This window comes from Clostridium sp. BL-8, assembly GCF_002006495.1.
Taxonomy (GTDB): Bacteria; Bacillota; Clostridia; order Clostridiales; family Clostridiaceae; genus Clostridium.
The window spans coordinates 1-57,671 of sequence record NZ_LZZL01000008.1 but is presented as its reverse complement, the minus strand read 5'-3'; the positions used below and the strand labels follow the sequence as shown (position 1 = coordinate 57,671).

The following is a 57,671-nucleotide window of genomic DNA, read 5'->3' as shown; positions in this document are numbered from 1 at the left end:
TCAGTTTGAGCTGAAGGCTCTTCCTCTCCATAAGGGCTCTTTTCGTTTGCTTTATTTTTTACTTCTTTAGCATAATTACGTGACGAAGGATCAGACTGTGTTTTACTTTTCCAAGAAGAATTTTCATTACTCATGTTAATGCCTCCTAATATTACAATAATTAAATTACCGTATTAGTTTACCCATTATAACTAGAAATATTATTATCTTAAAATCAAGATTCTATTTTGATTAATTTGTTTTATATAAATTTTATTATCATATTGCTAATTTAAATCATAAATCTTTATCTATCCATATTAAATGTAATAGCAATTTATCATTGAAATTTATATAAAACAAGTGTCTAATAATAAAAGGAATTGATGTAGAATTAGTACTTCACTGGTAACAAACGGTATTATTATTGAATATGTTAATAAACTATGTAATAATATCAATGTAATTAAATAATTATATCGTTTAATAAAACGGTTAAATATAAATTATAATGCATTGAGAGGAGGTAAATTAAATTTGAAGAGAATTAACATTTTAAATGAGGATACAGCAAACAAGATTGCAGCTGGAGAAGTTGTTGAAAGACCATCTTCGGTGGTTAAAGAATTGGTTGAAAACTCCATTGATGCAAATTCTAAAAATATAACAATTGAAATAGAAGAAGGTGGAATCTCTTTAATTCGAATTATAGATGACGGAGAAGGAATCTATAAAGATGATATAGCCAAAGCCTTTCTTCCTCATGCTACAAGTAAAATTAAAGGATCTGAAGACATATATAATATACATACCTTGGGCTTTAGAGGAGAAGCTCTTCCTTCAATAGCTTCGGTAGCCAAAGTTAATTTAAAATCCAAGCAGGAAAATGAAGAATTTGGTTATGAGATATTTATTGAAGGCGGAAAGGCTTCTGAAGTAATGGAATGTGGTGTTAACAAAGGTACTCTTCTTGAGGTTCGTGATCTATTTTATAATGTACCTGCTAGAAAGAAATTTTTAAAGTCTGTCTCTAAAGAAGGTTCATTAATAAGCGATATAATAACCAGGCTTGCCCTAGCTAATCCTAAGATCAGTTTTAAATTATACAACAATCAAAAAAAGATTCTACATACTTTTGGAAACGGAGAACTTAAGGATGTTATACGGACTATATATGGAAAGTCTATAACTGATAATATACTTTATTTTAATGATGCTTCTGATTTAATTACGGTTTATGGGTATGTAGGAACTGAAGAAATTGCCAGAGGATCTAGAAATAATCAAAGTGTGTTTGTGAATAAGCGATACATAAAGAATAGAGCATTAGCCATAGCAGTTGAACAAGCGTTTAAGTCTTTTTCTACAGTTAACAAGTTCCCATTTTTTATATTATTCATAGAAGTATATCCTGAATATGTAGATGTTAATATTCATCCTACTAAGGCAGAGGTTAAGTTCAATGATGAAAGAATGATATTTCAAAAAATCTTTGGAGCTGTTCATACTGCTTTAAAAAGCGAAGTGTTTGACACATTTGCTATTAAGGAAGAAGAACCTAAAAATTCTCCAATACCAACTTTTGAAGAAATAACTTTTAAAATAAAAGAAGAGGAAGAAAAAGTTAAAGTTGCAAATTCAGCAGTCAAAACATTAATGGAACAAGGAAAAGATCTTAAAGTCAATAACTATTCTAATAATGAAGATAGAACAATGGATGCTTATAATGTAAATTCAACTTATGATAGAAATATATCAATTGAAAACAAAGACTTTAATGAAGAAGGAAAAAATAGAGTAGAGATACCTGTAGATTTAAAATCTAATAAGAATATTGAAGAAAAATTTTCTGAGGATAATAATGATGAAGAGGAAGACTATAATACTAGTGTTATGTCAAACTCAAAGGAATATAGTAAAATTGATGAAGAAAAAACTATTGCTAAATTTCCGCCTATATCAATAATTGGCCAATATAATAAAACTTACATATTAGGTGAATATGACGGGACATTATATATGATTGACCAGCATGCAGCTCATGAAAAAATATTATTTGAGAAATATCTAAAAGAAATTGAAAATGGAACTATTATTATCCAACCTCTTATGGTTCCAAGCATAATAGATTTAAGTATGGATGATTATTCTTATTTTGAAGAGAATAAAGAGATCTTTAAACAGGCAGGCTTTTTATTAGAGGAATTTGGTGGTACTTCTTTATCTTTAAAAGAGGTTCCTTACTTTTTAGGAAAACTTAATCCTAAGAGCTTATTTTTAGATATTCTAGATAATTTGAAGAATTTAGGAAATGGAAAAACGAGTGAGGTAAAGCATAATGCAATTGCAACCAAAGCTTGCAAAGCTGCCATAAAAGGGAATGATAAATTAGAAATAAATGAAATGATAAAGTTAATTGAAGATTTAAGATTTATAGATGATCCTTTTCATTGTCCTCATGGAAGACCTGTAATAATAAAGTTTACAAATACAGATATTGAGAAAAAATTTAGGAGAATAATATAAACGATTTTTATAATTTAATTAATACTCTAATCATTATAATGAAGGGATGAGATAATGAAGCAGAAATTATTAATAATTGGCGGGCCAACAGCGGTGGGGAAGACTGACCTTTCAATTAAGCTTGCAAAGAAGCTTAATGGCGAAATTTTATCCGCTGATTCTATGCAGATATATAAGCACATGGATATTGGGTCTGCTAAGGTAACAAAAGAAGAAATGGATGGGATTAAACATTATTTAATAGATATCATAGAACCAGATACTGAGTTTTCTGTTGCAGATTTTAAGGAATATGGAGAAAAAGCCTTAAAAAGTATCATAGAAAAAGGAAAATTTCCAATAATATCTGGAGGCACTGGACTATATATTAATTCATTAACTTGTAATATGAATTTTACTGAATCAGAAAAAGATGAAGATTATAGAATGTATTTAGAAGAGTTAGCCACTGAGAAGGGAAATGAATATATACACAATATGTTAAAAGATATCGATCCAATAAGCCATGCTGAAATACATCCTAATAATAGAAAAAGGGTAATTAGGGCATTAGAGGTGTTTAAACTTACTAATAAACCCTTTAGTTCTTATAATGCTGGTGAAGATTTCTACAATAGCAATTATGATATTTTTTATTATGTATTAACGATGGATAGAGAAAAACTATACGAAAGAATCAATAAAAGAGTAGATATCATGATGGAAAAGGGACTATTAGATGAGTGCATAAGATTAAAAGAAATGGGTTATACTTCAAATGTTCAATCTATGCAGGGAATTGGTTATAAAGAAATTCTTTATTATTTAGAGGGTAAAATTTCATTAGATGAAGCAATAGATATGATAAAACAAGGTTCTAGAAATTATGCTAAAAGGCAGCTAACATGGTTTAGACGAGATAAGAGATGTATTTTTTTAGATAAAGACATCATGAGCGATGATGAAATTTTAGAAAAAGTTATTAATGACATAGGAAAAAACTAGCTGTATAATAATAATAAAGTTATGTATATGGAGGTGTTATATTTTGGTCAATAAAGCACAAAATAATTTACAAGATATTTTTTTAAATAATGCGAGAAGAAATAAGATACAGTTGACTATACATTTGTTGAATGGATTTCAATTAAAGGGTACTGTAAAAGGCTTTGACAATTTCACTGTTATTTTAGATTCTGATAACAAGCAAATGCTTATTTATAAGCATTCGATATCAACTATAACGCCAGCTAAGCCAATTTTATTTGCAGAAAATGAATATGAAAGTTAGTAAATAGGCATTTAATTTGCCTATTTATTTTTGGGTTATATAATTTTCTTATTGTTAATTAAGGCATATGAAAGAAAATAACAAGTCTAAATAATGCCGGGGTATTTTTCATCAGACAAAGAAGTAGCTTGTTCTCATAACAATGGTGGAAAATAGCCAGGTGGATTGATTTTTTATTTTTTTAAACAATGCTTAAACTATATGAAATAAGTACTTTGGAGGATGAGACTTAGATATGTTAAAACAAACAGAAGAATTTTTAATTAAAAATTATAATATAGGAGAGAAGACGTTTGAGATTTATAGACAGGCTTTAACTGACACTGAAGCTCAATTTAAAGAATATGATGAAATTAGAGAATTTAATCAACTCAAAGTTTTAAGAGCTTTTCAAACTGAAAAAATTAGCGATTCACATTTTACGAATACCACTGGATATGGTCTTGATGATTTAGGTCGTGATGCCTTAGATAATGTATACGCAAGTATTTTTAATACTGAAGCTGGTCTTGTGCGTCCGCATTTTGTTAGTGGAACTCATGCTATAGGGTGTGCTATAGCTGGTAATGTACGACCTGGGGATAAAATACTTTGCGTTTCAGGTCTTCCGTATGATACCTTATTAGGTGTACTTGGCTTATCAGAAAAAAAGAATCCTGGCTCTTTAGATGAATATGGAATAAAAACAGAAATAGTTGATTTAGATAAAGAAGGAAAATTCCAATTTGATAAAATTAAAGAGGCTTTAAAGCGTGATTCGAGTATAAAACTTATACATATTCAAAGAAGTACTGGTTATGCTTCTAGAAAATCATTTTTAGTTTCCCAAATAGCAGAAGTTATTAAATGTATCAAAGAAATTCGTGAAGATGTTATAATCTTCGTTGATAATTGTTATGGTGAATTTATAGAAACTGTTGAGCCTACTGAATTTGGTGCTGACATAATGGCAGGATCGCTTATGAAGAATATAGGAGGTGGGATTGCACCAGGAGGTGGATACATAGTTGGAAAGAAAGAATATGTAGATGCTGCTGCAAATAGAATGACTGTACCAGGAGTGGGCGGCGAATATGGCGCTACATATGGTCTTATGAGGAGTTTTTATCAAGGGTTATTTTCTGCACCTCATGTAGCTATAGAGGCTGTAAAAACAGCAATTTTTTGTGCGCGTGTAATGGAAATAGCAGGTTTTAAAGTATTCCCAGCATCAAGTGATAAAAGAACAGATATTATACAAGCAATAGAATTTGGAGATCCTAAAAAATTAGTTAATTTCTGTAGTGGTATACAGGCAGGTTCGCCAATAGATGCATTTGCAGTGTGTGAACCTTGGGCGATGCCTGGTTATGATAGTGAAATTGTTATGGCTGCAGGAGCATTTATTTCAGGTTCAACTATTGAATTATCTGCAGACGGGCCAGTTAGAGAACCGTATATTGCTTATATACAAGGCGGGCTAAATTTTGATCATGGTAAAATTGGAGTACTTATTGGATTAAGCAGAGTATTGAACGTTTTATAGAATATATTACTTTTAAAATAAATAAATTATAATAAAAATAAACTATCTGAGTTATCAAATCTATAAATTTAATAGAACTTTGATAATTAGATAGTTTATTAATTTATTTTATAAAGATATTTATATAAAGGATCTGAATATACCAACAAGCTTACCTAAAACTTTACAATCATCTACTATGATTGGATCCATTGCATCATTTTCTGGTTGAAGTCTAATATGATCTTTTTCCTTGTAGAATCTCTTTATAGTAGCGCTATCGTCAATTAATGCAACTACTATATCTCCGTTTTTAGCATTTTGCGCACTTTCTATAATAGCTAAATCATTATCGTTAATGCCTGCATTAATCATGCTCTTTCCAGATACACGCAACATAAAAAGCTCATTATCATGTTTTATATAATCTAATGGTAAGGTAAAAGTATCCTCTATATTTTCAGTTGCAAGTATTGGAAGACCAGCTGTAATCTTACCCAAGATAGGAATATTTATCATTTCCCTTTTAGGTACTGAAAGTTCAGCTATTTCCAAAGCTCTTGGCTTGGATGGATCTCTTTTAATCATACCTTTTCTCTCTAATCTTTTTAAATGTCCATGAACGGTTGAAGTCGATCTTAATGATACAGCTTCACAAATTTCTCTAACCGAAGGTGGGTAACCTTTACTTTCTGTATATGTTTTTAAAAATTCATATATCTCTGATTGCTTATCTTTTTCGTCTGACATTACAAACACCTCTCTATTCTTCTAATTATTATAGCATATAATAATTTCTATAGCAAACCTATGTTCTGAGCATTGCATCATCACAGATTTTGGATAAGTAACCATCGTAATATTATTATTCCCATTTGGAGAAAAAAATAGTATTATATTTAATGATGATATAAAGATTAAAATAATTTAAAAGGTGATGTGATAAAAAATGTTTGATATAAAAGTTTTTGAAGATATGAGCACTGAAAGTAAATTAGATAATATGCTGATCATGCTCGAAGGGTTAGTTAGTGATGAAGATTTACCAATAACTAAACTATGTAATGCCTCTGCCTTAATAAATGCATTAATAGGAAGAATAAATTGGTGCGGATTTTATTTAGTTAATAATAATGCTCTTAAATTAGGTCCATTTCAAGGCATGCCTGCTTGCACAAAAATCGAAATAGGGAAGGGGGTCTGTGGTTTAGCGGCATTAAAAAGAGAAACTTTGTTAGTTAATGATGTACATAATTTTGAGGGACATATAGCCTGTGATGCGGCTTCAAACTCAGAAATAGTTATCCCTATAGTAAGAGATGATAAGCTTATAGGTGTTCTTGATTTGGATAGCGCTGAATTTGGCAGGTTTACAGAACTAGAAAGAAAATATTTAGAAAAAGCAATTTCAATATTGAATAAATATATTGAATGGAATGCTATAATTTAGTTAATACTATTAAAAGTTTTTATAAATAACAAATCATAAATTATTATTTGATTTGATTGATTGTTTTTGGTATAATAAAAATTCAAATATAGATAACGAGGTGTTATAAATGACATATAAATATACCGATGACGACTACTGTGATATTTACGAAAATAAAATTTGTGATAATTGTGGTAAGTGTTTAGAAATAGATGGAATAGATACAAAAGCAATTAAAATAGAAGATATCGCTAAAAGCCAGGAGCAAAACGAGCTATTAGAAGAAGAATTTTTAAATGATTTAAAATCCTCTTTAGATAAGGATGAACTAAGCGAAATTGATGAAGAAAGTCTTGATTTAAAAGATATATATGCTAAGTACGGAAAATCTTCAGATAAAATTATTGATGATGAAGATGACTATGTTGATGCTTTTGAACATATAGAATACTTAGATGGAATGGATATAGATATAGATGAAGCGACCGAAGAACTATATCCTGGAGTTAGAAGACTCAGAAATAAAATTCAAGAATAATCCTATGAATAGATTTTCGTTTTTTTCACATAATAATTACGTAATAACTTCGATAGAAAGGGTGATTTATTATGAGACGAAAATCTATTTTAGCATTTATGCTATTTTCAATTCTTTTATTCTCAATATCATTATTTGGATGTGGTGATATCAGGGATCATCTAAGAAATAGAACTAATTTTACAAGATTAGACACTACAGATGGTGCTAATAATAATAATATAAATACGCCTCGGGGTGGCAATGGTAATAATTCTGCAAATTTACAAGACGGCACTAATGGAAGCAGAACAAATACCGGGGGAAGTTCAACTGGTTCCAATGGAACAGGAACAAATAACACAGGTACTACAGATGGAACTAATAATATGCAATTCGCCACTGATACTATGAAATACGGACCCGAGAATTTTAAAAATGATATTTCAAATGCTGGTTATAAAGTTATAGAACTTCCTAATTCTAAAGTTGATTATTTTAAAGGTAACGAAACAGATTATAAATTAGGAGGAGATACAGTAAGACTCTATGAATATAATACAGTTGGAGATTTAGATGCAGATATTAACAGAATTTCATCTGATGGAATGACTATTAGTGGAACTAAAGCGAATTATACCGCAACTAATAAACCTCATTATTATAGAAAAGGAAACACCCTTATAGTTTATGAAGGAAATGAGCCTGCATATATTGATGAATTTGGAAGATTGTATGGAAATACATTAAGACCATGATAATATTCAAATAAAAAATTAAAAAGATTACTATTTTACAAATAGTAATCTTTTTAATTATAAAATTTTTGCAAAAAATAAATAGGAGAGAGTAGATAGGAGAGTTATCCTAAATTCTCGGTCGTTATAACATTGCTCAACTATATGATTTTTTATAATTTTGAAAGCGGATTTGATTTTACAGCATCTCTTAATGAATCATCATCAACATGAGTATAAATTTGTGTAGTTGAGATATTAGTATGTCCTAGAATGCTCTGCAAACTTCTTATATCTACATTTCCGTACTTATACATTAAAGTAGCAGCTGTATGACGTAATTTATGAGGGGTGTATTTATCATCAGTTAATCCGGCATTAGTTATATGTTTTTTTATCATAATTTCAACAGTTCGTTTATTTATTGGAACATTTCTAGAAGATAAGAAAAGAAATTTTTTATTATCCGAAGATGCCTTTGAATCATTTCTAACCTTTAGATAATTTGCTAAGGCCTTTAGACACGCATCATTTAAATAAACAGTTCTTTCTTTATTACCTTTACCTATAATAGTAAGTGTATCATCTCTGATTTTATCAAGTTGAATGCTGCAGAGTTCCGAAAGTCTCATTCCGCAATTTAGGAAGAAAGTTAGTATGCAATAATCTCTGTGATAATTCTTATCTTCCTTATTCAAAGATTCTAAAAGATGAATGCTTTGATTTAAGGTAAGATATACTGGATGACGTTTATTTATTTTAGGAGATTCTAATTCTAAAGCTGGATTTTCAGTAATTATTTTTGCTTTTCCGAAAAGAAATTTAAAAAAAGACTTTAAAGTTGCAACCTTTCTAGCTCTAGCATAGGAGCTGTTATCTCTATATTTTTCTGTGAAGGAGAGAAAAGCATATAAATCCCTAAGCTTTATGGCTTTTAAAAACTCTGAATCTATAACGCTTATATCTATGTCCTCAAATTCTATAGATTCAGAGTTCACCTTGCCTTTATAGATCATCATAAATCTAAAGAATACAGTTAAATCAATTCTGTAACCATCTATGGTATTTATTGATGTGCTTCTGATCGTTTCTAAGTAATTTAAAAAATCAACTAAACTTTCTGGTAAATTATTATTTTGAAGAACTTGAATATCATATTTCATATTTTCACCTGTGTTTTTATAAATTAAAAAGCAACAAACGTTTGCTATAAAACAAATAAGTAGCTTTATAGCTGGAACTTTGTACTAATTTAAAAATATTATATCAAATTTCATAAATTAATGCAATTATTTCGCTAAATGTATATTTAGCGAAATAATATTTGAGATTTTTTCTTTATTTTTTATACTTTTAATTTATTAATGTATAATTTTTAAGCTGTAAATTTTTAAATATTATTTGCCAAGCTTATTTTAAATAAAAAATATCAATTATTTTATATCAAACAATCATTCAGATCATATGTTATAACAAACTTATTTACCTCGATTCATACGCCTTTGATTTTAATATGGATTCTGACAAAATTTAAAATTTGAAAATCACTTTGTGTTAAGAAACTTACTTTTAATTTACTTTAAAATTTTATGTTTGTTATTTGACTGTTAATTAATATCTATGAAAAATACATATATTATTTACTTTTAGTATATCTTTATTAGAATACTATATTTAATTAGAATACTATATTTATCATGAAAGATTCTATTAATACACAGAAATTACTATAGCATTATGTGATATAATATACTAAGTAATATTTTAACATTCAAGGAGGACTTTTATACATATGGCTAAAGAATCTAAAACTAATGCGATGAGACTTTTGGATAGCAATCAAATAACATATTCAACTCATAGCTATGAAAATAAAGATGGTAAAATAGATGGAGTTGCAGTTGCGCATAAAATAGATAAAGATGTTAATCAGGTGTTTAAAACTTTAGTAACGCAAGGTCATTCTAAAGAATTCTATGTTTTTGTTATCCCAGTGAGTGAAGAATTAGATATGAAGAAAGCCGGAAAGGCAGCTGGTGAAAAAAGTATCGAAATGATTCACGTTAAAGATATAAATAAAATTACAGGTTACATTAGAGGTGGATGTTCCCCACTTGGAATGAAAAAAGTTTTTAAGACTTTTATACATGAAGACGCACTTTTGTTTGATACAATTGTATTTAGCGGTGGTAAAATAGGAGCTCAAATTGAAATGAATCCAAACGAACTTACTAAAGTGATCTCTTGCTCATTTGTAGATATAATTAAATAAAAATAATTTGCACAACAAATAAGATTATATATGTTGTTAGAAGGAGATTTTTTCGTGTTATCTTCAAAGACTCAATATATTAGATTAATAAAGAAAAAGTGAATTTTTTAAGCAATCCACTACTCTCCTATTATTATGACTTACCCCGATTCAATAATATAATAATATATGAAATAAATGCTACCCATATTGCTTAAAAAAACAATAAATCGTCTGAGTAAGTTTATATTTTACTTAAAAACTTACTCAGACGATTTTAATTTACTTTTCTATATCACTTCTCCAATTAATGAGAACGAATTTGCCTTAACTATTTTTACATTTGCTAATTTTCCTATTAGGTCTTCCCCGCCTTCAAAATTTACAAGTCTACCATTTCTGGTTCTACCCATTAATTTTGACTCATCATTTTTACTAGTGCCTTCAACTAGAACTTCGTAAGTTTTTCCTTCTGCTTCCTTGTTCCCTTTTGCAATACCACTATTTACAACCTCTACTAGCCTGTTGAATCTTTCATGCTTAACATCGTCAGCAATTTGGTTTTCCATTTTGTCTGCTGGAGTATGGTTCCTCCTTGAATAAATAAATGTGAATGCAGCATCATATTGAACTTCTTTAGCTAACTCCAGTGTCTCATTAAAGTCTTCTTCAGTTTCCCCTGGGAAACCTACAATTATATCTGTAGAGAAAGTTACATCTGGAATTTCTTCTCTTATCTTTTTAGCTAATTCAATATATTGCTCTTTAGTGTAATGCCTATTCATTTCTTTTAAAATTCTGTTTGATCCACTTTGTACTGGCAAATGAATTTGCTCGCAAACTTTATCGCAATCTCTTATAGCATAAACTACATCTAAAGTTAAATCCTTAGGATGAGAAGTCATAAATCTAATTCTTTCAATACCTTCTATTTCATTTACTTTTCTTAAAAGATCAGCAAAAGTTATATTTTCATCTGATCCCTTTCCATATGAATTAACATTTTGACCTAAAAGAGTTACTTCTTTATAACCATTTGCAACCATCTCTTTAATTTCGTTTATTATATCTTCAGATTTTCTGCTTCTTTCTCTGCCTCTAACATAAGGCACTATACAGTATGTACAAAAATTATTACATCCGTACATTATAGTTACAAATCCTTTAACGTCACTTTTTCTATCTATAGGAATTCCTTCTACTATTTCTGTCTCCTTATTAATAATTTCCTTAATTTGTACACCCTCAGTTTTTACTCTGTTTAGATATTCAGGGAATTTATACGAATTGTGAGTACCGAATATTATGTTAACATAAGGAAATTTCTTTAAGATTTCGTCTGCCATTCCTTTTTGCTGCATCATGCATCCACAAATACCTATAACTAAATCTGGATTTTTTTCTTTTTGCTTTTTTAATGCTCCAAGGTTACCAAAAACCTTATTTTCTGCATTTTCTCTAACGCAACAAGTATTAAATATTATTATAGATGCTTCATCTCTATTTTCTGTGCTTTCATATCCCATTATTTTAAGCATACCTGAAAGTTTTTCTGAATCTTCTTCATTCATTTGACATCCATATGTTTGTATAAAGAAGAATTTTCTTTCATCATTAATTTTTTCATTAGTTAATTGTTCTATATCAAAGTTCATTATTGTTCCTCCGTTTAAAAATCAAGTTCCATTGTATTATATCAAATTATAATTACAAAAGAAAGAGTTGAATTATATAGATGATTAAGGGGCTATACATTACTATATAGCCCCGCTTTATATTCTAGTGAATGTCTTTATACCAACTTATAAAAGATTGATGTTCTTTAAATCCAATTTTATTATATAAAGACAACGCCTTTTCATTACTCTTTTCAACTCTAATGTATACATTTTTAATAGAATTTTTATGACAAAGATCAATTAAATATCTAACAAGCTTTTCTCCATATCCCTTTTGCCTATATCCATCAAGTATCCCAACATTAACAATTGTATATAAACCTTTATTTAAAATAACCTGACCATATCCAACGGCTTGTCCATTAGTGTTGCAAACAAAAACTCCAAAACCGCTTAAATAATAATCTTCGTCCTCTTCTCTACAAACGTCTTCTACAGTTAATGGAATTCTATTCTTTTCACTAAAAACCGAATTTTGGATTTTACATCTCAACTCTTCATCCTGTCCTTCTACAAAATGTTTAAATACACATCTGTTATTATTAAATCCATTACATTGATTACTTGTTCTTAACTTCATTAATATATGTTTGGAATTTACATTAAAGTTCAATTTCTTCATTATATAAGATGCTTTTGAATTAGCTAACATATCAAACTTAAAAGCATTAATATTAAAAAAAGATAATATTTTACTACTAATCAAGTCCATATACTCATCCTTTAAATAAATTGCATAAATATTGGAGAATTCTTTATTAGACGGATTTTCATACCAAATGTACCCTATATACTCATCCTTAAACTTAAATAATTTAATTTGTTTTCTTATAAGATATTTTATTATAAATGATTCATCATCATAAATTTCAAAAAAATTTTTATCGCATATATAAGCATCTTCACTTGTCTTATACAAACTCCTAAAATGCTCTATATTAAAAAAAGATAATTTTTCTAAAAAGACCATAATATTTCCTCATTTCACCCAGTTATAAATAAATTATAATTCTTATAATAAGTATAGTCAACTTCCTGTATAGCTTAATAGCATATTAATTTTACGTTAAAATATTAAAAGAAATATAAGTAGTAAGTCCCAGTATAAATTTTGTTTAATATAATATACTAAATACACTAGGAAAAAATGCTTCCTTCATAAAATTGAAGGAAGCAAAATATTTTATCTAGCAACAAGAACTATTTTGCGCTAATATTTTCTAACACCATCTGCTTTTAGAAACTTGTGGCTTTTTGATTTTTCCTTCAAACCCTTTAACTGTATAATGTTCAGTTAATGCATTTGGATCATATGAAATATATCCTCCTTGATAATCAATATAATTATCATTCATCTTATTAGTAGTATGTCCTTTATTTACATTACTCATAATATCCACACTCCTTTTTTAGTTAAAGTAGTATTATATTATAGTAAAACTACTATTTTGAGGTCGAAGTCCATTGATTATTTCCTTCACTTTTTTCATTTTTACGAGTAGATTCATCTTTATCATAAGTACGTGGTACAGAACTCCACTCATTATCTCCAGCACTCTTTTGATTTGAATTGACACTTCGGCTGCCTGTGGAACATTTACTGTTTAAATTACTATGCTTAGTCGATACTGAATTTAAGCTTTGAAAATTTTTAAAGTTATTTTCTGATTCATTACTCATATTACTCATAATAACACTTCCTTTCACAACAATATATTGTGCACTAATGCTTAGTTTTATCCGTATTTATATTATCCTAGTTTTTCATTTTTATCATAATCTAGATTATTTAATACCTCTAGAAACATATTATACATTTCTACATTCTTATCTTCATCAGAAAGAATTTTTACACCGAAGCATAAAACTAGCACAAAATACATTACAAAAAAGAATGGACCTAGTTTCCTTATATAATCATCCATATATGAAAACAAGCCACTTGCTATTAATCCAGCAAAGAATGAGGCTCCAATTCCGCAACCGCCACTAGTATACGAACCAAGTTTAGATTTAATAAATATTCTTTCCATGCTTACATTCACTATTTTTTCGTTTTTAAACCATTTCTTCACTTTATTGTACATAATAAATTTAGTTTTATCTTTATCATTTGTAAATCTTAGTATCATTTTAAAATCATATTTGTATTTTTTCATTATTTCTGGAGTATATATTTTATAATCTATAGTATTTTTGCTTTCTATTTTTAGAGTATTTAAGGAATAATTCTTTGTTGTTTTTGCAAGATTATTATTCTTCATTTTAATATTTCCTCCAAAAACATTAATTATAATTTATTAGTGTTATAATAAAATATTCAAATTATATTGATAAATTACAAGTTTATTTTTACAATTAAAGTTTTACCTCAATTTTATATAATGGTGAATTTATAATTATGTTTAAATTTTAAAGAGTAGAAGTATTTTAACAAAAAACTGCTACTCTTTAAATTTACTCATCTTAAAATTTTATTATTTTTTATTATTATCTTTAGGTACATATGTAGTAGTATCATCATTTCTAAGCCATGCATTTATTAAAGTCTCTGCTGCTCTTGATGCTTGCTCTTCCGTAAGAGATATTTTCTTCTCATTTGATTTTTCATTCATAAAATTCATCCCCTTAGATATTTTATACTGAAAAATATGATATTTACATATTTTGAATTAATCTAATAACATAACTAAGTGTGTAAAAATCTCTATCTATCTCATACTTAATATAGTTAAGCCCTTCACTTAAAGTATTCTCATCAAACTTTTCGCCTAAAATCATCATTGTCAATGTATTTATCTTTCCATCCTTTGTATCAAAGATTCTTGACTTTTTAATAAATTCATTATCCATTAGTCCAAGCACTAGTTTTTCTAAATCTTCATCTATATTAATATCAGGCATTTCGTCAAAAATACGAATTCCATTTTTAGCTTCACTTATATTTTTAGCCTCAGATAAGTCGCAGCCTACAAAAAAGGTATTTTTAAATGATGCATCTTTAAAATCTACTCCATCTAAATTAACTCCTTCAAATATAGTATCTTCAAATTTTGCTTCTTTAAATTTACAACCTTTTAAATTTGAACCAATAAATTCAGAGCCTTTAAAACTGCATCTAAAAAAATTACATTTTTTAAAGTGAGCTCCTCTTAAACTAGCGTAATCAAAATTTGAATTTGAAAAATTACAATTATAACATTTACTTCTTTTAAGATTTTTATAAATAAAATTTTTATTAGTCTTTTCAGCATTATCATAATAAAAATTTTCTGGTGCGCTTCTATTTGTTGCCATTAGCTCTTTTCCTTCCATTAATCGAATTGTTGAATTTTCTGATTTAATCCCCTATTTATTTATATATTAGCATACTTTCATAAAATTATATATACTAGCATAAATTTAAAAATAACAGAACAACTGCATAGACTTAAAATATGTGTTACAATCATATTTTAAATTAAGCAGTTGTTTAATGTTTGTATGTTCTTAATATTTATTATTTACGGTTATATCTTTGCCTCTAGAAACTCTTTTTGTTCTTAAATCATCACGCTCTCTTTCAACGTAAGATTTAACTTTACTTTGAGACAATTCACCAGTTTGTAAAATTAACTTATCTTTTTTGTTTTTGGACAATTGCATCATCTCCTTTCTAATTTATATTATTAGTTAGGAGAGCAAAGTTATGTATGCCTTTTATAGAGAGTATAATAATACAAGCATGATTTTAAAAATAAAAGGGTCTATAAAATAAAAAAATAGAAGGAGGTTATCCTTCTATTTCTATATTAATAAATTAAAAAGAAATTATTACTTGGTATTCAATTTACCCTCAAGCCAATTTACAAATTGTATAGCAGTTCTTGGGGAACGTGCATTATACCACATTACCCATTTTAGTGCTTCAGCGCGAAGATATTCCTTATCGACTTCAATTCCCCTTGCTTCAACTATTCCATTAACTATTTTTAAATATTCCTTTTGATCAGGTGAATAGAATGATACAGTAATTCCAAATCTATCTGCTAATGAGAGCTTTTCTTCTATTGCATCATTAGCATGTACATCGTCTCCTGCTCTTTCACTGAAGGTTTCCTTTACTAGATGCTTTCTATTTGTAGTTGCATAAATTAATATGTTATTAGATCTATTTTCAACACCGCCTTCTAAAATAGTCTTTAGTGCTGAATAGCTCGCCTCTCCTTCTTCAAATACTAAATCATCTACAAATATTATAAATTTCAAATTTTTGTTCTTTAGTATTCGTATTATCTTTGTAAAATCAGCAAGCTTATTTTTATCTACTTCTATAAGTCTTAAACCCTCATCATAGAATTCATTTGTTATAGCTTTAACAGTTGATGATTTCCCAGTACCTCTTGAGCCGTATAACAAAAGATTATTGGCTGGATAACCATTTAAAAATTGTCTTGTATTATCAATTATTATATCCTTTTGATCTTCATACCCTACTAAATCTTTTAATCTTATAGGATCTGGTGTTTCTATACCTCTTAAATATTCATTATTATCCTCATGCTCCCAGACAAAGGCTCTATAATGTCCAAATTCTCCTGTTCCATATTGTTTATAAAATGTCATAATGCTTTCAAGACATTTATCCCACTTTTCTGAGCTTAAAATACTAACTTTTAATTTATCAATTGCTTTCTTGCTATTACAGTGTAATATCTCCTTATCAAAAGTAATTAGATTTTTAACAATATCTTCTTCAAAATCTAAAGGATTAGTTTTATGTAAAATTTCTTCTTTTATACTCTCAGTTTTAATACCACTTATAAATTGAAGGGCGCATAGCTCGTATGAAACTTGAGCTATAATACCATCATTGCCTAAATCATTACGATCAATCATATCTGTAAATGGATTGCTTTCTAGAAACATTAAATCTACAATATACTTCTTTAAAGAGCTTCCATAAGTTTTATTTAACAATCCATAAGCGAAATCATTATATATGCTTATAGCGGTCGTTATTTCTATTTTGTCTGTACTTAGATAATCTAGAAGTATTTTATACTTTTTTATCACTTCATCTTCTTTAAGCTTAGTAAAAATGCATAATGAGTTTATCATTATATTAGCTTTTCTCATGTTTTCTGAATTTGTATACATCTTCTTGCCTCCCAATAATTGTTTTATTGCAAATTGCTTTTATAATTTAAAATATTAAACTATATTATAGCACTTTAACTATCCAATTCCAAATATCAATCTATCTATTCATCTATACTATAAGAATAAGTGGAAATGTTATTGACACATTACTAAATGATGTTATAATATTAATTGCGTTTTATGCGGGTGGGTGAGGGAGATTTGAAAGTTGAGTTGAAAGGATGAAAAAATTATTTAAATTACAAGAAAACAATGTCACATTTAGAAGTGAAATGCTTGCGGCGCTTACATCATTTTTTGCAGCAGCTTACATTATTATTGTAAATGCAAGTATATTAAGTGATTCTGGAATGAATATTAATCCATTAATAATTGCTACAGTTTTTACTTCTGTCATAGGCTGTCTTTTAGTTGCTTTTATAAGTAACACACCTCTAATCATAGTGCCTGGTATGGGCATTAATGCACTATTTACTTACACATTAGTACAAACTTTAGGTCTTTCCTTTTACGAGGCCTTAACCTCGGTGTTTATTGCAGGAATTCTATTTGTAATTATTGCAATAACCCCATTAAGTACCATTTTGGTAAGAGCTATACCTGATAATTTGAAAGAATCTATTACCATAGGTATAGGACTTTTTATCACGTTTATTGGGCTTCAAAAATCTAAATTAATAGTTTCGGATACGACCACATTACTTAAGCTGGGGGATCTTACGAGTCCAGAAGTATTAGCATTCATTATTATTATGATATTAGCACTTGTGCTATTTCTAAAGAAAGTACCAGGGAGTTTTCTAATTTCTATTATTTTAGGGACAATGATTTCTGTTTGCTTTGGAATTATCGATATTCATAATGTAACTTATTCCATGCCAGACTTTAATAACTATAAGGACATCTTTTTCCATTTAGATTTTGCTTCTCTTGGGAAAATTAAATTTTGGATAGGAACTTTTTCATTAACGCTAGTACTAGTTTTTGAAAATATAGGAATTATCCAAAGTCAGGTTGCAGGAATGCTAAAAAGATCCGAAGCAGCTTCAAGAGCTTTGATTGCAGTATCGTTTTCTACTATAACCTCTGCGCTTTTGGGATCTAGTCCAACTGTTTCTGCTGTAGAAGGAACTGCTGGGATATCAGCTGGTGGTAAAACAGGACTTACATCTTTAGCTGCTGGAATTTTGTTTTTAGTATCAATATTCTTTATACCATTAATTTCACTAATTCCAAATGCAGCAATAGCACCAATACTTATTATTCTTGGATGTTTAATGGCTCAAAATCTAAGAAATTTAAATTTTGATGATTTTAGTGAACTCATTCCGAGTTTTATTACTATAATTTCTATACCGCTAACATATAGTATTATAGATGGAATTGCCTTTGGATTTATACTTTATCCTATCTGCAAATTGTGTAATAAAAAAGATAAGCAGCTATCAATATCCATGTATATTACTCCACTAATTTTCTTGTTATATTTTATTGCAAATTCATTTATGCATTAATTCAAATATTAAGAGATCCTATATGTGATCATTTTAATTCACATATAGGATCTCTTTTTTGCGGTTATATTATTCTTCAAATAATTTTTCTCCTATTAATGCAAAACTTTGAAGAAGTAAAAAACATTTAATATCAAACTTTTCATTGCTTTGTATAAGCTTCTTAGCTTCTTCCTGAGAAACTAATATTGCTTCAATACATTCATCGTCTTCTAAATGTTCATCGCTTATTTCGCCTTCACAGATGCAATATACAAAAGCTAATGATTCATCAGTCATGCCAGGTGATACATATACTTTTTCCTTACCTTTATTTTTGATTATATTTACTAATTTTAAACCTGTTTCTTCCATCAATTCTCTACTAATCGTACTATTAGCATCTTCTCCTGGATCAATAAGACCTGCAGTTAATTCATAAATATAATCATTAATTGGTATTCTGAACTGTTTTATTATGACTAATTTCTTTTTCTCTTTATGAAAGGCTGCAATTATTACAGCATCTACATTATCTTCCTTCTTCTCAAAAAAATTCTTTTGAATAGTATCCTTATCTTTCCTTGAAGCAATAGTCCAAGTTCTAGTATTACCAACTTTATTTTCATATTCTGCTTCATATAATTTTAAAAATTTAGTTTCCACTAAAGTTCTTATATTTGTAACTTTATTCTTTTTCATATTCTTGCTCTCCTTCCTATATATAAGAATCGTATTAATCATTTTAGCGTAATACAATTATACTTCAAATTTCCAGGATGTCATACATATAAATAAAAAAGAAGGAATATCTTCCTTCTTTCTACAAATTAAATATCTTTTATACTTAGGCTTATTCTCTTATTTTCTTCATCAACACTTAAAATTTTTGCTTTAATTTCTTGACCAACCTTTAATACTTCTGATGGATGTTCTATTCTGCTGTGTGAAATCTTAGAAATATGAACTAATCCATCTACACCCGGTTCTAATTCAACAAATGCTCCAAAATCATTAAGTCTTACAACTTTTCCAAGCACTATTGATTCTTCAGGATATTTTTCTTTAACATTTTCCCATGGCTTAGGCATAAGTTCTTTCATGCTTAAAGATAATTTTTTTGCTTCCTTATCAAGACCTATTATCTTAACATCAATTATTTGACCTTCTTTAAGTACATCACTTACATTTTTAACATGATTCCAAGATATTTGAGATAAATGTAATAGTCCATCTATACCATTTACTTCAACAAATGCGCCAAAGTTTGTAAATCTTTTTACTTCACCTTTTACAATATCACCAAGGTTGAATTTCTCCCAAGCCTTAGAATCTTCCGCATCTTTTGCTACTTCTAAAATGATTCTTCTTGATGCCACTATTTTCACTGGATTTTTTAGAGAAAAATCTATTAACTTTACTTCTAGGTTTTTCCCTACGAATTGATTTTTATCCTCAGTAAACCTTATATCGATCTGAGATGCTGGTACAAAGATTCTAACACCTTTATAATCAGCAATTAAACCTTTTTCCTTAGCTTCTTTTATACTAACTTCAAAAGTACTGTTTTTCGCAAACATTTCTTCAAGTTCCTTAAAAGCCTCTTCTCTTTCATATTCCAATCTTGATAATACTACATATCCATCGCTATTTTGTAATTTTATTACCTTCGCTGTAATATTATCTCCAACATTAAGCTTTTCAGAAAGTGTTATAGGATCTTCTTTGGCTGATAATTCAGAAAAAGGAATAATCCCATCTGATTTATATCCTACAAGTGAAACTAAAATAGAATCTCTAGTTTTTGAAAGTATTTCTCCTTGAACTTCATCCCCAATAGCAAATCTCTTGTCTAATTCGTTCATTAATGATAATTGATCTTCAAAATTATTATTTTCTGTATTCATAATATCTAGTACCTCCCTAATAATCCAATCTGGTGTTGATGCACCAGCTGTAACTCCTATTTTTTTAATATTATTATTTTTTATTAAATTTTCTGGCAGATCTTTTGCATTTTCAATGTGAATTGTATTTTCACAATTTTCTTTGGCGATTTGATATAATTTAGTTGTATTTGAACTATTTTTTCCGCCAATTACTATCATAGCATCTGTTTCTTTTGAGATTTTACTTGCACTTTTTTGTCTGACATCTGTTGCTGCACAAATAGTATTAAAGGCTACTACTTCATTTACACAACTTAAATTTCTTAAAGTTTCTTCCCAATTTTTTAATTTCTCAGTAGTTTGAGCTACTAGACACACCTTATGTGGTACTTTATCTTCAAAGGTACCATCCTTGGTTATAATGGCTTTATCATCACACCATCCGTTTATACCTATAACTTCTGGATGATTTTTATCTCCTAATATTACTATATGATATCCCTCTTTTGAATATTTCTTAACTTTTTTTTGAATATTCGCTACAAAAGGACATGTAGCATTTATAACAGTTAATTCCTTTTTTTCAAGTGCATCTATAATCGCCTCAGATACACCATGAGATCTTATAACGATTACGTCACCTTTACCCAGTCTACCTATATCTTCAAATTCTATAGAAAAAATATTATTGCTTTCTAGATACTTTACAACATCATTATTATGTATTAATGGTCCTAAAGTATAAATTTTTTTATTATGTTCTTCTTGAATTTTAATGGCCTCATCTACAGCTCTTTGAACTCCAAAACAAAATCCTGCATTTTGAGCTAAAACAACTTCACGCATCGTAGCCTCCTTGCTAGTTTTCTTTTCTTATGTATTCAGTAATTGCATTCACAACCCCATCAATATCTAGACTAGTAGTGTCTATTTCTATGGCATCGTCAGCTTTTCTTAAAGGATCAGCAGCTCTGTGGGTATCAATATAATCTCTATCTATTATGCCCTTTAAAATTTGATCATATGAGCATTCTATGTTTTTAGCATGTAATTCATTAAATCTTCTTTTAGCTCTTTCTTCTGGACTTGCTGTTAAAAAGAACTTGAAACTTGCATCTTTTAAAACAACTGTCCCGATATCTCTTCCATCCATAATTACATCAAATTTATTTGACATCTCCTGTTGAAGTTTAACAAGTATAGCCCTAATCTCCGGAATGCTGGCATAATTTGATACGATACTACTTATTTCTGGTGTTGTTATTTTATCTTGTACATTTTCACCATTTAATATTAAATCATCATTTTCAAAATGCATTTCCATTTCCTTTATCAGAGTGCAAATTTCATCAACATTTTCTGGCTGCAAGTTATTTTTTTTTGATTTTAATGCTACCGCCCTGTACATTGCTCCTGTATTTATATACATTAGATTATATCTCTTACCAACTAATTTTGCTATAGTACTTTTCCCTGCTCCTGCTGGTCCGTCTATTGCTACTGAAATTTTCAAATCGTTCTCCTCATTTCTGTATCCCATAATTTACGTCTACTATAAGATTATATAATTTTTTATCAATTCAAACAAGAAAATATTTTTATCTTGCTAAATATTAGTTCCAGCAATAAAGCCTGTCGAAAAAGCAATCTGAACATTATATCCACCTGTAAAAGCATCTACATCCATTACTTCTCCTGCAAATGAAAGATTTTCGATTATTTTGGATTTCATTGTTGAAGGATCAATTTCTTTTACATCTACTCCTCCTGAAGTCACAATAGCTTCATCAATTGGCCTTAAGCCCTTTATATCAAAAGCTAGTTCCTTTATTGATTTAACCAAATTTTTTCTTTCGTCTTTAGTTATCTCATTTACTTTTTTATTTTCTGAAATTCCAGATATATTAATGATCATAGGTATTAATTTCTGAGGTAAAAGATCATCTAAAGAATTCTTGAAGTCTTTATTAATATACTTATTAAAATCCTTTTGAATACGCTTATCTAATTCACCTAGATTTAAACCCGGCTTTAAATCAATATATAATCTATAGCTTTTACCTTTTTCTATGAACCTGCTGCCGCTTAATATAATAGGACCAGAAACTCCAAAATGTGTAAATAGCATTTCGCCAAAATTCTTATAGATAACCTTTTTATCATTTTCTTTAACAGTTACTTCCACATTCTTTAAAGATAATCCCATGAGTTCTTTAGTTTTAGCATCTACAATTTCAATTGGAACTAATGCTGGAGTTAATGGAACAATATTATGTCCTAGCATTTGCGCAAATTTTTGACCTTCACCTCTTGATCCTGTAAGAGGATACGACGCTCCACCTGTTGCTATAATATAATAATCTCCACTTAAAGTCTCTTTATTGTTTATTTCAAGACCTGTTATTATTTTATTTTTTAATTTTATATTTGTTACTCTTGAATTTAATTTAATTTTTACATTTGTTCTACTTAAAGCATTAGCCAAACCTTTTATTATATCTGAAGATTTATCAGACTCAGGAAAAACTCTATCACCACGTTCAATCTTTAATTTAATTCCTTCATTTGCAAAAAAATCCATAGTGTCATTATTAGTAAAACTATACAATGAACTATATAGAAAATGTGGATTACCAGGAATATAATCAAAAAATTCTGATATATCCTTTGCGTTAGTTACATTACATCTTCCTTTACCAGTAATAAAAAGCTTTCTTCCAAGTTTCTCATTACCATCTAGTAATATTACCTCATGTTTTTTTGCTGCATGTAGTGCAGCCATCATACCTGCTGGGCCTGCGCCTATAACAATAACCTTACTCAATTTTTAAAACCACCTTTATTCAGTTAACAATGTACAATTAACAATTTACAGTTTATGAACAAACTCCAAAGGAGTTTGAAAAATGTATCTATAATTAAGTGTACTAATATAAATAAATTTTCACTTAATGATAATTAGATAAATTTATATATTAAGAAAAGTCATAGACTTTTCTTCTATAACTGTAAACCGTGAAGTATGAAATGTAAACTGTTTTAATTATCTGTTGTCTACTTTTTCTGGATACATATCATGATTCATCATTCTATAGTTTGCCATTTCTTCATATTTTGTACCCTTCATTCCATAATTGCAATATGGATCTATGCTTATACCACCTCTTGGAGTAAATTTACCCCAAACTTCTATATATCTAGGATCCATAAGTTTTATTAAATCCTTCATGATTATATTCATACAATCTTCATGAAAGTCTCCATGGTTTCTAAAACTAAATAAATATAGTTTTAAAGACTTGCTTTCTACCATTTTTATATTTGGTATATAGCTAATATAAATTGTAGCAAAATCAGGCTGGCCTGTTATTGGACAAAGACTTGTAAATTCTGGGCAATTAAATTTTACAAAATAATCATTATCAGGATGTTTATTCTCAAAAACCTCTAATACGCCAGGATTATAGCCATAATCATATTTTGTTCCTTGGTTTCCCAGAAGTGATAATCCTTCAAGTTCCTTTGATTTTCTTCCGCTTTCACTCATTGTTCTTCTCCTTTAAATAAAATTTTATGCAAAAGTTATTTTTTACTTATTATTTTTTCCTACTCTCTAAATAATGTTCTAATCCTCTTTGTCTAAGCTTACACGCTGGGCATTCTCCACAACCATCTCCGATTATGCCATTATAACAAGTAAGAGTTTTTTCTCTTATATAATCTAATTTTCCAAATTCATCTGCCATTTTCCATGTTGCAGCTTTGTCAATCCACATTAAAGGCGTGTGAACTACGAACTCATAATCCATGGCTAAATTCAAAGTGACATTAAGAGACTTTATAAATACATCTCTGCAGTCAGGATATCCGCTAAAATCTGTTTCGCATACTCCAGTTACAATGTGTCGTGCTCCCTTAACTTTTGCAAGTACTCCTGCGAAAGTTAAAAATAGCATATTACGTCCTTCAACGAAAGTTGATGGCAGTGAACCATTTTCACCAGCTTTTATTTCTATATCATCTCTTGTAAGCGCATTTGGTGCTAATTGATTAAGTAATCCCATATCTAATATATGATGCTCTATACCTAATTCTTTAGCTATATCAGTTGCACATTCTATTTCTTTCTTATGCTTCTGATTATAATTAAAAGTAACAGCAATTACCTCATCAAATTCCCTAAGTGCCCAAAATAAACATGTTGTAGAATCTTGTCCGCCGCTAAATACAACTACCGCCTTCTTATTCATATTAAATTCCTCCCAAACTTTTATATATTTCAATTTATTTAGTTTCAAATTAGTTATTTCATAATTAATATAGCTTCCTGCCTTAACATATCATTAGTTTTAAAACTTCCAGTAAAAGTTGTAGTGGTTGTGAGTGTTCCAGGCTTTTTTATACCTCTTGAAGTCATGCATCCATGTTCACCAGTAATAAGAACACCAACATCGTTGCTGCCTGTAACAAATGAAACAATTTCTGCTATATCACTTCCTATACGTTCTTGAAGCTGAAGTCTCCTTCCAACCATATCGGCTATTCTTGAAATCTTACTAAGTCCGATTATCTTTTCTTTAGGTATATAAACTACAGAAACTTTCATATTATACATTAGCGCCAAGTGATGCTCACAGTAACTGTGTATTGGTATATCTTTTACTACAACCATGTTATTATTATTAATTTCAGAAATTGTATCTTCATTTTCAAAGGTAGTCCCAAACATTTTTGCTATTTCTTCATTTGTATGTGTCATTCCCTCAAAAACTTCTTCATACATTTTAGCAACTCTTTTTGGTGTATCCAATAATCCCTCTCTGTTTGGATCATCTCCCAATGCAATTAATATTTCTCTTATACATTCCTCTATCTTTTTAGTATCTATCTTCTTTGGCATTTTAAAGCCTCCTCACATTATAACCTAATCTAATCGCATGTTTTATTTTTTAATTACTAGGACGATTTCTATTCAAACAATATAAAATATACTGATAGAGTAGAATCTGGAGATAGCTATATTTTTAAACTCCCCTTGTATCCTTATTCCAAATAATTTTATGAAGCTGTACCTGTAATTTGACATTGTTTAATTTATTTTCTTTCATAAACTCAACAATATCCTGCATATCTATATTTCCCGAAACAGGACTTAAATAAACCAAGCACTTAGATATCAAGTCATATTCTTTAATTATTTCATAAGCCATTTTTAAATCTTCATGACTGCCGACTACAAATTTATAAACATCATTTTTGCCTACAACTTTTAAATTATTTAAGTTCATTTTATCTGTCATTTTACTGCTTGGTAACTTGAAATCTATAATATAACTTATATTATCATTTAAATGCTTTTTCTTAAAAGGTTCTATATCCACAGATCCATTAGTTTCTATATGTATCTTTAAATTATTATCACAATTTAATATACTTAAAAGTTTATCTATATTTTCTTGAATAAGTGGTTCACCACCAGTCAAAGTAACATTTACTGCTTTATTTTCCTTTATGTAATTGTATATTTCTTCAATACTTAAAAATTCTGAGATATTGTCGCTACCCCATGAATAAGTAGTATCACACCAAGAACATCTTAAATTACAGCCTTGAAATCTTATAAATGTAGCAATTTCTCCTGCCGTTGGTCCTTCCCCATCTATTGATAGAAATTTTTCTATAACATTAAACATTTTTATATACCTCCAATTAATCTTCTGTATATATGCAGCTATTATTTGGAGTTTCAAACAATTCTACTTCACATACAGGCAATCCTTTTTCCTTTAGCCTATTAAAAATATCCCTGGACATTTCCTCTGCTGTTGGCCTGTAAGATACAAAATAGGTATTAAAATCGTTCGTAAGCTCTTTAAATTTATCAGCTAAAGTTCTACCTTCCTCATTGTCCTCTAAAATAAGCTTATGGTCAAATATTTCAGCAATTTCTTTTAAAGCCTCTTTAAAATTAGAAAAATCATCAACCATCCCTCTAAGCTGTCCATCTGAATGTAATGTTTTAGACTTTAACTTAACAATTAATCTATATCTATGCCCATGAATATTTGAGCATTTACCATTATAACCACTTAAATAATGGGCCATATCAAATTGTACTTCACTTTTTATTTTAAACATATAATTCTCCTTACTTCATTGTATATTAATTAATTTATTTGTAATTATAATAAAATCTAATAATAAACCTAATTGAATATCTTCCTCATAATAAGTTATCAACAGATTTAACTTTATTATGAATTTCTAAGAAATAAAAAAAGCTAATTCTGCATGACTAAAAACTAGCAACACAAAATTAACCTTAAATTCTCTTAAATCTAAAATTAAAATGCCTAGTTTTGTTTAAGGACAGGATGGTCTTAATGAACTGTCCATATGAAATTTACAAGGTCAATAATACCATATTTCGTTTTAATATGCAAACTTTCTGTTACATTATTTAAGTAATGTGCTATAATTATCAAGAAACAATTAATCTTTTCAGAATTTAAGGAGGTCATTTTTTGGAAACCAAACTGGGATTTAGGCATAAATTTGCGTATAGCTTTTTTGATTTTTCTGCCTATAAAGATTTTTTAAAGCAAGGATTAGGAAGATCAATCTTATATATTTTTTTAGTTACATTAATATTTTCGACTCTAACCAATTTCAAAGATGTAGCGTTAATTACTTCGGAGATATCCACTATGCAAAATAATCTTGTTGAAACTGCTCCTGACTTTGAACTTAAGGATGGTTTATTAACAGTTGATTCTAAAGAAACTATTTATTATAAACATACAGGAGATCTTTTATTTGATTTTGTATCGGAGTATGCATCTATATTTAATAAAATGACTTTATTAAATTCTGAGACTTCTGATACAGGAGATACTTCTGAATCTATTGGCTTGGAAGATGTGGGAACAGATGAAGAAGATGATAAACCTAATTATTATATGATTATTGTCGATACTACTGGAAAAACGAATTCATCGGTTTTAGCTAATTATAAGGATGGTATATTCATTGATTCAAATGGATTTTTTGTTAAAAAGAATTATAGAACAATTGGAAATGCTTCATTTTCTGATTTCAATAGTTTATATGTAAATAATGAAGTTTTTCTAAGCGAATTATCAGGATTAAAAATAATTTTGCCGATAACTATCATGTTATTTAAGCCAATATTTAATTTTTGTGATAATTTGATTATAGTTTTTTTATTTTTTGGACCTCTTACGTTATTACTAGGATCGCTTATGAAAGTTAAATTAAACTATTCCAGATCATGCACGTTAAGTTTTTACGCAATGACACTTCCGCTATTACTTCAATCTTTATTGCTTATAGCTGGAATATATGTTGATTATTTTTCGGTTATATTTTATATGGTTACGTTGCTCTACTGTGGATTGGCTATAAATGAGCTAAAGGATACTAATAAATCCAACTTAAATTTAATGAAATAATATTAATAGAGTTATATGTATTCTTTAATGTGTTGTACTAAACTAATAAGAGCTGGATAAAATGAACTATTCTTCATTTTATTCAGCTCTTATTTATTGTCTAAAATGTTGTGTAAAGGTAAAGATTGAGGTTATTTTAAATATGTCTAGAACTATAATTACATTTGTAAAAAGTAAGATTCCGCAAAATATTTCTTCAAGTTTACTATTAGTTTTAATATTCCCTAATGAAAATTTTTTCTTACTTAAAGGGAAAAACCACGGAAGTCCTCCAATCGTAAAACTATCTAAAATCAAATGCGATAGTATACCAATAAAAATCCCCTTCAAACCAATCAGTATTAATTCCTGCAAAGATGCGCCAACGCTTAATGAATATAGTAGCAAATATAAAAACGGGGCGTGAAATAATTTTCTATGTCCTGCCAGCTTATTTATAGTTTTAGATACTCCTTTAGTTTTTTTACCAATATAGCTGTTTTTATGATCAATGTCAGGAAGTAAACTTCCTAGTACTGCTCCCCCTAAAAATATTATTGAAGGTATTATAGGAACATTTATAATCTTAGAGCCTATAATATAAAGCCCTGCTAATATCCCACCATTTAAATGTGTTTTATAAGTCATCTTATGTACTCCTATTCTTTGTAATCTTTTGTTAAAGTATGTTCATTTTGCTATTATACTATAAATCTTCTAATAAAATAAAATATTCCACTAAAATATTTATTATCTTAGTGGAATATCGTTTCTATCTGTATTTATACTTAGCATTTCATACAAGACATATCATGTGTTAAGTTCACTTCTTTATTGAAATATTGCTTTTACTAGAGCAAGTTTCTTTGGCTTTGCAATTTTTACAACCACAATCACACTTGCCTTTTGAAGAATTCTTAAATGATTTAACTATAATACATCCTGCAATAAATACAATAGCTATGGTAATTGTTATCTCTAACATTTAAAATCACCTTCTTAAATCAATAAAAATATACAATTAATAAAGTTATTTTTAAATTACATATATCAAAAAAACATATTATTTATTCTTAAATACATGCGAAGCAAATTAATAATTAAACCGCCTGCATTATACACAAAGTATGCTGCAATCCATGCAACGATTAATTGAAAAAGTACAGAAAACAATGTAAACTTTGCTCCATATTCTTTTTGCATAGTACCAATTGTAGAGATACATGGAGTATACAGTAATACAAATACTAAAAAAGCATAAGCAGAAATAGTAGAAAAGTGCAGTGGTAAAACAACTGCTAAATCTCCTGAGAAAATTACCTGCATTGAAGCTAAAACAGATTCCTTTGCTAATAGTCCTGAAAGAAGTGATACTGCCGACTGCCAATTTCCAAAGCCCAATGGTTTAAATATCGGTGCAAGTACACTTCCAATCGATGCTAATATGCTATCATCAACCTGATCAACCATCCCATGAATATTAAAGTTCGATAGAAACCATACTAATACGCTCATTGCAAAGATAATAGTTGAAGCTTTCTTTAAAAAGCCACTGGCTTTATCCAATGTCTGCTTATAAACCGAATTAACTTTGGGCATTTTATATTCTGGAATTTCAATTATAAACGGTTCTTCATCCTTCTTAAAATATGTGTTTTTAAATAAAATACCAAGTAAAAATGCAACCATTACTCCAAGTAAATATAGGGAGGATACTGCTAATCCTCTATGTGATTTAAAAAATACTGCTGCAAAAACTGTATAGACCGGAAGTCTTGCATTACACGACATAAATGGAACAAGAAGTGCAGTAAGCTTTCTATCTTTCTCACTTTCTAACGTTCTTGCTGTCATTATTGCTGGCACAGTACATCCAAAGCCTATTATCATGGGAATGAATGCTTTTCCCGAAAGTCCCATTTTTCTCATTAATTTATCCATCATAAATGCTACTCTTGCCATATATCCACTATCTTCTAGTATGGTTATGCAGATAAATAGAACCAGTATTATTGGCAATAATACTATAATTCCTCCAACTCCTGAAATTATTCCATCGACTATAAGAGAACTGAACCATGGAGATGAACCTGAAAGAAGTTCTCTAGCTCCTGGTATAATCAGTTCATTTAAAATATTGTCCAGCAAGTCAGAAATAGGTTGTCCAATCCACGCAAATGTAAGTTGAAACATCAAAGCCATTAATAGCAAAAAAATTGGATATGCTAGAAATGGGTGCAATATAAACTTATCTAATTTTTCAGTAATAGTTTCTTGATTCTCAGCTCTTTTTGTGACACAGGATTTTAATACATCCTCTATAAAAATATATGCATCTTTCTCAGAAGAGAACCTATATTTTTTATTATTTAAAGGTTCTTTAAAATTACCGTTCTTTAATCGCTCTTTAATTTTACTAATTCCTATATTTTTCCCTGCAACGATAGGAATTACTTCTACATCCAATTCTTTAGAAAGCTTATCATAATCAATTGTTATTCCCTTGCTTTCAGAAATATCAATCATATTTAGTGCCATTACAATTGGAATATTAAATTGCTTAAGTTGGGTGGTAAGATATAAATTTCTATTGAGATTCGATGCATCTACAATGTTTAATATTAAATCCACATTGCCTTCTTCTAAATAACTCTTAGATACTTTTTCTTCATTTGAGAATGTATCCATGGCATATATTCCTGGCAAATCTACTATTTTTATATCGTCAAAAAGAAAACCTTCTTTTTTATCTACCGTAACGCCTGGCCAATTTCCAACATATTGATTGGAACCGGTAAGCGCATTATATAACGTTGTTTTTCCTACATTGGGATTACCAAGTAATGCTACATTGATCATTTTTTACGTCTCCCTCGCTCTGGTAATAATTGGATTTTGTATCCATAATAATATATTGTAACACTATGCTCTTTTCAATAAAATGTTTTTAGCATCTTTTTTTCTTATAGCCAAATCAAATCCTCTAAAATTTATAATAACAGGATCTCCAAGTGGTGCTGCTCTCTTTAGCTCAACTTCAGTTCCTTCAATACATCCTAACGCAAATAACCTTTTAATTAATTTTGAATCTCCTTTAATTGATGAAATTATTCCTTTTTCTCCTGGATTTAAACTACAAATATTAATAATGCCACCTCCTAAATGAAATTACTTATCATATAATTAAGAATATCATTATTGGTTAAATTTTTCAATATAAAAATCCTCTTTTTTCCTCAAAAATTCGGAAAATAGAAAGATTCTAAAATATATAATTCGTAAGGGCCCCATTTATAAAAAATAATTGTATCTTGAACTATTTATTCTATGCATTTAACATTATGCTAATATTTTTGGATTTCTATCACTATAAAAATGAATGAATATCCTGGCCTTTTTTCGTAAATAATAAAACTAAAGTAAGGTGGTGAAAGTTATGGGTTCTTCTCAATATAATAAGAATAAGAATGATAAAAGCAATACTGACAGAACTAAAGAAGATAAACATGATAATGATCGTATCTCTAACAAAAATAATCATAAATAAAGCATTGTTATCATTTATATAAATATGGAAACTATATTTAGAAGCACAAATTAAATGATAGCAATACCATTAGTTGCTATCATTTTTATAATAATTAAAGCATTTTATTATTAATTACATTTAAATCCTCGTAGAGGCGTTTCATCTATATCAAGTTCTTGAAATAGATTGGCTACAATTACTTCATAATCACTTAATCTATCTGCCTTTCTTATTTTCTTTGCATATTTATCATTTTCTACAAACATATGTATCATATAAAACCAAAGTTCTTTAATTTTAAACAATACATTCTTATCTCCAGGAAGTATTTCTTTATACCCTCTAAGAACTGTATCATGAAAAGCTTTCAGCTCCAGTTTATTTAAACTATGATTATTTTTTATTTCTCGTATTAATGCTGGGTTTGCAATAAGTCCTCGTCCTAACATTACTTTATCTAAACATTGATGGTTTTCTATTAATTTCTCATAGTCGCTCATATTAAAAATGTCGCCATTATAACAAACAGGATTTTTACTTAATGCTAGTGCATCATCAAATACCTTCATATTGGGCCTGTTTTTATAAAAGTCTGTTTGTATTCTTGGATGAATAATAAGTTCCTCTATAGGATACTTGTTAAAGATCTCAATCAAATCATAAAATTCTTCTGGAGAATCTTTTCCAATCCTTGTTTTTATAGAAATTTTCACTGACGTTTTTGAGAATATGTCTTCTAAAAATTCATCAAGCTCCTTTCTTTGTGCTAGAAATCCTGAGCCTTTATGTTTAGCTACAACTGTACCAGATGGACATCCTAAGTTTAAATTAATCTCATCATAGCCAAATTTAATCAATTCATTTACTGTATAAATGAAATATTCGGAATTATTTGTAAGTATTTGAGGAATAACAGGAATTCCTTGATTATGTTCAGGTATTACATCATTCAATTCTCTAGAAGTAAATCCTTTATTCTTAGTTGGTGAGATAAAGGGCATAAAGTATTTATCAATTCCTCCAAAGAAAGTTTGATATGCATTTCTATATATGTATCCAGTAACACCTTCTAATGGTGCAAAAAAGTATTTCATCTTATAAAACTCCTAATTATAAATAATTTCAAACTATATTGTATATGACAAATATGCTTTTGTATAGGGATATAAATTTTCTTTATTATAAATTCCTCGTAAGAATAAAAAAATAGCACCTACTTATTTAGTAAGCGCTTTTAGGTTTATCTTAAAATTTTCTATTAATGTGCCTTTTACTATCGTACTCTTCTTTTATTTGCTGCCAATGAGTCCCCATCCATATAAAGCCTAATACAAAAAATATGACAGATACCAGTAATAAAGGTGATATAAATACTCCAAATATAAGGCATATAACTCCTGCCAGAATTAATTGCAAGTGTGTTTTATATTTCAACTTGCTGAACTCTTTTAATTCATCATCATCTAATTTCTCAATATTCTCCTGAAGTTTTTTATCTTTTTCAGCTTTCATTTGTTTAAATGTTTCTTTAAAACTCATAATACAATCACCTCATTATCATTATATAGATGACTATTTAAATTTAGTAATGCATATTTGCTTTAATATCAGAATTTATATATATAATAAAAAATAAAGTGCCGTGTAGCACCTTATCTTTTATTAATCATTTATTTCTTCAACAGCTTTATTCAATACTGAAATGACCTTATCGCACCAGTTATCAAATTCTTTATCCAAAGTCTGGCACTCAGGATGTTTTAAAACATATTCAATTGTTTTTCTTATTCCTTGATCAAATCGTGTTGTAGCTACAAACTCTGGTACAAGACGTTTTAATTTTGAATTATCAAATACAACTGAATTGGCTTTATCTCCAATGAGACCTCCCTTAAAATCTTGATTGCTACAAGCATCTAAAAACATTGATGAAACGTAAAAAGCATTCAATTTCACACCTAAAGCATCAGCTATTGTTTGATAAATCTGATTCCAAGTTAAGGTCTCATCTGAAGTTATTTGAACTGCTTCACCAATTGCATGTATATTACTCATTAATCCAACAAAACCTTTTGCAAAATCACTATTATGAGTCATAGTCCATAATGATGTTCCATCACCATTAATAATAACAGGTTTTCCTTCTAACATTCTTTTTGCAACCTGCCAGCTTCCATTATTGCCAGTAACAGCAAATGGAATAGAACGTTCATCATATGTATGACTTGGTCTAACTATGGTAATTGGGAATCCTTCTTCTCTATATAATTTAATTAAATATTCCTCGCAGGCAATCTTATTTCTAGAATAATCCCAGTAAGGATTTGAAAGTGGTGTGCCTTCGTTAATTCTATAATCGCATAGTGGTTTTTGATAGGCTGAAGCTGAACTTATAAAAATAAATTGCTTTGTTTTACCCTTAAATAGCCTGTAATCTCTTTCTAGTTGATTTGGTGTAAATGCTATAAAATCTGCTACAACGTCAAACTCCATTCCGCTTAATAAGCCTTGTACCTTTTCTTCATCATTAATATCAGAAACTATAAAATTTACTTTAGCACTTTCAAGCTCAGTTGAGCGATTAGCACGATTAAGTAAATAAAGATCCCATCCTTTTTTGATTAATAACTTTGAAATAGCTAGACTAATTCTTCCTGTTCCACCTATTAATAACGCCTTCATCCATTAACACACCTTTCATGTCATGTAAACATTTTATCATAATTAAATATAATACTATACTTGGATTATTATGTTGTCAATAGCATAATATTGCCTAATTTTTATATGACAAAACTAGAAATAATACTTAACTATATATAGTTAATATGCATATCAGTATGATCTTTCATAATGCAACTTAGAATAGCGTTATGATGCTTTTGGAGTATAGTTTGTTTTTTGATCTCCATCATATATGATTAATGACATAGGCGAAATTGTATCATCATTATATTTAAATTCTTTGTCTGAGAAATTAGCCACAACTTTTAAGTCCTTACCAAAGGTAGTCATTTGAACCATTCTGTCATCAGAGAGAACTTTAAAATCTGTCATTTCTTGTGTAACAGCTTTCTTGCTAAAAGGCGACCATACATTTAAATGCGAAAGAATTAAATCTTTGTCGCTATTCCAGCTATTCTTGTCTAAATGATAGAAAGGAGGTGTATCATATAGAATTTCATTAAGCATTGTGCTTGATACCTCATCTTTTATTTTTAGGCTTCCCCATTCCCAATGATGCGATGTAATTACAGAATTATTATAAACTAATTTGTAAAGGGGCAATGAATATATTGGACTTAAATAAATCTGTTTATATAAATCCTTTAAAGGAACCTGCTTCCCATAAATTGGTGGAACCCCTCCATTCGGAGAATAATAGCCTCCAATATAATATTGACTATTTTTATTTTTCCTCATATCATCATCAGACCATGCTATAACTGGTGTTTCTAAGCCTTGTGCAAATGCAATAGTCTGGCTTGCATAATCATTTCCCTCTTCAGAACCGATAACCATATTTTTGTCATCCCTTATATATGACATTCTATTTAATCTGGCATTCATATCTTGTTCCTGACTTGTAGTATGGTCAGGTGAATAATCATCATATAATTCTCCTGCAGCATCACAATCTATAAACCATGAATTAAACTGAATTCCAGTGTTTAAGATGTTCTGTACTCTATTTTCTACGCTTGGTAAAGATAAAGTCGGATTTAGCTTTCTACCTTCTCCAAGGAATCCATCTACCTTTTTCCCATCCTTATCGGTAATAGTGGCGTTTTCATATAAACTACTATCAGTAAAGGCAGCTGTATCCCATTGTTCTTTTCCAGGTTCTTGTATAGAGTGATAAGAATCATATGGAGCTATTAAATATCCATCTTTATTAGCTTCTGATACAAACTCTGGATTAATAAGTCCTGTTGTCCAATCAGAGAATCCTAACCAAGCATTCTTAATACCCGAATTATTTATATCCTCTAATAGAGGCAGTGAATTACCATTTCCCCACTTAGATATATCATCAGTTGCATCATTCCATTCACTTTTTAAAGCTCTTTTATTTAAATCATATAGCTCTGCATCATTTAAATTGTCTACACCTTTATTTGCTAGCTGCTTACCTTCATCATCTATATTAGGAAAAGCACTAGAATTATAGAAGTTTTTTGATAATAGAGCTTGATTTATTGCACTTACTATAGTATTTTTTTGATAATCACTTACATAATCTTGAGTTTTAATATTAGACAGTTCTGTAGCTGCATCTGTACCATCCTCAACATTTTTCTTTATAAAATTATTTATCCAGTCACTTCCACTTGAAGCTGGAAGCTTCCTTAAGGCAGTCCAGTTTACATTATTTTGTGCTATAAACTCTTTATCCCATAAGTAAATAAAAGGGGAACCGTAGAGTTTTCTTATATTTGGATTTTGTTTCGCCTTTTCCTCTAAAGTTGTAAACTTCCCTTTTTCTTTAATATAATCCTTATATATACCTGCTATATCTACTGGGTCATTTGAAGTAACATATATCCTAAAATTATATTCTTTATCATCAGTAGTTGATGGAAACTCATGAGTTAAGCTAAAACTAATTTTATCCTTTGTATCAAATTGTATTTTGTCATTAAACATATTTTCCATAACATATAACACTGAATAATTGCCCTTGTTTACAGCAAAAAACTGCATTGAAAAATCTTCTAAGAGACTCATTTCCTGTCCGCTTAAAAAGCTCTTCCAATTTTGATCATCACTTGGTATATACTTTCCTTCCCATAAAGGAAGTATATAACTATCACCACTTATTTCTGGCCATTTTAATTCACCTACATCATTTGCCTTTATATTTACATCTAGATAATCCTTCTCCTTTTTTATGTTTACTCCCATATTCTCTGAAGGATATTCCCAAGATACTTCATCTGTAGATTTTTTAAAATTAGATACGTCCCTTTTTTCTTCCGGTTCACTGGCTTCTTCTTCCTTTCCATCAGAAGTTACATCAATTTCAAAGGTAGATGGATCCACATCAAAAGTAAAATCATTACTTTTATGAGCAGGCTCATTAAACTTGTCAGCTAGCAAAGTTTTTATAGGTTCACAAGCACTAAGTGTAGTTGAAATTAAAATAATACTTGTCAACAATGATATAAATTTTCTCAAATTATCACCTCTTTATATTTTTATTCTGCATCATGTCCCATACTTGTGGGAATAAGACAATAGTAGGACTATATAATGCTCTTCAAATTTCTTTGCTAATATAACAATTTTATGTTACGCCAATATTACAAAATTAAATTATGAGAAAAAAATTTGCAGGCGAATAAGATTTGTTTTTTTATTCTTTTTTCATACTGAACCTAATTAAATAGACATTTTCATAAGTTATCCGCAGATTATCAAATAATATAATTTCATAAAGAATAAAAAGAGAATCCTGCAAATCTTTAGGACTCTCTTTGAAAAAGTATATAAAAACTTATTTTATTTTCCTTTAAATTTATACCATATTTTAAGCCGTGTTTCTCCAAAATAGTTTTTACAATTGCAAGGCCTAAACCTGTTCCTGATACTTCTTTACTTCTAGAACTATCTATTACATAAAAGGGTTCCCAGATTTTATTTATCACTTCTGGATTATAATCCTTTAATTCATTTTCAATTAAAAAAAGTATTTTATCTTCAGTATTTTTAAATAAAATATCTATTTTATTGTTTGAAGTATATTTTATAGCATTGCTGATAAAATTATTAAAAACAATAGCTATTTTATCTTTATCTGCAATAACTATTCTTTCTATTAATCCTTCTGTATCAATGGAAATAGCTATATTTTTATTTTTAATACTAATCTTATACTTTTCAAATGTATCAAAAAATACTTCTTCTAAATCAAATTTATTCTTATTAATATCTTCACTTTGGTACTTTGACAAGTATAATAAGGTATCTACCAAATTAGAAATATCCTCTGTCTGTTCTTCTATAATTTCCATATAACTTCCGTCGTCTAATCCATCTTGAATTCCTGCAATATATGCTTTAATTAATGCTAAAGGAGTTTTTAGTTCATGAGAAATATTAGAAATGAAAGTTTTTAAGTTTTCATTTTTCTCATTCAATTCCATATGAGATTTTTCTAATTTACAACTCATCTCATTTATACTATCTCCAAGTTCAGCGATTTCATCTTTTGTAGTAATTTCAGTCTTTACAAACTTTAAATTAGCAATATCTTTTGCAGCATTTTTAAGTTCTCCAATAGGCATGAGGATCTTCCTACAAAAGTACCAAATTAAAATAAAAGAAACTGCTAATGAAATAAGAATTAGATACAGATTGAATTTATTTACAATCTCTATAGTCTCACTATCATGGGCTACTGATGATCCAGCAAGAATTATATAATTTCCTTTTTTAAAAAGAGTTATTAAAAAACTAGAATTCAATTTTCCTTGATTATATAAAAGATTTATTCTATTTCCATCAATTACTTTACTTATATTGTCTTCAGTAATCCAAAACTTGTTCAAAGTAATTCCTTTTTCTGCCAAATCTTTTCTTATGGAATCGTTAAAATTATTTACATCATTATCATAATTTTCAGCTATTACAGTAATTCCATATTCATTTTCTATTTCTTTTATACTGCTTTCAATAGTATCTGAATCTAAGGTTTTTATTTGTTCAGCTGCATTTAATAAATCTATTTTCTTTTCGTGCAAATAATACTTAGATAAGAAATAATTATTAATTAGAAATGAAAAAGAAAATAATAATATGAGTACCATGGATATTTGCAAAAATAATCTTCGATTTAATTTATTCATCTTTTAGCTCTAAACTATAACCCATTCCGCGATGAGTTTTTATTAGTTCTTCTCCTATCTTTTCTCTTAATCTTCTTATATGCGTATCTACAGTTCTTTCTTCTCCAAAGTAATCTAACCCCCATATTATATCTAATAGCTGCTTCCTCGTTAGAATCATACCTCTATTTTCATACAAACATTGAATCAATTGAAATTCCTTTTTAGTAAGATTTAAATCAACTTCATCTTTAAACATCTTTTTACCTTTTAAATCCACTTTTATATTTCCTGAAATAATAATATTCTCTATATTTAGAAGTTTCTTTACACGAACTAATAATATTCTAGGATCAAAAGGTTTCTTAATATACTCATCTGCACCAATGTTTAAGGCTTTTAACTCATCTTCATTTTCATTTTTAGCTGTTAACATTACTACTTTTGAACTACTTTTCTCCTTAATTTCTTTACAAACCTCTATACCGTTCTTTTTAGGCATCATCCAATCTAAAACGGCTATGTCTATTTTGTTGTTGTAAAATATGTCTAAAGCCTCTTCACCATCTTTTGATAAAAAAACTTTATAATTTTCTTTTTCAAAATATGCTTTCAATATCTTAAGCATATACAATTCATCATCTGCAATTAAAATATTCATATTCCATATCCCCTGTTAACTTATTGTATTTAAAATAAACTCTAGTTTAAGCTTAAATAAAAATTATAATCACTAATTTAAATTATCTAAATCACTATAATTTATAATTATAGTGATAATATGGTATCATGTATATATAATTTTATTCTTTGTGGAGCTATAGATTTTTTTACGCAGCTGCCTCATAAATACATTTTACTTTATTATAAATTTCTGAAGAATAAAAAAAGTATCTTATTATAGATACTTATTAAAATTTATATATTTTTACTTACCAATTAGCTGATAATTAGTTTTATAATAATACACAATAAGGTTGTCCAATTCTTGACTAACTGATATTGTTTTTTCATTTAACAATCCTTTTTCGTCTATAAGGTTTATCAATTTATATCTTAATTCATCCATTATATAGCCCCCTTCCGTCAAAAACATTTTTTACCAACAATTTACATTATATTGAAAAATTATGATAATTGCAATATAAAATTTAACTATTTTAATACTATTATTATTCAATAAATTACTCATTGCGGCTAAATCTGTCAACTTATATATAAGTCACTTACAAGCTTAGTAGATAATTTATATACCTATTTTAACAGGGAAAGTTATAAAAATAAATTTAAGACTTTATTTTTCCATTTTAAAATATGCTTCCAAACTTCTTAGAACTTTTGAATAAATATTCATTATAATTTTCTGATTTATCATTAAAACTATTTATTTTAACAATATCATTACTGGTTGACGAATGAACATAATTTCCATTTCCTAAATACATAGCTACATGACCAGGAAAAAATATCAAGTCTCCTGGCTTTAGTTTTTCAAATGATATTTCTTTGATTGGGAAGCCTTTTTTTATCTTAGCATCTCTATAAATCAGTATCCCATTTAGCATGTAAGCCATTGAGCAGAGACCCGAACAGTCAATTCCAAGAGGTGTTTTTCCACCCCACCTGTATTGAGTTCCTAAATAGCTTATTGCAGCTTTGGTTAAATTCTTTCTCAAGTTTTCTTCATCCTTTATATAATAGGTATTTATTAATTTTGATATAAAACTTTTTCTAATCCATCCTATTCTGGAATCTGGTAATTTAACTTTTACAAATCCTTTATTTTCACTGATTTCATTAGTTGAAATTAAATTTCCCCCCCTCGTTAAACTTGCTATTTGATATCCGGAAGCCTCAGGTTTGTTTAGTACATCTGCAAATGAGTTTAATACTACAGTATTTTTTTCTCTATTCCATATTTTTGAGTTAATATCATCAATAATCAGATTTTCTCCATTTATATATCCCTCATACTTGTAATGAGTTCTTATATAAAACCAATTATTATGTTCAGCTTTAAGTATTTCAACATTCATTCCAAATAAAACTTCATCAACATTTTCTGAAATTTCTTTAGGCTCACTTTTTAATATCCCAATAGTTTTATTTACCACAGCATATTTCATTTAATCACCTCATTAATTTGTAGTAATATATTAAAAGATAGTTATTTCCTTTCTGCTGCAATCTAGGGCTGCTTTTTTGCCTAAAGGGAGGCTCATAGTAGGCATACAATGTCCGCAGGCTAAATTATAAATTGTAGGCTTGTTTTCTGGTTTAATTAGTTCTTCAAAAACCTCCATCAAACTTAAGCTTTTATCTTCCTCTTTTGCCTTACAATCAGTCCATGCTCCCAAAATAATACCTGCTGCATCTCTAAATTTTCCTGATTGTTTTAATTGAAGCAGCATCCTATCTATTTTATATGGTAATTCATCCACATCCTCCAAAAATAATATTTTGTCTTTAGTATTAATTTCATAGTGAGTTCCTAGAGATGAAACTATTAAAGAAAGATTACCTCCAACTAGTTTTCCAGTTGCACATCCATTAACTAAAGTCTTAATTTTTTGTCCATTAGGATTTTCAAGTTTCCCTAAAGGTTTATCACTAAATATGTTTCTTTTAAAATAATCCATAGTATAACAATCTATCCCTTTATATAATTCCGTTCCAGCCATTGGGGTATGGAAAGTTATTAGTTTGCATTTTTGATTAAGTACATTATGAAGAACTGTAATATCACTATATCCTGCAAACACTTTAGGATTCCTTTTAATCATCTCATAATCCAGCATATCAAGTAATCTTGCTGAACCATAACCACCTCTTATTGCAAAAATTCCCTTAATATTTTTATCTTTAAACATAATATTTATATCATTAGCTCTTAAATCATCACTTCCAGATAAAAAGCCATGTAAGCTTCTGCAGCTTTCACCTAAAACCACTTTAAGACCTAAGTCTTCCATTGCTTTAACTGAAGGATTTATTCTATCATTTGGAGTTGGACCAGCTGGCCCGATTAATCCTATTTTATCTCCATCTTTTAAAGGTTTAGGCTGTATCATTTAATCATTCCCCTATCTATAAAATAATAATATAACTTATTCTCCTTCTATAAAAATAGAAGCTTAGATTCTAGAAAAAGCTTGGCTTAAAAAAATATAAAAGTCACCACATTAAACCTTTTGTATAAATGCAGTGACCTCATTATCAATATATTCAATTCCTTTTATATTGTACTCTTTTTTTATTCCAATTATAAATTTTTTAATACTAAACTATTTGAAATGAATTTGCTTTCCACCTGGAACTTCATACACGATTCCATTCACACTTATCCAAACAGATTTAAAATTAGGGTTATATACAAACTCTCCGCTCATAGAAAATTGTAAATTATCACTTGCCTTTAAATAATCAACTATCTCGATATTTGTTGCATACCATATATCTTCTCTATTCCCCAATTTCTCACAGAATTTCTCGATGATATCCCAATTATTGTCTCTAGGAAATTCATAACTGTGTCCCCATACATAAAACATATATAAGTATTGTTTCTTGTTTAAAGCTAAAAAATCATCTGCATACTTAAGAAAGTTAGGATCACCATGCCTACAAGTTCCTTTCCATTCAAGAAAATCTTCTGGAATATCAAAGGTACCAGTAGTTTCAACGACTCGTCCATATTCTATTCCAAGACCAGGTAGTATTGCTTTAATTTCATTACTGTATGAACCATTAGGATAAGATAAGCCTCTTACTGTATATCTAACTATCGATTCAAGTTTTTCCCTGTCTTCAAGAATTTGCTTTGCTACATGAGCTATTGATAATCTTGAAATAGTTGGATGAGTAGCTGTATGACATGAGATTTCATGTCCTTTATATAAATCGCTAATTTTTTCCTTAGGTATTCTTAATCCATAAATATCATTTGGGGTTGGAGGTGCATCCTTAAGAAGCCCAGAATTTAAATGAAAAGTCCCTTTAATTCCATACCTATTAAATAAAGAAATTAATTTTTTATCAGGCTCTCGTCCATCATCATAGCTCATTGTTAATACTTTAAATTTCCCATTTGGAAAACACTTATAAATAGTTCTCATGTATACTACCCTCTATCTTAAAAATATCCTGAAGAAATTTATTAAACATCGTCTTTAAAATCTGTTTGTTAAATAAACCTCTATGGATATTTTATTATATATAGCTAACCATTTCAAGATTGATACTTTTATAAATATAGAAGCTATTGCATAAAGTTTTACTACTTAATTGCAATAGCTTCTTATAGTTAGTTTCATTTAAAATTTATATATTAAATAAATAAATTTAATCCTGAATCATTAGCAGCACCTAGATATGAAGCAACTCCTCCTATTTCAACGCCGTCAATAAATTCTTCTTTCTTTATTCCCATTAATTCCATGCTCATAGAGCATGCTACAACATTAACACCCATATCAATTGCATTCTTTATTAATGTTTCAAGGCTATCAACATTATGTTTTTTCATGATTTGCTTTATCATTGCAGGACCCATTCCCATCATATTCATTTGAGATAATGGTAATTTTCCTGGATGAGCTGGAAGCATTATATCAAACATTTTTTCCATAGTATCCTTCTTTACATTAGGCTTATTGGGATTTTTCAATATATTAAGCCCCCAGAAGGTAAAGAACATTGTAACTTCCTTTCCCATAGATGCAGCTCCTGTAGCTATTATGAATGAGGCTATTGCTTTATCTAAATCTCCACTAAACACAACTAGTGTCGCTCCATTTTTTTCTATAGCTTCTACTTTAAGAGCCTCAGTTTGTAAATTCAATGCTGGCGCTTTTCCTTTTTGAATATAAGCAATAAAGGCTTTTTCGCTGCTATTAAATTCTGATTTTAATAGAGTATTTCCAGTTGAATCACACCATGATTTTATATCCTTCGTAAATCCAGGATCGCTTGCTTTAACTTCTAAAATATTTCCATCTTCCATTTTCTTAATTTCTTCAAATACTCTTTTTATTGGACCAGGGCATTGAAGTCCACATGCATTTAAACTTATATTAGCATTTATTTCTGTTATATCTGAATTTTCTAGTTTCATTACAGCTACCTCATCATCTATTTTTATATTGTTTTTATGCTGATTTTCTATACTTTCCTCTGCTCTTTTTACATATAAATAAGTTTTTACTCCACCGTCTATATTTGTACAGTCAAATCCATTTTGTTCTAAAATTCTGCAGGCAACATATCCTCTAAGTCCAACTTGACAGGTAACATATAAACTTTTATTCCTTGGAATTTCATTTATTCTCTTTCTCAACTCTCCAAGTGGAATATGGATAGAATTATCAAAGCCTCCTGTAACTAACTCAAATTCTTCTCTTATATCAAGAATTAAGGATTTTTCAGCGTCTAATTTATCAATTTCATGCCATTGAATTGTTTTTGTAAATCCTTCTATAATATTTGAAGCATAGTATCCAAGCATATTAACTGGATCTTTAGCTGAATTATATGGTGGCGCATAGCAAGGTTCTATATCTTGTAAATCAAATACAGTAAGTTTTCCTTTAATTGCTGCTGCTATTACATCAATTCTTTTTTCAACACCATCAAGGCCAACTCCTTGCGCTCCAAATATTCTTCCCGATTTTGGATCAAATAGCATTTTAAAGGCTACAGGGAAAGAACCTGGATAATAGCCAGCATGAGAACCTGGATGAATGTGTATAACTTCATATTCAATACCTAATCTTTTCAAAGTCTTTTCATTATTTCCGGTTGTTGCTGCTGTATAGTCAAATATCTTTGCAACTGATGAACCAAGAGTTCCTCTATATTCAGCTTTTTTGCCACAGATGTTATCTGCTACTATTCGACCTTGTCTATTAGCTGGCCAGGCTAGAGGAATCATTGTAGGCTTTTCATTTACAAAATCCATAATCTCTACCGCATCACCTAAAGCATAAATATTAGGATCAGAGGTTTTCATAAATTTATCAACTATAATAGCTCCTCTTTCATTTAATTTCAAATTTGCATCTCTTGCAATTGTTGTTTCGGGTTTTACTCCAATTGATAATATTACAATATCAGTTGATACTTCTTTTCCGCTATTTAATACTATCTTTCTACCATTATCTTTAAAACCATTGACTCCATCATTTAATAGTAGTTCTACACCTTTATCTATTAAATGTTCATGAATGATACTTGCCATTTCAAAATCTAGTGGAGCCATTACTTGGCTTCCTGCCTCAACTAATGTTATATTAATTCCTAAAGCATGAAGATTTTCTGCCATTTCAAGACCGATAAATCCTCCTCCTATTACAGTTGCATGCTTCGGTTTTTTCTCATCAACATATGCTTTAATTTTATCGGTGTCAGGTATATTTCTAAGAGTAAATAAATTATCACATTCACTTATTCCTGATATTTGAGGTTTTATTGGTGCTGCTCCCGGCGATAAAACTAAAATATCATAAGATTCTTCATATTCTTCATTTGTTTTGTGATTTTTAATTTTAACTACTTTATTTACTTTATCTATATTTAATGCTTCATTAAAGTTTCTTATATCCAGATTAAATTTTTCACTCATTTCTTCAACAGTCTGTACTATAAGCTTACTTCTATCGTCTATTGTCTCACCGATATAATAAGGAAGACCGCAATTAGCAAAGGATATATATTCACCTTTTTCAAGCACAATTATTTCAGCTTTTTCATCTAATCTTCTAAGCCTTGCAGCAGTAGACGCACCACCAGCAACTCCACCAACGATAATTATTTTCTTAGTCATAAAATCTCTCCTTTTTTATAATGCATGTTCATAAAACATCATGATAATATTTCGATTATTTTCATACTACTGATTGTTATTTATTTAACTTAATTAGAGTTTATAAAATTATCAGCATAATTGTCTGTGACTTTATCACTAAGTTTAATTACAGAAAGAATTATAAGCGTACACTTTCAATCAATATTTGAATTAGAATATAATCCTATAAAAATCGCTGTATTTAGGTTTAAAATTCTTACATTAACAAATACTATTAAATAATTACTATATTAAGGAGGAATGATTTATGCCTAAAACTACTGGTGTAGTCAAATGGTTTGATGCTGAAAGGGGATTTGGTTTTATATCATGCAGCGAAGGAAATGATGTTTTTGTACATCATTCACAAGTTAAAGAAAAAGGTCCAGATAAAGAGTTACATGAAAATGAAGGTGTAACCTTTGATATTGAAGATGGCAAAAAAGGCCCTATGGCTACAAATGTTCAAAAATTATAATATAAGTATAGATTTTTAAATATTCTCTAGACTTTAAAAATAGAAATTAAGGCTTTAAACATAATATATTCATTTCTATTCACATTAAGTAAGTAATATTAAGTATTAATAATTTTTCTGCAAAGACTTTTTAACATAAGTAATATAATTCTTTAGTAGTATAATATTACTATAATAAAGTAATTAAAAATACTTTCAAGTTAAATGCTATGTCTCAGATTTTATAATATTTAATGAAAGAAGGCTTAATATGATAATAGTTGCTAAAGATGGTACAGGACAATTTAATAACATTCAAGCTGCAGTTGATTCTGTTACAAAAGATAGTGCTGAAGAAATTGAAATATATATAAAAAAAGGTGTCTACAAAGAGAAATTATGTATTTTAAAACCTTTTATAACCCTCATCGGAGAGGATAAAAATCAAACTATTATAACTTATGATGATTATGCAAAAAAACTATTTCCAAATGGCGAAGCATATAGGACATTTAATTCTTATACTATTTTCATAGGCACTAAAAATTTTACTGCAAAAAATATAACTTTTGAAAATGCTGCTGGAATTGGTGAAGTTGTTGGGCAAGCCGTAGCTGCATATGTTGAAGGTGATAAAGCAAAATTTAAAAACTGTAGATTCTTAGGAAATCAAGATACTTTATTTACTGGTCCACTTCCCCCTAAACCAATAGAAGGCAATAACTTTGGTGGACCTATTGATGAAAAAGAACGAATTGTAGGAAGACAATATTATGAAAATTGCTACATTGAAGGTGATATAGATTTTATATTTGGTTCTGCCATTGCTGTCTTTAATAAATGTGAAATATTCTCAAAAAACAGGGATAGAGATGTTAATGGATATATAACTGCAGCCTCAACAGTAGAAGGCAAAGAATTTGGTTATGTGTTTATTGATTGCAAATTAACAAGCAATGCAGCTTCTAATACTGTTTATCTAGGAAGGCCTTGGAGAGATTTTGCTAAAACTGTATTTATAAATTGCTATATGGAAAATCACATAAAAAAAGAAGGATGGAATAATTGGAACAAGACACTTGCTGAGAAGGAAGCCGTTTATGCAGAATATAACAGTTATGGACCTGGTGCATCTAATGAAACAAGAATGCCTTGGTCTTATATCTTAAATGAAACTGAAATTAAAAAATATACTATTTTTAACATACTTAGTGGAAATGATAAATGGAATCCAGAATTATAATTATCTACTATTTTTATAATTAGGCTTGTGCAATATTTGCACACGTGTACAAAATGTTATACAAGCCTAAATTAATTATTTGCAGGCAACCTTTACCACTATTTTCTTTATACTAGAAGGTTTACCTAGAGCACAACCTGGTTTATGTCCATCTTCTGGAAAAAAGATTGCATAATCTCCATCAGAAAATTTTATATTCGAGCCTTTATCTGTTTCTTTATAAAAAATCAAATCTTTTTCGGGTCTAAAATCTTCGCTAACTTCTAAATTAGTTATTGGAGCATATCCCATAATTTCTTGACCTTCAATAATTAATTGAATATCAATATATTTTTCATGAGCTTCCCAATTTTTTTCTTTTTCATCTGCAGTAGTGTATTCTTGTACAAATGCAAATACATCTTTTCCTGCGATTTCATATTCACCAACTTTTAATTCCTTTAAATTATTACTCTTTAAAAACTCAAAAGCTTTTACAAAATTCTTATTGATAATTGAGTAATCTTTAGTGTTTTTAATATTTTCACATATCATAAATAAAGTCCTCCTAATGTTCTATTGTTTTAGCCTATATGTGAATAATATACCTCTTAAAGAAATAATTCAATAATTAACTAATATTTAATTACAGATAACACTGTTTATTTGCATAATTATATTACTTAAGATAAAAATATATATGTATTTAAAAAATTCCAATGTAGAAATTGTTAAAGTATAAATTAAAATTGAATATATACATCTCAATGCTAAGATTATATTTTGATTTACATAGGCTATAAGTAAATGCCTAACTGTAAAATTCAGAAAAACTAATTGAAATATATATTTAGAATTATATAATTTATGCCGGCTAAACCTAAATAATTGCATTTGTATATATAATAAGACATTATTCTACTTTAATACTCTATAAACAGAATTTTCATTTTTTTGTTTTCATATAGTAATTTTTAGAGTATAATAAACATGGATAAGAAAGTTTGTTATTTTATTAACTAAATTTATTTCTTAGCCTATTTAGTATCACAACAAATTTACAAGTATACGGAGGTCGTAATAATGTTAACATCAGCTAAAGAAATGTTAAGCAAAGCAAAACAAGGAAAGTATGCAGTTGGTCAATTCAACATAAACAACTTAGAATGGACAAAAGCTGTATTATTAACTGCACAAGAAAACAATTCACCAGTTATTTTAGGTGTATCTGAAGGTGCAGGAAAATATATGACTGGATATAAGACTGTTGCTGCTATGGTTAAAGCAATGATCGAAGAATTAAATATCACTGTACCAGTTGCACTACACTTAGATCACGGTAGTTATGAAGGAGCTAAAAAATGTATCGAAGCTGGATTCTCATCAATCATGTTTGATGGATCTCACTATCCAATAGCTGAAAACATAGAAAAGACTAAAGAATTAGTTGCTATAGCTAATGAAAAAGGACTTTCTTTAGAAGCAGAAGTTGGTTCAATTGGTGGAGAAGAAGATGGAGTTATCGGTAAAGGTGAAGTTGCTGATGCAAATGAATGTAAACAAATTGCTGATTTAGGAGTTACAATGCTTGCTGCTGGAATCGGAAATATTCATGGAAAATATCCAGCTAACTGGACTGGATTAGATTTCGATGCATTAGCTAAAATTGAAGAAGCTGTTGGAACTGATATGCCATTAGTATTACATGGTGGTACTGGAATTCCAGAAGATATGATTAAAAAAGCAATTTCTCTTGGTGTTGCTAAAATCAACGTTAACACTGAATGTCAATTATCTTTCCAAGAAGCTACTAGAAAATACATAGAAGCTGGAAAAGATTTAGAAGGAAAAGGCTTTGACCCAAGAAAATTATTGGCACCAGGTTTTGAAGCTATTAAGGCTACAGTTAAAGAAAAAATGGAATTATTCGGTTCTGTAAACAGAGCATAATTTCATTATTATATTAAAAAGGAGCAGTGTATACTGCTCCTTTTTAATATATGTAACTATTAATCTTATAATGCGAGGTAATTCATTTTTCTATTCTCTCCGCTATCTCTAGCTTTCTGCAGTATTTCATTTATTGCTGAACTAAATATTATATTAGAACTGTACACGCTGGAGGTATTGAAATATTCTAATATCCACATGTTTTTCTTATTATTTAGAAGCTTGCTCAAAGTATTCATAGTTTCTCTAAAAGATAGATTATATTTCCATAAAAGTTCAACAACATTGTTAAGACGATTACTAATTATCTTAAAATCTAATTCCTTGTCAATTCTTCCAAGTTCAACAATGTATTTTGCATCTTTTAAAACTTCTGCAGGTAAAAAGTTGTTATCGTGTTCATTCCTTCTTAAGCTGTCATTCAAGATATTTAAAATATATATAAACATTTAATTTCTCCTTAAATTATATTTCTTTGATATACGTTTACATTAATTATATCACTAAATTTCTACTTAATCTACCCCATTCTACATATTTGTACAATTTTCTTTTTTCTTTATATTATTCTTATTAAATTATTATTTTATTTAACTTCTTTATAATATAGGAATTATTATTTGCAAATATATACATACTAATATAAGTAGTATATTTATATTTTGGAGGTGCCATAATGAACAATAAATATAATGATTTATTTGATGAACTGGTTAAATCATATTATGAAGATAATTTCGATGAAACTCTTGAGAGAATTATGACATGCCATGAAAAATCTCCACAAGAAACTTTTCAGATAATTACATCTTTATGTGGAGTTGATATGGAGTTTGATAATAATTATTTATATAACTTGAAGAAAGCTATAACTGAATATACTGTTAATGTACGATTAATAGAAAAAATTAAAGGCTGCAACATAGAATGCACTAAAGATGAAAATGGCAAGTTTAGTTGCCAAGCAGCCTGTCCATTTGATGCAATCATGTATGATGACAAACAAAAGAGCACTTTTATCGATTCCGATCGTTGTTTAAGCTGCGGAGTATGTATAGATTCATGCCAGAACGGATTAATATTAGATAAGGTATTTTTTCTTCCTGTTCTGGATCTTATTAAGAATAATAAACATGTTTTTGCAGCTGTTGCTCCCGCTATTTCTGGTCAGTTTGGTGATAGTGTGACAATGGATAAATTAAGAGCAGCATTAATAACAATAGGATTTACTGATATGTTTGAAGTTGCCTTTGCTGCTGATGCATTATCAATAAAGGAAGCTGTTGAATTTGATAGACTTGTAAATAATCCAGATGACTTTATGATAACATCCTGCTGTTGTCCTATATGGATTGGAATGTTAAGAAAAGTATACAAAGAACTTGTTCCTAATTTATCTCCTTCTGTCTCTCCTATGGTTGCAGCTGCCCGTATGATAAAAAAATTAGATAAGGATGCGAAAGTTGTATTTATAGGTCCATGTATTGCAAAAAAAGCTGAGGCGAAAGATAAGGATTTAAATGATGCCGTAGATTTTGTATTAACATTTGAGGAGCTTAATGAAATATTTTCAGCATTAAAAATTGAACCTGATAAACTGCAAGAAATTCCTTCTATAGAATACGCTTCTAAAGGCGGCCGTTTATATGCACGTAGTGGTGGCGTTTCTATTGCAGTTTCTGATGTTATAAAGGAACTTTGTCCTGAAAAATTTGAACACTTTAAGGCTGCTAAGGCTTCTGGAGTTAAAGATTGCAAAGAGCTTCTTGAAAAAGCCTTAAAAGGAGAACTTGATGCAAATTTCCTTGAAGGTATGGGCTGTATAGGAGGATGTGTTGGTGGACCGAAGGCAATACTTCCTACAGATTTAGGTAAAGAAGCTGCTGATAAATATGCTTACAATTCAGCAATAAAAGTCCCTGTTCATAGTAAAGTGCTTGATCAAGTTTTGGAAAAGCTTGATATACATTCACTAGATGACTTTCATGATAAAGATAAAATAAGTATTTTTGAACGGAAATTTGAATGATAATTTTTAACTTGGTATTATTAACTATTACATTTAAACATAGTTGAAAGTATTTAAATAGAATGGTGCTCCCCATTACTCGTATCAATAAATTTTTAAATCGAGTTACAGGAAGCACTCTCCTATTCAGTAAGTTATAATAGCTTTTTATAACTTACAACTAAAAATTATTTAGCTATTTTACAGTTTCTAATGCTTTTTTTACTTTTGGAACTACATAGTGACTTCCACCCCTATCTTTAACGTCTTCTACCATCATTGCAACTAGTAAATTATTAGGCGCCTTATTTGTAGTCATACCTATAAACCAACCTAATTCAGTTCCATTAACATCTGTTTGTGAAGCCTTAATTTCTGCTGTTCCAGTTTTTCCGGCTATGGTTAACCCATTTGTATAAGCTCCATGTCCAGTACCAGCAGGATTTTCCACTACTTGTATTAAATCTTGAAGTACCAAATCTGTTGATTCTTTGGTCACTGCATTCGCTTTCCATATCTTACTTTGTGGATTGCTTTGATATGTTAAATAAGGAGTTAAAATATTTCCATCATTCTCAAACATTGTATATAATGACGCTAAATGAACTGGATTAACTAATACTTCTCCTTGTCCATATCCACTATCAGCTAACTGGACTTCTGATTTAAAATCTTTATTATCATTTGTAAATTGTGAATTGTATAATGGGTATTCAAACGGAATTTTGTCAGCAAACCCAAAGCTAATCAATTTATTTTTAAAAGTATCCTTTCCTATATCAAGTGCTGCTTGTGCAAAATAAATATTATCAGAATAAACAAGAGCATTTAGGAGATTAGATGGTCCATTATACGCTTCTACTCTTGTAACAGAATAACTTCCCCAACTGTTACTTTTTTGCCAGCTTAACCCCTTTATGTTTTTGTCAGCATTTGGATCTATCTTTTTAGTATCAACCCCAATAGCTGCTGTAATTGGTTTAAATGAAGAACCAGGAACTAAGGTTGCTTGAAATCTATTGTATAAAGGCTTATTAGGATCATTATTTAAACTGTTCCATTTATCATTAGACATACCTAAAGCAAAATCGTTAGGGTTGTAGGACGGAGTACTAACTAAAGCCAGAACTTCACCCGTATTTGGATTCATAGCTACCGAAGCCCCTTTATCACTGCCTAGCTGATTATATAAAAGAGCTTCCATATTACTATCAATGGTTAACTTCAAGTCTGTCCCATTTTTAACGTCTTTAGTTATAATAGTTTTCTTTTTATCTCCTGTATTACTTTGAATATATATTTCTGCACCATCTATTCCTCTAAGAGTGTCTTCAAATGCTTTTTCAATTCCTGCTTTTCCAATTAATGAACTTTCAGTATATTGTTCATCTTTGTGCTTCTCTAATTCATCTGAATTTATAGTTTGTACATAACCTGTTAGATGCGCTGCTTGTTCACCTAGAGGATATACTCTTGAATCCTTATCATTAATCTTTACTCCAGGAATTTTAAGTAAACTTGGAATTCTATCATCACCATAAGGTATGGATTTTATTGGAATAAACATATCAGGCTTTACATATGAAGCATTTAATTGATTGTTTATATAATCTGGAGTTGTTTCTAATAGTTTTGCAATATCATTAATAGACTTGTCTTTATCATCGCCTAGATTACCTGGAACAATGCCTACATTAGAAGAGACAGAATCGGTTGCAAGCTTCACGTTATTTCTATCTAAAATATCCCCTCTTTTTGATTTTATTGTTTCCACTCTGACTTTATCATTATCAGCTAAATCTGGAAATATTACTTGAGAGCCCCACTTTATCATATAATCTTTACCTATATCTTTACTCATGGTTATACTGTTTGAAAACTCTAGATTTCCGCATAAAGTATCCATATTCATTATGTAATTTATGGTCGCCTCAGTATTACTTTTTTGAACATCTTTAACCTCTACTTTAATATTACTTGCTTGTATACCTTCATAGATATTTTTATTTCTTGAAACAAAATCATCTTCTGAAACTTTTTGTTTTGTCTCAGCGTCAGTTAATTCATACATTTTCTTATAGTCTTTTTGGTTTAGATAATTTATATACTCTGTTAATTTGTCTGTAGGTTTGTGCATATTATTATATACAAAAAAAGCGATTACACAAATAATAAATGGAATGACTACAACCGCCGTACCGATAAGAACGTAAATATTTTTCTTTTTTTCCATATAATCATCCCTTCATGATTTTATCAATTAAGTAAATTATAACATATGACTTTATATAAAAATACATTTTGATATTGCACGCTACAAATGATTAAAGAGGCTGCACTCTCTTTTAGCAGCCTCTTTAATGTAGACAGTGATTAACATCTAATAACTTCAACCTTGTATCCATCTGGATCTGTAACAAAATAATATCCTGGTTTTTCTCCTGGTAGACCCTTTAAAGGTGTAACTTCGTATCCTAGCTCAATATGCTTATCTCTTAATTCTTCTAACTTTTCAACTCCAATAGCAACATGGCTGAATCCATTTCCTAATTCATATTTTTCTGCACCATAATTATATGTAAGTTCAATTTCATAACCATTAGCTTCATTTGATAAATAAACAAGAGTAAATTTATGCTCTGGAAAATCCTTTCTTCTTGTTTCTATTAGTCCTAAACCTTCTTTATAAAATTTTAATGATTCCTCTAAATTTTTAACTCTTATACAGGTATGCAACATTTTTACTGACATATCAGTACCTCCTTATATTAGTGTACAATTTAAATTATAATATTTCTAATAATTTATATAGATTATTTATATACTATAGTTATAAATATATATGCAAATGCAACAGAAATTATCTTATGCTTAAAACATAACTGCTTAGAATTTATAATATCTAAGCATAATTTTTATTATGAAATCTATATAAATCATCATACTCATAATATAACATATAAATTAAAATCAAAAAATACTTTAATTTATATAAAATATTAAAATTTACCTTACTTGGTTTTTTACGTTTAACTTAACTAGTAAAATATAGCATAATATCAACTTATACTTTATAATAATATACAGTGACTCTAGCTATAACATTCATAATTTTTATCGATATTAAGAATAATTAAGGGGGTTAATAATTAGATGAAAATATTAAAATATATGCTTATATTCATCCCAATAAGCTTTATAGCAGAATTTATGCATGCTTCACCTTCAATAATGTTTGTACTTGCAGCTTTTTCTATAATTCCGCTAGCTGGTCTTATGGGTGAAGGAACAGAAGAAATTTCATTTTATTCAGGTCCTAAAATCGGCGGATTTCTAAATGGTACTTTTGGTAATGCAACTGAACTTATCATATCATTCTTTGCACTTAAACAAGGTCTTTTTGAAGTTGTTAAATCATCCGTTGCTGGTGCAGTAATAGGCAATGTCTTATTAGTACTTGGTGCTAGCATGCTTGCTGGAGGTTTAAAACATAAAACTCAAAAATTTAATAAAAAGGTAGTAGAAGTTTCTGCAAGTATGCTTCTATTTGCAGTAGTTGGTTTATGCATTCCTGCATTATTTACTCATACCGTTGATCCATCTCTTTTGAACACACGATATGAAGGATTAAGTATAGTGGTAGCAATCGTAATGATTACAATATACATATTAAGCTTGATTTTTTCCTTTTTTACTCATAAAGATATTTATATTGTTAATTCTGAGGAAGAAACAAGTGCTAAGTGGTCACTAAAAAAAGCTATATTAATACTAATTATATCTACTATACTACTTGCAATTGAAAGTGAATTTTTAGTAGGTGGTATTGAAGATATAACAAAGAGTTTAGGTCTTAGTGAATTTTTCGTAGGTATTATAATAATCCCTATAATCGGAAATGCAGCTGAGCATAGTACTGGTGTAGTTATGGCTCTTAAAAATAAAATGGATGTAGCTTTGGAAATTGCTATAGGTTCAAGTCTTCAAATAATATTATTTGTTGCTCCAGTACTGATTTTCATAAGTTTATTGTTCACTCCTATGAGCATTGTGTTTAATGAATTTGAATTAATTGCTCTTATAGTTGCTGTATTAATAGTAAACAGAGTATCTAATGATGGAGAATCAAATTGGCTGGAAGGTGTACAATTGCTAGCAGTATATTTAATTGTTGCTGCATCATTCTTTATCCTATAATTATATGAAAGTTCTCACTATAAAATTAAAAAGCACTTAAATGTTCCTTTATTTAAACATTTAAGTGCTTTTTAATTTTAAATATTTTACTTTTAATAAAATACCTTAATTCTATAACTCAGAAGGAAAAGTAATTTCTAGCTGCTTTCTCACTTCGTCCATTGTTTTCATTATTGAAAGAGAATCATTTAAAGAGATGGCATTACATTCTATTTCACCTTTCTCTAAACATTCCATAACAGCTGCTGCCTCATAATTATATCCATTTCCTTCAAGAGGAATATTTACAGTTATAGGTTCCTTCCCTATAACTGATAATGTTGCAGATGTACTTTTGATGAAATCAGGTATTACAATTGTCCCCTTATTTCCAACAATTCTCGCTTGATTTTGAAGTGGTGTATTTATTGCACATGATAACAATGCCATCTGGCCACCTTCATATCCAAAAGTCATTGCTGATTGTTCGTCTACTCCAGTTTCTAATAGACTAGTAACGGCTTTTATACTATTGGGATATTTTTTATATATCCATGTAGAAAAAGATATTGGATATATACCAACATCCATTAAAGCTCCTGCACCTCTTTGCAAACTAACTTTTCTTTCTTCTGGATTTCCTTCTCTTCTAAATCCAAAATCAGCGGATATCATTCGTATTGGTCCAATAGCACCTTCATTAATCCATTCATGTACTTTTTTCATTATTGGAAAGAATCTAGTCCACATAGCTTCCATTAAGAATATCTTTTTCTCTCTTGCAAGTTTTATAACTTCTTCTGTTTCCTTAGCATTAAGAGTAAATGGTTTTTCACATAAAACAGCTTTTCCATTATTCAAACACATTATGATATTTTCTTTATGTGCACTATTAGGTGTTGCTATATAAACAACCTCTACTTCTTTGTCTTTAAGCATTTCTTCATAGCTTCCGTAACACTTTGCAAAACCATACTGCTCTCCAAATTTAGAAGCAGTTTCTATTGAACGAGAGGCCACTGCATATAATTCTGCATTCTCTAAAAATGTTAATCCTCTTGCAAAATTATTAGCTATAGTACCTGTACCCATAATTCCCCATTTAATTTTTCTCATTTCGCTTTCCTCTTTTCATCATTTAGTATCAAAGTTTACCAATATTGTAACACCCAAAATATATATAACTCAATAATTTTATCGACATTAGATATATCATCATGCACTTTATATATTTTCCTGATATTTAATTATTTCATTTCTTAAGCTATTTTATAACCATTTCTTCTTTTTAAACCAAAAAATACATATACTAATTATACATATACTGATTAATATGACAAATGGATATCCATATGTCCAATTATATTCTGGCATTTTAAAATTCATTCCATACCACCCTACAATAAGAGTTAATGGTAGAAATATAGTAGTTACAACAGTAAATAATTTCATCAATTGATTTTGACTTATGTCTACCTGAGCTTGATATGCTTCCCTAACTTGTGTTACGTAATCTCTTAAATTGTTTACTACTTGATATAATCTATTGATACGATTGGTAAGCATTTTAAAATATTTAATTGTCTTTTTATCAATAAGTGCATTTTCATTTTCTTCGATTAATTCTGCAATATTTATAAGCCGCTCATAATAGCGTTTTAGTTTCAATAATTTTTTTCTTAAAACAATTATCTTCTTTAAATAATTATCATTCTTTAAAGTTATAAGTCCTTCCTCAAGATCAGTTATTTCATATTCAAGTTTTTCAAGATAATTAGTATCATCATATGTTAGCTTGTCAAAAAATATGTAAAGCATCTTACTAAGCGTAGAACATTTTATTTCTTCAGAGTTAATTTTTAATATAAGTTCATCTACCATTTGAAAATTATCACAAATAAATACAAGAAGGTTTTTTCTAATATATATGCAAACTCTTTTAGATGGTTTTAACACATCAAAAACTTTTGGAATCTTTAACGATAAATAATCAAAACCTTCATAGCTTTCAAATTTTGTGGTTTTTCCATTAAGGCAATCGAAAAGTATTTTTTCATTAATAAAAAGCTTCTCTGCATATTTTTTTAATTGCTCATAAGTAATAACAGCAACAAAAGACCTTTCTTCGGAATCTATATTATCAATGGAATCTTCAACTAATTTTTCATTATTTAGAGAGTATATCATTGCTATCACCTGTTTTCTAGTTTTCTTACATTCTATCATATATGATAATTATAAGAAATCATTTTTTTGGACAACTGATTTAATTAAACATATATTTAAATTAAATTCTATAACTTTAATGAGTCTTGTGGCAAAATATTTTAAATAATAAATTTTATGTAGAATATATTATTCTCATAATATCATCAGATATCATAGTGAAGTTTGTTACAAATATACTAAAAGCAAAAAATATAAATACATTTAATCATGAAATCTATATATGTACCTGCAAAAAATAACATAATACCCAATAAATTAATTTATAATAATATGTATATTAAAAATGAAAATGCACATATTATTATCATAAGGGATATAACAGTTGAGCAAAGATATATATATGCTCTAAATAAAAGGGTGTATATGTGTCGAACAAAGATTATATAATGATTATAAATATAGTTGTTATATTTAGTCGGCGATAAGATTTTAAATAGTATGGAAAAGTTTTATTATAGTTGACTATATATTATTATATTTATTATAATAATACTCCAACTTATTATTTAAGGTCGAGTTAACATTATTCAATGTGTTGAATTGATTTTATATAGCCGTGAGG

Annotated in this window: 57 protein-coding genes (1 of these 57 running past the window's edge); 15 read left to right on the top strand and 42 right to left on the bottom strand. The window is 28.8% G+C overall.

Translation table 11 applies throughout. From position 1 onward, the window contains the following. Positions 1-134, bottom strand: the 5' portion of a protein-coding gene (locus CLOBL_RS27845) for a hypothetical protein (protein WP_009170666.1). It extends 28 nt beyond the left edge of the window; only the first 134 of its 162 coding nucleotides appear in the window; it begins with the start codon at positions 132-134; its stop codon lies off the left edge, out of view. 382 nt (positions 135-516) lie between these two features. Here CLOBL_RS27845 and mutL point away from each other — a divergent pair, with 382 nt between their 5' ends. From mutL to CLOBL_RS03685, 4 genes are all read left to right on the top strand, one after another. Continuing rightward, on the top strand, positions 517-2,505 hold the full coding sequence (gene mutL, locus CLOBL_RS03700; protein ID WP_077857778.1) for a DNA mismatch repair endonuclease MutL: 1,989 nt from the start codon (positions 517-519) through the stop codon (positions 2,503-2,505). A gap of 54 nt (positions 2,506-2,559) precedes the next feature. Next, positions 2,560-3,489 (top strand): tRNA (adenosine(37)-N6)-dimethylallyltransferase MiaA, encoded by a 930-nt coding sequence (miaA, locus tag CLOBL_RS03695; protein WP_077857777.1) that lies wholly within the window; start codon positions 2,560-2,562, stop codon positions 3,487-3,489. Between the two features lie 43 nt (positions 3,490-3,532). Further along, a complete protein-coding gene (gene hfq / locus CLOBL_RS03690) occupies positions 3,533-3,775 on the top strand; it encodes an RNA chaperone Hfq (protein ID WP_009170669.1) in 243 nt (80 codons plus the stop codon). Positions 3,776-4,010: 235 nt separating this feature from the next. Further along, on the top strand, positions 4,011-5,300 hold the full coding sequence (locus CLOBL_RS03685) for a methionine gamma-lyase family protein (protein WP_077857776.1): 1,290 nt from the start codon (positions 4,011-4,013) through the stop codon (positions 5,298-5,300). Positions 5,301-5,420: 120 nt separating this feature from the next. Here CLOBL_RS03685 and lexA read toward each other — a convergent pair whose 3' ends face one another. Beyond that, positions 5,421-6,029 (bottom strand): transcriptional repressor LexA, encoded by a 609-nt coding sequence (lexA, locus tag CLOBL_RS03680; protein ID WP_077857775.1) that lies wholly within the window; start codon positions 6,027-6,029, stop codon positions 5,421-5,423. 199 nt (positions 6,030-6,228) lie between these two features. On the opposite strand from lexA, the gene CLOBL_RS03675 reads away from it, so the two are divergent. The 3 genes from CLOBL_RS03675 (at position 6,229) to CLOBL_RS03665 (ending at position 7,986) form a co-directional block, all read left to right on the top strand. Continuing rightward, on the top strand, positions 6,229-6,729 hold the full coding sequence (locus CLOBL_RS03675; protein WP_077857774.1) for a GAF domain-containing protein: 501 nt from the start codon (positions 6,229-6,231) through the stop codon (positions 6,727-6,729). 109 nt (positions 6,730-6,838) lie between these two features. Beyond that, the gene (locus CLOBL_RS03670) at positions 6,839-7,249 is read left to right on the top strand and encodes a hypothetical protein (protein ID WP_009170673.1); all 411 of its coding nucleotides are present in this window, start codon (positions 6,839-6,841) and stop codon (positions 7,247-7,249) included. A gap of 71 nt (positions 7,250-7,320) precedes the next feature. After that, complete coding sequence (locus CLOBL_RS03665) at positions 7,321-7,986, top strand: hypothetical protein (RefSeq protein WP_077857773.1); 666 nt, start codon at positions 7,321-7,323, stop codon at positions 7,984-7,986. 152 nt (positions 7,987-8,138) lie between these two features. On the opposite strand, the gene CLOBL_RS03660 is transcribed toward CLOBL_RS03665, so the two are convergent. Further along, positions 8,139-9,128, bottom strand: a complete 990-nt coding sequence (locus tag CLOBL_RS03660) for a tyrosine recombinase XerC (protein ID WP_009170675.1) — start codon at positions 9,126-9,128, stop codon at positions 8,139-8,141. Positions 9,129-9,757: 629 nt separating this feature from the next. On the opposite strand from CLOBL_RS03660, the gene ybaK reads away from it, so the two are divergent. Then, positions 9,758-10,237 (top strand): Cys-tRNA(Pro) deacylase, encoded by a 480-nt coding sequence (gene ybaK, locus CLOBL_RS03655; protein WP_077857772.1) that lies wholly within the window; start codon positions 9,758-9,760, stop codon positions 10,235-10,237. A gap of 269 nt (positions 10,238-10,506) precedes the next feature. On the opposite strand, the gene miaB is transcribed toward ybaK, so the two are convergent. The 9 genes from miaB to CLOBL_RS03625 form a co-directional block, all read right to left on the bottom strand. Continuing rightward, positions 10,507-11,871, bottom strand: a complete 1,365-nt coding sequence (gene miaB, locus CLOBL_RS03650) for a tRNA (N6-isopentenyl adenosine(37)-C2)-methylthiotransferase MiaB (RefSeq protein WP_077857771.1) — start codon at positions 11,869-11,871, stop codon at positions 10,507-10,509. 124 nt (positions 11,872-11,995) lie between these two features. Continuing rightward, positions 11,996-12,865 (bottom strand): GNAT family N-acetyltransferase, encoded by an 870-nt coding sequence (locus CLOBL_RS03645; RefSeq protein WP_077857770.1) that lies wholly within the window; start codon positions 12,863-12,865, stop codon positions 11,996-11,998. A gap of 250 nt (positions 12,866-13,115) precedes the next feature. Then, positions 13,116-13,286 carry a hypothetical protein gene (locus tag CLOBL_RS27840; protein WP_009170679.1) on the bottom strand — a complete coding sequence of 57 codons (171 nt, stop codon included), beginning with the start codon at positions 13,284-13,286 and terminating at the stop codon, positions 13,116-13,118. A gap of 52 nt (positions 13,287-13,338) precedes the next feature. Continuing rightward, positions 13,339-13,584 (bottom strand): hypothetical protein, encoded by a 246-nt coding sequence (locus tag CLOBL_RS03640; protein WP_242953781.1) that lies wholly within the window; start codon positions 13,582-13,584, stop codon positions 13,339-13,341. A 62-nt stretch (positions 13,585-13,646) separates the two neighbouring features. Further along, positions 13,647-14,159, bottom strand: coding sequence for a hypothetical protein (locus CLOBL_RS03635; RefSeq protein ID WP_009170681.1), 513 nt, complete (start codon positions 14,157-14,159; stop codon positions 13,647-13,649). Positions 14,160-14,372: 213 nt separating this feature from the next. After that, the gene (locus CLOBL_RS27835) at positions 14,373-14,510 is read right to left on the bottom strand and encodes a hypothetical protein (protein ID WP_179117675.1); all 138 of its coding nucleotides are present in this window, start codon (positions 14,508-14,510) and stop codon (positions 14,373-14,375) included. 43 nt (positions 14,511-14,553) lie between these two features. Further along, the gene (locus CLOBL_RS03630; RefSeq protein ID WP_009170683.1) at positions 14,554-15,192 is read right to left on the bottom strand and encodes a pentapeptide repeat-containing protein; all 639 of its coding nucleotides are present in this window, start codon (positions 15,190-15,192) and stop codon (positions 14,554-14,556) included. A gap of 192 nt (positions 15,193-15,384) precedes the next feature. Beyond that, a complete protein-coding gene (locus CLOBL_RS27830) occupies positions 15,385-15,534 on the bottom strand; it encodes a hypothetical protein (protein WP_179117674.1) in 150 nt (49 codons plus the stop codon). Between the two features lie 174 nt (positions 15,535-15,708). Continuing rightward, positions 15,709-17,034, bottom strand: a complete 1,326-nt coding sequence (locus CLOBL_RS03625; RefSeq protein WP_077857769.1) for an ATP-binding protein — start codon at positions 17,032-17,034, stop codon at positions 15,709-15,711. 224 nt (positions 17,035-17,258) lie between these two features. Between CLOBL_RS03625 and CLOBL_RS03620 the strand changes: the two genes are divergently transcribed. After that, positions 17,259-18,551, top strand: coding sequence for an NCS2 family permease (locus CLOBL_RS03620; RefSeq protein ID WP_077857768.1), 1,293 nt, complete (start codon positions 17,259-17,261; stop codon positions 18,549-18,551). A 69-nt stretch (positions 18,552-18,620) separates the two neighbouring features. Here the strand turns inward: CLOBL_RS03620 and CLOBL_RS03615 are convergent, their stop codons facing one another. The 9 genes from CLOBL_RS03615 to CLOBL_RS03575 all read right to left on the bottom strand — a co-directional run bounded on the left by CLOBL_RS03615 (position 18,621) and on the right by CLOBL_RS03575 (position 26,557). Continuing rightward, positions 18,621-19,232: an NUDIX hydrolase gene (locus tag CLOBL_RS03615; RefSeq protein WP_077857767.1), complete on the bottom strand. Its 612-nt coding sequence runs from the start codon at positions 19,230-19,232 to the stop codon at positions 18,621-18,623. 128 nt (positions 19,233-19,360) lie between these two features. Further along, positions 19,361-21,265: a bifunctional 4-hydroxy-3-methylbut-2-enyl diphosphate reductase/30S ribosomal protein S1 gene (locus CLOBL_RS03610; protein ID WP_077857766.1), complete on the bottom strand. Its 1,905-nt coding sequence runs from the start codon at positions 21,263-21,265 to the stop codon at positions 19,361-19,363. Between the two features lie 13 nt (positions 21,266-21,278). Then, complete coding sequence (gene cmk / locus CLOBL_RS03605; protein WP_077857805.1) at positions 21,279-21,932, bottom strand: (d)CMP kinase; 654 nt, start codon at positions 21,930-21,932, stop codon at positions 21,279-21,281. Positions 21,933-22,025: 93 nt separating this feature from the next. Beyond that, positions 22,026-23,243 carry an NAD(P)/FAD-dependent oxidoreductase gene (locus tag CLOBL_RS03600; RefSeq protein ID WP_009170690.1) on the bottom strand — a complete coding sequence of 406 codons (1,218 nt, stop codon included), beginning with the start codon at positions 23,241-23,243 and terminating at the stop codon, positions 22,026-22,028. Positions 23,244-23,462: 219 nt separating this feature from the next. After that, positions 23,463-23,966, bottom strand: coding sequence for a preQ(1) synthase (gene queF / locus CLOBL_RS03595; RefSeq protein ID WP_009170691.1), 504 nt, complete (start codon positions 23,964-23,966; stop codon positions 23,463-23,465). Positions 23,967-24,015: 49 nt separating this feature from the next. After that, positions 24,016-24,669, bottom strand: a complete 654-nt coding sequence (gene queC, locus CLOBL_RS03590; protein ID WP_077857765.1) for a 7-cyano-7-deazaguanine synthase QueC — start codon at positions 24,667-24,669, stop codon at positions 24,016-24,018. A gap of 53 nt (positions 24,670-24,722) precedes the next feature. Further along, positions 24,723-25,319, bottom strand: a complete 597-nt coding sequence (gene folE, locus CLOBL_RS03585) for a GTP cyclohydrolase I FolE (protein WP_077857764.1) — start codon at positions 25,317-25,319, stop codon at positions 24,723-24,725. A gap of 124 nt (positions 25,320-25,443) precedes the next feature. Next, complete coding sequence (gene queE / locus CLOBL_RS03580) at positions 25,444-26,112, bottom strand: putative 7-carboxy-7-deazaguanine synthase QueE (protein ID WP_077857763.1); 669 nt, start codon at positions 26,110-26,112, stop codon at positions 25,444-25,446. 16 nt (positions 26,113-26,128) lie between these two features. After that, positions 26,129-26,557, bottom strand: a complete 429-nt coding sequence (locus CLOBL_RS03575; protein ID WP_077857762.1) for a 6-carboxytetrahydropterin synthase — start codon at positions 26,555-26,557, stop codon at positions 26,129-26,131. A gap of 386 nt (positions 26,558-26,943) precedes the next feature. On the opposite strand from CLOBL_RS03575, the gene CLOBL_RS03570 reads away from it, so the two are divergent. Continuing rightward, positions 26,944-27,891, top strand: coding sequence for a DUF1189 domain-containing protein (locus CLOBL_RS03570; protein ID WP_077857761.1), 948 nt, complete (start codon positions 26,944-26,946; stop codon positions 27,889-27,891). A gap of 93 nt (positions 27,892-27,984) precedes the next feature. On the opposite strand, the gene CLOBL_RS03565 is transcribed toward CLOBL_RS03570, so the two are convergent. The 15 genes from CLOBL_RS03565 to CLOBL_RS03495 form a co-directional block, all read right to left on the bottom strand. Next, on the bottom strand, positions 27,985-28,518 hold the full coding sequence (locus CLOBL_RS03565) for a metal-dependent hydrolase (RefSeq protein ID WP_077857760.1): 534 nt from the start codon (positions 28,516-28,518) through the stop codon (positions 27,985-27,987). Between the two features lie 175 nt (positions 28,519-28,693). Further along, positions 28,694-28,855 carry a FeoB-associated Cys-rich membrane protein gene (locus CLOBL_RS03560; protein ID WP_009170698.1) on the bottom strand — a complete coding sequence of 54 codons (162 nt, stop codon included), beginning with the start codon at positions 28,853-28,855 and terminating at the stop codon, positions 28,694-28,696. Between the two features lie 65 nt (positions 28,856-28,920). Further along, positions 28,921-30,729: a ferrous iron transport protein B gene (feoB, locus tag CLOBL_RS03555; RefSeq protein WP_077857759.1), complete on the bottom strand. Its 1,809-nt coding sequence runs from the start codon at positions 30,727-30,729 to the stop codon at positions 28,921-28,923. A 63-nt stretch (positions 30,730-30,792) separates the two neighbouring features. Next, positions 30,793-31,017 carry a ferrous iron transport protein A gene (locus CLOBL_RS03550; RefSeq protein WP_009170700.1) on the bottom strand — a complete coding sequence of 75 codons (225 nt, stop codon included), beginning with the start codon at positions 31,015-31,017 and terminating at the stop codon, positions 30,793-30,795. Between the two features lie 510 nt (positions 31,018-31,527). After that, on the bottom strand, positions 31,528-32,493 hold the full coding sequence (locus CLOBL_RS03545; protein WP_077857758.1) for a tRNA-dihydrouridine synthase family protein: 966 nt from the start codon (positions 32,491-32,493) through the stop codon (positions 31,528-31,530). Positions 32,494-32,644: 151 nt separating this feature from the next. Then, positions 32,645-32,938, bottom strand: a complete 294-nt coding sequence (locus tag CLOBL_RS03540; RefSeq protein WP_077857757.1) for a hypothetical protein — start codon at positions 32,936-32,938, stop codon at positions 32,645-32,647. Positions 32,939-33,061: 123 nt separating this feature from the next. After that, entirely contained in the window at positions 33,062-34,081 is a 1,020-nt protein-coding gene (locus CLOBL_RS03535; RefSeq protein WP_077857756.1) for an SDR family oxidoreductase, read from the bottom strand. A gap of 189 nt (positions 34,082-34,270) precedes the next feature. Further along, positions 34,271-36,577 (bottom strand): glycoside hydrolase, encoded by a 2,307-nt coding sequence (locus CLOBL_RS03530; RefSeq protein WP_077857755.1) that lies wholly within the window; start codon positions 36,575-36,577, stop codon positions 34,271-34,273. Positions 36,578-36,864: 287 nt separating this feature from the next. Beyond that, on the bottom strand, positions 36,865-38,247 hold the full coding sequence (locus tag CLOBL_RS03525) for a HAMP domain-containing sensor histidine kinase (RefSeq protein WP_077857754.1): 1,383 nt from the start codon (positions 38,245-38,247) through the stop codon (positions 36,865-36,867). Further along, positions 38,240-38,887, bottom strand: coding sequence for a response regulator transcription factor (locus CLOBL_RS03520; RefSeq protein WP_077857753.1), 648 nt, complete (start codon positions 38,885-38,887; stop codon positions 38,240-38,242). The genes CLOBL_RS03525 and CLOBL_RS03520 overlap by 8 nt, the downstream gene beginning before the upstream one ends. A 267-nt stretch (positions 38,888-39,154) precedes the next feature. Beyond that, a complete protein-coding gene (locus tag CLOBL_RS03515) occupies positions 39,155-39,295 on the bottom strand; it encodes an aspartyl-phosphate phosphatase Spo0E family protein (RefSeq protein ID WP_179117673.1) in 141 nt (46 codons plus the stop codon). Between the two features lie 238 nt (positions 39,296-39,533). Next, positions 39,534-40,352: an SH3 domain-containing C40 family peptidase gene (locus CLOBL_RS03510; RefSeq protein WP_077857751.1), complete on the bottom strand. Its 819-nt coding sequence runs from the start codon at positions 40,350-40,352 to the stop codon at positions 39,534-39,536. A 30-nt stretch (positions 40,353-40,382) separates the two neighbouring features. Then, on the bottom strand, positions 40,383-41,297 hold the full coding sequence (locus tag CLOBL_RS03505) for an LD-carboxypeptidase (protein ID WP_077857750.1): 915 nt from the start codon (positions 41,295-41,297) through the stop codon (positions 40,383-40,385). A 213-nt stretch (positions 41,298-41,510) separates the two neighbouring features. Beyond that, positions 41,511-42,341 (bottom strand): polysaccharide deacetylase family protein, encoded by an 831-nt coding sequence (locus CLOBL_RS03500; protein WP_077857749.1) that lies wholly within the window; start codon positions 42,339-42,341, stop codon positions 41,511-41,513. Positions 42,342-42,553: 212 nt separating this feature from the next. Beyond that, positions 42,554-45,046: a CoA-disulfide reductase gene (locus CLOBL_RS03495; protein ID WP_077857748.1), complete on the bottom strand. Its 2,493-nt coding sequence runs from the start codon at positions 45,044-45,046 to the stop codon at positions 42,554-42,556. Positions 45,047-45,335: 289 nt separating this feature from the next. Between CLOBL_RS03495 and CLOBL_RS03490 the strand changes: the two genes are divergently transcribed. Both CLOBL_RS03490 and CLOBL_RS03485 read left to right on the top strand, forming a co-directional pair. Continuing rightward, positions 45,336-45,545, top strand: coding sequence for a cold shock domain-containing protein (locus tag CLOBL_RS03490; RefSeq protein WP_077857747.1), 210 nt, complete (start codon positions 45,336-45,338; stop codon positions 45,543-45,545). A 250-nt stretch (positions 45,546-45,795) separates the two neighbouring features. Beyond that, entirely contained in the window at positions 45,796-46,767 is a 972-nt protein-coding gene (locus tag CLOBL_RS03485; protein WP_077857746.1) for a pectinesterase family protein, read from the top strand. 75 nt (positions 46,768-46,842) lie between these two features. Here CLOBL_RS03485 and CLOBL_RS03480 read toward each other — a convergent pair whose 3' ends face one another. Continuing rightward, positions 46,843-47,301 carry a YhcH/YjgK/YiaL family protein gene (locus CLOBL_RS03480; protein ID WP_077857745.1) on the bottom strand — a complete coding sequence of 153 codons (459 nt, stop codon included), beginning with the start codon at positions 47,299-47,301 and terminating at the stop codon, positions 46,843-46,845. A 528-nt stretch (positions 47,302-47,829) separates the two neighbouring features. On the opposite strand from CLOBL_RS03480, the gene fba reads away from it, so the two are divergent. Further along, complete coding sequence (gene fba, locus CLOBL_RS03475) at positions 47,830-48,696, top strand: class II fructose-1,6-bisphosphate aldolase (RefSeq protein ID WP_077857744.1); 867 nt, start codon at positions 47,830-47,832, stop codon at positions 48,694-48,696. Between the two features lie 65 nt (positions 48,697-48,761). Here fba and CLOBL_RS03470 read toward each other — a convergent pair whose 3' ends face one another. Beyond that, positions 48,762-49,145, bottom strand: coding sequence for a hypothetical protein (locus tag CLOBL_RS03470; protein ID WP_009170714.1), 384 nt, complete (start codon positions 49,143-49,145; stop codon positions 48,762-48,764). Between the two features lie 227 nt (positions 49,146-49,372). Here CLOBL_RS03470 and CLOBL_RS03465 point away from each other — a divergent pair, with 227 nt between their 5' ends. Beyond that, positions 49,373-50,725: a [Fe-Fe] hydrogenase large subunit C-terminal domain-containing protein gene (locus CLOBL_RS03465; RefSeq protein ID WP_077857743.1), complete on the top strand. Its 1,353-nt coding sequence runs from the start codon at positions 49,373-49,375 to the stop codon at positions 50,723-50,725. A gap of 175 nt (positions 50,726-50,900) precedes the next feature. Here the strand turns inward: CLOBL_RS03465 and CLOBL_RS03460 are convergent, their stop codons facing one another. Continuing rightward, the gene (locus CLOBL_RS03460; protein WP_077857742.1) at positions 50,901-52,937 is read right to left on the bottom strand and encodes a penicillin-binding transpeptidase domain-containing protein; all 2,037 of its coding nucleotides are present in this window, start codon (positions 52,935-52,937) and stop codon (positions 50,901-50,903) included. A gap of 140 nt (positions 52,938-53,077) precedes the next feature. Continuing rightward, positions 53,078-53,455, bottom strand: coding sequence for a VOC family protein (locus tag CLOBL_RS03455; RefSeq protein WP_009170717.1), 378 nt, complete (start codon positions 53,453-53,455; stop codon positions 53,078-53,080). A 402-nt stretch (positions 53,456-53,857) separates the two neighbouring features. Here CLOBL_RS03455 and cax point away from each other — a divergent pair, with 402 nt between their 5' ends. Then, positions 53,858-54,901 carry a calcium/proton exchanger gene (gene cax / locus CLOBL_RS03450; RefSeq protein ID WP_077857741.1) on the top strand — a complete coding sequence of 348 codons (1,044 nt, stop codon included), beginning with the start codon at positions 53,858-53,860 and terminating at the stop codon, positions 54,899-54,901. A gap of 111 nt (positions 54,902-55,012) precedes the next feature. On the opposite strand, the gene CLOBL_RS03445 is transcribed toward cax, so the two are convergent. Together CLOBL_RS03445 and CLOBL_RS03440 are read right to left on the bottom strand one after the other, a co-directional pair. Beyond that, positions 55,013-55,996: a Gfo/Idh/MocA family oxidoreductase gene (locus CLOBL_RS03445; RefSeq protein ID WP_077857740.1), complete on the bottom strand. Its 984-nt coding sequence runs from the start codon at positions 55,994-55,996 to the stop codon at positions 55,013-55,015. 153 nt (positions 55,997-56,149) lie between these two features. Then, positions 56,150-57,067 carry a CorA family divalent cation transporter gene (locus tag CLOBL_RS03440; protein WP_077857739.1) on the bottom strand — a complete coding sequence of 306 codons (918 nt, stop codon included), beginning with the start codon at positions 57,065-57,067 and terminating at the stop codon, positions 56,150-56,152. Positions 57,068-57,671 lie beyond the last annotated feature (604 nt).

Bases quoted from the DNA above. Each gene is read 5' to 3' on its own strand.
- CLOBL_RS03685 (WP_077857776.1), top strand. From the start codon at position 4,011: ATGTTAAAACAAACAGAAGAATTTTTAATTAAAAATTATAATATAGGA.
- folE (WP_077857764.1), bottom strand. From the start codon at position 25,319: ATGCCAAAGAAGATAGATACTAAAAAGATAGAGGAATGTATAAGAGAA.
- CLOBL_RS03500 (WP_077857749.1), bottom strand. From the start codon at position 42,341: ATGAGAACTATTTATAAGTGTTTTCCAAATGGGAAATTTAAAGTATTA.
- CLOBL_RS03485 (WP_077857746.1), top strand. From the start codon at position 45,796: ATGATAATAGTTGCTAAAGATGGTACAGGACAATTTAATAACATTCAA.
- CLOBL_RS03670 (WP_009170673.1), top strand. From the start codon at position 6,839: ATGACATATAAATATACCGATGACGACTACTGTGATATTTACGAAAAT.
- CLOBL_RS03640 (WP_242953781.1), bottom strand. From the start codon at position 13,584: ATGAGTAATATGAGTAATGAATCAGAAAATAACTTTAAAAATTTTCAA.
- CLOBL_RS03620 (WP_077857768.1), top strand. From the start codon at position 17,259: ATGAAAAAATTATTTAAATTACAAGAAAACAATGTCACATTTAGAAGT.
- CLOBL_RS03560 (WP_009170698.1), bottom strand. From the start codon at position 28,855: ATGTTAGAGATAACAATTACCATAGCTATTGTATTTATTGCAGGATGT.
- CLOBL_RS03665 (WP_077857773.1), top strand. From the start codon at position 7,321: ATGAGACGAAAATCTATTTTAGCATTTATGCTATTTTCAATTCTTTTA.
- CLOBL_RS03525 (WP_077857754.1), bottom strand. From the start codon at position 38,247: ATGAATAAATTAAATCGAAGATTATTTTTGCAAATATCCATGGTACTC.
- CLOBL_RS03535 (WP_077857756.1), bottom strand. From the start codon at position 34,081: ATGAAGGCGTTATTAATAGGTGGAACAGGAAGAATTAGTCTAGCTATT.
- fba (WP_077857744.1), top strand. From the start codon at position 47,830: ATGTTAACATCAGCTAAAGAAATGTTAAGCAAAGCAAAACAAGGAAAG.
- CLOBL_RS27835 (WP_179117675.1), bottom strand. From the start codon at position 14,510: ATGAATGAAAAATCAAATGAGAAGAAAATATCTCTTACGGAAGAGCAA.
- CLOBL_RS03480 (WP_077857745.1), bottom strand. From the start codon at position 47,301: ATGATATGTGAAAATATTAAAAACACTAAAGATTACTCAATTATCAAT.
- lexA (WP_077857775.1), bottom strand. From the start codon at position 6,029: ATGTCAGACGAAAAAGATAAGCAATCAGAGATATATGAATTTTTAAAA.
- CLOBL_RS03660 (WP_009170675.1), bottom strand. From the start codon at position 9,128: ATGAAATATGATATTCAAGTTCTTCAAAATAATAATTTACCAGAAAGT.
- CLOBL_RS03515 (WP_179117673.1), bottom strand. From the start codon at position 39,295: ATGGATGAATTAAGATATAAATTGATAAACCTTATAGACGAAAAAGGA.
- CLOBL_RS03545 (WP_077857758.1), bottom strand. From the start codon at position 32,493: ATGAAATACTTTTTTGCACCATTAGAAGGTGTTACTGGATACATATAT.
- CLOBL_RS03510 (WP_077857751.1), bottom strand. From the start codon at position 40,352: ATGAAATATGCTGTGGTAAATAAAACTATTGGGATATTAAAAAGTGAG.
- CLOBL_RS03505 (WP_077857750.1), bottom strand. From the start codon at position 41,297: ATGATACAGCCTAAACCTTTAAAAGATGGAGATAAAATAGGATTAATC.
- CLOBL_RS03675 (WP_077857774.1), top strand. From the start codon at position 6,229: ATGTTTGATATAAAAGTTTTTGAAGATATGAGCACTGAAAGTAAATTA.
- queC (WP_077857765.1), bottom strand. From the start codon at position 24,669: ATGAATAAGAAGGCGGTAGTTGTATTTAGCGGCGGACAAGATTCTACA.
- CLOBL_RS03445 (WP_077857740.1), bottom strand. From the start codon at position 55,996: ATGAGAAAAATTAAATGGGGAATTATGGGTACAGGTACTATAGCTAAT.
- CLOBL_RS03490 (WP_077857747.1), top strand. From the start codon at position 45,336: ATGCCTAAAACTACTGGTGTAGTCAAATGGTTTGATGCTGAAAGGGGA.
- CLOBL_RS03635 (WP_009170681.1), bottom strand. From the start codon at position 14,159: ATGAAGAATAATAATCTTGCAAAAACAACAAAGAATTATTCCTTAAAT.
- miaB (WP_077857771.1), bottom strand. From the start codon at position 11,871: ATGAACTTTGATATAGAACAATTAACTAATGAAAAAATTAATGATGAA.
- CLOBL_RS03610 (WP_077857766.1), bottom strand. From the start codon at position 21,265: ATGCGTGAAGTTGTTTTAGCTCAAAATGCAGGATTTTGTTTTGGAGTT.
- CLOBL_RS03625 (WP_077857769.1), bottom strand. From the start codon at position 17,034: ATGTATACAAATTCAGAAAACATGAGAAAAGCTAATATAATGATAAAC.
- miaA (WP_077857777.1), top strand. From the start codon at position 2,560: ATGAAGCAGAAATTATTAATAATTGGCGGGCCAACAGCGGTGGGGAAG.
- CLOBL_RS03520 (WP_077857753.1), bottom strand. From the start codon at position 38,887: ATGAATATTTTAATTGCAGATGATGAATTGTATATGCTTAAGATATTG.
- cax (WP_077857741.1), top strand. From the start codon at position 53,858: ATGAAAATATTAAAATATATGCTTATATTCATCCCAATAAGCTTTATA.
- CLOBL_RS03540 (WP_077857757.1), bottom strand. From the start codon at position 32,938: ATGAGTTTTAAAGAAACATTTAAACAAATGAAAGCTGAAAAAGATAAA.
- CLOBL_RS03615 (WP_077857767.1), bottom strand. From the start codon at position 19,232: ATGAAAAAGAATAAAGTTACAAATATAAGAACTTTAGTGGAAACTAAA.
- feoB (WP_077857759.1), bottom strand. From the start codon at position 30,729: ATGATCAATGTAGCATTACTTGGTAATCCCAATGTAGGAAAAACAACG.
- queE (WP_077857763.1), bottom strand. From the start codon at position 26,112: ATGTTTAATGTTATAGAAAAATTTCTATCAATAGATGGGGAAGGACCA.
- CLOBL_RS03565 (WP_077857760.1), bottom strand. From the start codon at position 28,518: ATGACTTATAAAACACATTTAAATGGTGGGATATTAGCAGGGCTTTAT.
- CLOBL_RS03645 (WP_077857770.1), bottom strand. From the start codon at position 12,865: ATGGTCTTTTTAGAAAAATTATCTTTTTTTAATATAGAGCATTTTAGG.
- CLOBL_RS27840 (WP_009170679.1), bottom strand. From the start codon at position 13,286: ATGAGTAATGTAAATAAAGGACATACTACTAATAAGATGAATGATAAT.
- CLOBL_RS03495 (WP_077857748.1), bottom strand. From the start codon at position 45,046: ATGACTAAGAAAATAATTATCGTTGGTGGAGTTGCTGGTGGTGCGTCT.
- CLOBL_RS03575 (WP_077857762.1), bottom strand. From the start codon at position 26,557: ATGTTTAAAATAAAAAGTGAAGTACAATTTGATATGGCCCATTATTTA.
- CLOBL_RS03455 (WP_009170717.1), bottom strand. From the start codon at position 53,455: ATGTCAGTAAAAATGTTGCATACCTGTATAAGAGTTAAAAATTTAGAG.
- CLOBL_RS03630 (WP_009170683.1), bottom strand. From the start codon at position 15,192: ATGGCAACAAATAGAAGCGCACCAGAAAATTTTTATTATGATAATGCT.
- queF (WP_009170691.1), bottom strand. From the start codon at position 23,966: ATGAGTGAAAGCGGAAGAAAATCAAAGGAACTTGAAGGATTATCACTT.
- CLOBL_RS03465 (WP_077857743.1), top strand. From the start codon at position 49,373: ATGAACAATAAATATAATGATTTATTTGATGAACTGGTTAAATCATAT.
- ybaK (WP_077857772.1), top strand. From the start codon at position 9,758: ATGGCTAAAGAATCTAAAACTAATGCGATGAGACTTTTGGATAGCAAT.
- CLOBL_RS03440 (WP_077857739.1), bottom strand. From the start codon at position 57,067: ATGATATACTCTCTAAATAATGAAAAATTAGTTGAAGATTCCATTGAT.
- CLOBL_RS03460 (WP_077857742.1), bottom strand. From the start codon at position 52,937: ATGGAAAAAAAGAAAAATATTTACGTTCTTATCGGTACGGCGGTTGTA.
- CLOBL_RS03470 (WP_009170714.1), bottom strand. From the start codon at position 49,145: ATGTTTATATATATTTTAAATATCTTGAATGACAGCTTAAGAAGGAAT.